This window comes from Bifidobacterium sp. ESL0769, from assembly GCF_029395495.1.
Taxonomy (GTDB): domain Bacteria; phylum Actinomycetota; class Actinomycetes; order Actinomycetales; family Bifidobacteriaceae; genus Bifidobacterium.
In genome coordinates this window covers 1,038,086-1,095,756 of record NZ_CP113918.1, presented here as the reverse complement: position 1 = coordinate 1,095,756, position 57,671 = coordinate 1,038,086, and the positions used below count along the sequence as shown (strand labels likewise).

The window sequence follows — 57,671 nt, the reverse complement described above, 5'->3', positions numbered from 1 at the left end:
ATATCGAAACCGACCGTACGCAGCGCGATGTGGTGGATGCCGTAGTCGATCAGTCTTTTATAGATTTCCTCTTCGACGACATCGGGAACCTGCTGCATGCTGACGGCGTCATAACCGTGGCCTTTGGCCATATCAACCGTTTCAAGCGTCAGATCATCCGGCGTCGTCACCAGCTCGTCTTCGGGATGATTCTTCATCCATTCGTCGACGTAATCCTGTCCTTCGGGGCGGATGTTGTACAGGAGGACCTTCATTGTTGTCCCTTTCTTCTTTATTGCAGCAATAAAATGTTATCGGAATCAGTCGTCATCGATGGCGTAGGCCGACCAGCGGCCCTGATCGTGAGTCACCTTGAGCGGCAGACCGAAGATATGGCTCAGACGCTCGGCGGTGAAGCCGTGCTCAAGGTCACCGGTATAAATGATGGTGCCTGGCTGTGGGTCGGCACCAGCGACGTTGTCAGCGTGGGCGTCGGTCTCGTTGCCTGCCATGCGGCCCATGATGGCGACGTGGTCGAAGCCCTGCGGAATCTCTTCAAGGCGATGCGTCACCAAAAGCACGGTTCTCTCAGTGTCGTGTCGGCCAATGTCGCTCAACGCTCGCAGCGCAAGTTCGCGACCACCTAAATCCAGGCCTGTGGTCGGTTCGTCAAGAATCAGCAGATCGGGGTCGCCCATCAACGCCCGGCAAATCAAGACTCGGGTGCGTTCGCCTTCCGAAAGCTTGAACATCTGCTTGCCTTCGAGATATTCGATGCCAAACATGGCCATGAACCCATGGGCCTTGTCGTAATCGGTCTGGGTGAACTGTTCACGCCACCGGCCGGTGGTGGCGGTTAGCGCCGTCAAAATGACGTCAAGCGGATCTTCCTCGTTGGGGAACGAACGCGACAATTCCGCCGAACTCAGCCCGATGCGGTTGCGATAGGAAAAGACGTTGACCTTGCCAAGCCGGTTGCCGAGGATATCGACAGTGCCGACGGAAGGGAACCCGCGGGTCGCCATCATGGCCACAAGACTGGATTTGCCGATGCCGTTCGGGCCGAAAAGCACCCATTTTTCGCCACGTTTCAAGTCGAGGTTGACGTCGGTCAAAATGACGCGGCGATTCCTACGAAATTCCACATTGCTCAGTTTCAACGCCGAAACAGCTTCGCCCATCTTCATCCCTTCATCGTGGCCGTGCGCCCTGTTGCGCGATTTTCCTTGTTCTCACAGACTAATCCGGAATAACCGACGAAAATGGCACCATTCCATATTGTGGCGAAGACGCGGAAAGGCAGGAAGACGAATTCAGGTGAGGAAACTTGCGACCAGGAGAATGAGGGCCAGGAAATAGAGACAGCAGCCGACGACGATCTTGAGGGTATGCAACGTCCTGTCTTTGCCAAACTTCGCGGAAAGGCACAAGGCCGTCGCCACGATGAAAACGACAGCGATTATTGCGTACAGCACATATTGAAACATGTCGTACCTTTCCTGGTTATCCTAGCGTGTTCATCGATTGGCGACAAAACACGGTAGACCAATGCCTTCTGCACTATCAAACTTAACATTTCCAAGCCATAAGGCCAAATACGTCTTACGACTCTCAACGCAGGACCTGACGATACACTGCCATGGTCTCGTCGGCAATGCGTTCCCAGCTGAATTGGTCGCGCGCACGCCTGAAGCCGGCCTTGCCCATCTCCTTGGCCCGCTGCGGGTTTTCCATAAGGCGGTTGATTGCGGCTGCCATATCGTGCACAAAATCATCAGGATGTAATGGCGTGCCGCTGCCATCACGCTTCTGCTCTATCGGAACGAGATAACCGGTCACCCCGTCGACCACGACTTCCGGAATCCCGCCGGTAGCGCTGGCGATCACCGGCAGACCGCAGGCCATCGCCTCAAGGTTGACGATGCCGAGCGGCTCGTAGATGCTTGGGCAAACGAAGGCGCTGCAACCATGTTCCAACGCGTTGAGCTCAGAACGCGGCAGCATCGCCTCGATCCAGATGACATTGCCGCGTTCAGCTTTGAGTTCGGCGAACGAGGAACGCACTTCATTGCCAAGTTCCTCGGTATCCGGAGCGCCGGCGCATAGCACAACCTGAATATCTTTGTCGATTAAATGGAGGGCCCGCAACAGATACGGCAGGCCTTTCTGTCGGGTGACCCGGCCGACGAAGAGCAGCGTAGGCTTGCTACGGTCGATATAATAGCGTTCGAAGACCTTCCAGCCCGGGTCGTCAGGGCTTGGGGTCTCGAAATCGGCGACGGTGATGCCGTTATGGACCACAGCGATTCTCGTCGGGTCGATGGACGGATAGGCGGTCTGGATGTCCTGCTTCATTCCTTCGGAGACCGCAATGACTCGGTCGGCGTGGGTGAAGGCGTCTCGTTCCGCCCAGGAGCTCAGGTTATAGCCTCCGCCGAGTTGGTCGCGTTTCCAAGGACGGAACGGTTCGAGGCTGTGGGCGGTGACGACGAGCGGGATATCGTGCATTTGCTGGGCCAAGCGACCGGCCAGGCACGCATACCACGTGTGAGCATGCGCGATGTCCCCATCTACATCGTTGGCCATTTGCAGATCCACTCCGAAAGTCTGCAGAGCCATATTATCCTGTGATAATTCGGTCGGTATATCATAGCCGACCACACGCAAACTGCCGCCCGGCACCTTGGGAATCTCGTCAGGTTTCCGTGGGCCGTCAAAAGCCCGTACCGTAACGTCGGCACGCTCCGCGAGCACTTTCGACAATTCCTCGACGTGCACGCCGGCACCACCGTAGATATGCGGCGGATATTCGCGGGTCAGCAAATCAATCTTCATACGCGTCAATCAACCTTATGCGCCTATCACTTTTCACTAACGGTTTGCTGCTCAACGACATTCATTAAATCGCGGTGCCGTTAGAGTCTAGGTTGGGGTTGTGATGGTAGTTCCCGGCCGTGAAGAAGAGGCTCAGCACACCGACCACAAAGATGATGGAAACGGTCAGAATCAGCCACATCGGATGCTTGGGAACCCACATGAGGATCGCGAAGGCGATACCGGAAAGAATGATCAGCGTCCAACTGGCAATCCGGAACCACTGATGCAGCGAATGCGGCGCCTTCATGACTTTCGGGTCGCTGTAGTTCGGGTCGAGGTTTTCTGCCGGCGCCGAAAGCTTCTCGGCCTTGGGCTTCCACTCCGTGTCGCCGCTTTCTTCCAAGCGACGACTGCGCTCCTGCAACGAGTACTCGTCGATCAGACCGCCACGGCCACGGTTCTGCGGCTGATTCGGTTGTGGCACTCCCTGACGGTTGCGCTTGGCCTGGGCCCTGCGTTCGGCGCGATTCGGCATCTCGATTCCTTTCAGCAGTGAATTTCATTCTGCTCTGATTTTAGCCCGAACCCTGCCAAGCGATTCGCACATGGATTTTTGAGAACTCGAAACCTTAGAAAGCTCAGACCCTCGGAAGTGCCATCGGCTTTTGGGTAGAGACGATCGGGGCCGGAAGTTCGGTGGTACCGTTGAGGAAGCGGTCGACGGCGGAGGCGCAACTGCGTCCTTCGGCTATCGCCCAGACCACGAGACTTTGGCCACGGCCAGCGTCACCACACACGAAAACGCCGTCCTGGCTGGTTTCGAATTGCTTGCTTCGGGCAACGTTTCCGCGTTGATCAAGCTCGACTGGTAGCTGGCTGAGCAGCGTCGAGGTGTCAGGATGCAGGAAACCGGTGGAAATCAGCACCAAATCGGCATCGATGACACGCTCGGTTCCGGGAATATGCTCGCGTTTGCCGTCCTCACTGCGTCTGACGTCGACAACCTTGACCCCGGTGATGTGACCGAATTCGTCGGCTACAAAACCACTAGCCAGACCAGTGTCGTCAAGCGTGACACGCTCGGTTTCCGAAACTTCCTCGATGCCGGTGAAGCTGACGGTATCGGTGTTGTATTCGTAGGTGCCGCCCTCCTCCATCGAAGTGGTGGGCTGGTAAAGACGCGCGTAGGTCGGCCAAGGCTGGCTGTCCGGACGAACGCTTGGTTCCTTGGGGTTGATCTGCAGGACCGTGATGCTCATGGCACCTTGGCGGATGGCGGTGCCGAGGCAGTCGGAGCCGGTGTCCCCGCCGCCGATGATGACGACCTTTTTGCCGTTGGCGTCAATATTGTTGACCGGTTCCTTGCCTTCGCAACGCCGGTTGGCATCGGGTAGGAAGTCCATGGCGAAATGGATGCCGTCAAGTTCGCGGCCGGGCACGTTGACGTCACGTGGGACACCGGAACCAATGGCGACGACCACGGCATCGTAACGCGAACGCAACTCGTCCCAGCTGATGTCCTTGCCGATTTCCATATTCGTGCGGAACACGGTGCCTTCGGCTTCCATCTGCTCGATGCGGCGGTCGATCAGGTGCTTGTCGAGTTTGAAGGACGGGATGCCGTAACGCATGAGGCCGCCGATTTCGTCGTCGCGTTCGTAGACGACGACGGTGTGGCCGGCACGGGTCAGCTGCTGGGCGCAGGCGAGACCGGCGGGGCCGGATCCGACGATGGCGATGGTCATATCGGTCAGGCGTTGCGGAGGCATCGGCTTGACATAGCCGAGTTTCCAAGCCTGGTCGATGATGGTCTGCTCGTCGGCCTTGATCATGGTCGGCGGCTGGTGAATGCCCAAAACGCAGGCCTGCTCGCAAGGCGCCGGGCAGATCAGGCCGGTGACTTCCGGGAAATTGTTGGTCATCGAAAGCCGCTGATACGCCTCATCCCACTGTCCTTGACGGACCAGATCGTTGAAGTCCGGGATGATGTTGCCAAGTGGGCATCCTGTCATACAGAAGGGTGTGCCGCAGTCCATGCAGCGTGCGGCCTGTTCCTTGGTCCAAGGCTGGAAACCGGACTGGGCGTGCACATCCTTCCAATCGTGGATTCGCTCGGCGACCGGACGGTCCTGCCCCTCGTGGCGCGTGCGTACTTTCAGAAATCCTTTGGGGTCGCTCATCAGTCCACTCCCTCCATCACATGCTCGTAGATACTATCCCAGGCTCCAGGCGCGTTGAAATCGACGTTGTTGGCGCGGGCCTCGTCCATGGCCGCGCTCATTGCGACGAACTGCTTGGGCACCACGTGCGTGAAGCGCGAACGTGTCTGCTCCCAATCGTCAAGCAGACTTTGCGCAAAGGCGGAACCAGTCTCTTCGGCATGTTTCTTGACCATCTGATAGACGTGCTGGGCTTCGTCGTCGTCCAAGGCTTCGAAGAGCAACGAACCGGATTTGACGGCTCCCGGATTGACCTTGTTCATATCAAGATCGAGCACGTAGGCGTGACCTCCGGAGAAGCCAGCGCCGAAGTTGCGTCCGGTGGGGCCGAGTACCACCACGGTGCCGCCGGTCATGTATTCGCAGCCGTGGTCGCCCACGCCTTCCACGACGAACGTCGCGCCGCCGTTACGGACCGCGAAGCGTTCGCCCGCTCGTCCGGCGACATACATTTCGCCGCTGGTTGCACCGAAACCGGTGACGTTGCCGGCGATGACGTTGGTGTGCGGATCGAAGCTCAGCGCCCCGTCTTCGGGACGAACAATGATGCGCCCGCCGGAAAGACCCTTGGCCGCATAATCATTGACCTCGCCGTAGATGCGCAGCGTTTCGCCGCGAGGAATGAACGCGCCGATGGACTGGCCGCCGGAACCGCGCAGGGTCATGTCGATGGTGTCGTCGGGCAGGCCCTTGGCTCCGTAGCGCTTGGTGATCTCGTAACCGACCATCGTGCCGACGGTGCGGTTGACGTTGCGAATCGGCAGATCGAGACGCACCGGCTCGCGATTATCCAGTGCGGGCTTGACAAGGTCAATAAGTTCATTATCCATCGCCTTATCGAGTTCATGGTTCTGTTTGATGATCTGATGCAGAATCGTCCCAGGTGTTGGACCGGACTGGGCAAGGACGTTGGAAAGGTCGACGCCGTTGGACTTCCAGCGTTCCACGGCTTCATCCTGATCAAGGCATTCGACGTGCCCGACGGCCTCTTCGAGGCTATGGAAACCGAGTTGTGCCAAGAGTTCGCGCACCTCGCGAGCGATGAACATGAAGAAGTTGATAACATATTCGGGTTTGCCGGTGTAGCGTGCGCGCAGCTCCGGGTCCTGGGTGGCGATGCCTTGCGGACAGGTGTTCAGGTTGCAGGCGCGCATCATGACGCAGCCTTCGGCCATCAACGCGGTGGTGGCAAAACCGAATTCCTCGGCGCCGAGCAGCGCAGCGATGACCACGTCGCGGCCAGTCTTGAGCTCGCCGTCACACTGCACGACGATGCGGGAGCGCAAGCCGTTTAAGATTAGCGTTTGCTGGGTCTCGGAAAGACCGATCTCCCAAGGAGTGCCGGCATGCTTGATGGCGTTCAACGGAGCCGCGCCCGTGCCGCCGTCGGAACCGGAGATGAGCACCACGTCGGCATGGCATTTGGCCACGCCTGCCGCCACGGTGCCGACGCCGAATTCGGAAACGAGTTTGACATGGATGCGGGCTTTGGGATTAGCCATCTTCGCGTCGTAAATGAGCTGCTTCAAATCCTCGATGGAGTAGATGTCATGGTGAGGCGGCGGCGAAATCAGTTCAACGCCGGGCGTGGCATGGCGTACAGTGGCGATCCACGGCGGTACTTTGGCACCTGGCAGATGGCCGCCCTCGCCGGGCTTGGCACCCTGGGCGAGCTTGATCTGCAGGTCGGTGGCATGGACGAGATAGTCGCTAGTCACCCCGAAACGAGCTGAAGCAATCTGCTTGATACGGCTGGAACGCAGCGGGTCTTCGATACGGTCGTCGGATTCTCCGCCCTCGCCGGAATTAGAACGGGCCCCTATCGAGTTCATCGCGATGGCAAGCGTTTCGTGCGCTTCCTGCGAGATGGAACCGTAGCTCATCGCGCCGGTGGAGAACCGTTTGACGATCTCGCTTTCCGGTTCGACTTCCTCGATCGGAATCGGCTTGCGGTTGCCGGTAAACTTCATCAATCCGCGCAAGGTCATCAACCTGTTGGACGTGTCGTTGACATGCTCGGAATACTTCTTGAACAAGCCATAGTCGCCGCGTTGGGTGGCCTGTTGCAAGAGGAATACGGATTCCGGGTCGTTCAGGTGATCTTCGCCGGTTCTTCTCCACTTGTATTGGCCGCCGATGCGCAGCCTGCGGTGCGGGGTCGCCGTCCATTGGTTCGGATAGGCGACACGATGACGAACGGCGACTTCCTCGGCGATTTCATCAAGACCGATGCCGCCGACGCGCGAGGTGGTGCCAGTGAAGTATTTGTCGATAACGTCCTGATTCAAGCCAACTGCCTCGAAGAGCTGGGCACCACGGTAGCTCATGATGGTGGAGACGCCCATCTTGCTCATGATTTTGAGGACTCCGACGGAAAGCGCCTTACGCAGGTTTTCGACGCCGGTTTTGGCGTCAACGTCGAGGAATCCGCCACGTGCCAAATCCTCGATGGATTCGAAGGCGAGGTAGGGGTTCACGCAGGCTGCGCCGTAGGCGATGAGCAGCGCGACATGATGGATTTCGCGGACGTCGCCGGCCTCAACGGCCATGGAGACCTGCGTGCGGGTGTGCATACGCAGCAAATGGTGTTGCACCGCGCTAGTAAGCAGCAAGGAGGGAATCGGACCCCATGTGTGGTTGGAATCGCGATCGGAAAGCACAATGAAGTTCTTGCCGTCAGCGATGGCCTGGTCGACCTCGTCGAAAATCTCATCAAGGCGAGCTTCAAGCGCCTTACCGCCTCCGGCTACCTGATAAAGACCATGAACGACAAACGGCTTGTAATACCCTCCGAGAATTTTGGCACGGTCGAGGCGCTTGAGCTGCGCCATCTCGTCAGAGTCGATAACAGGATTCGGAATGACAATCTTCTTGGCGGAAAGTTCCAGATCCTCAAGCAGGTTCGGTTCCGGGCCGATGGCCGAGGCCAGCGACGTGACGATCTCCTCGCGTTCCCAGTCCAGCGGCGGGTTGGTGACCTGCGCGAATTTCTGCGTGAAATAGTCGAACAGCATACGGCTGTGGCTGGAAAGCACAGGCTGCGGGGTGTCGTTGCCCATCGCTCCGATCGGCTCCTTGCCGGTATTGGCCATCGGCCGCAACAGGATTTTCAGGTCCTCCTGCGTATAGCCGAACGCGCGCTGGCGACGGACGACGGAAACGTTGGAATGACGGACGTGCTCACGTGCCGGAAGGTCGCTGAGACTAACGGCGTTACCTTCAATCCATTGGCGATAGGGATGCTGCGTAGCAAGTTGGTGCTTGATTTCCTTGTCGGGCACAAGGCGACCTTCAGCGGTATCGATAAGGAACATCTTGCCCGGTTCAAGCCGACCCTTGGCGACAATATGCTCCTGTTCGGTCTCTGGCAGCACACCGGCCTCGCTGGCCAATACAACGTAACCGTCGTCGGTGATCTGCCAGCGTCCTGGACGGAAGCCGTTGCGGTCGAGCTGCGCGCCAACCAATGTGCCGTCGGTAAAGATGATGTCGGCCGGGCCGTCCCAAGGCTCGATCAGGGAATTGTTGTATTCGTAGAACGCTCGGACGTCGGGATCAAGGGTTTTGTCCTTCTCCCAAGCCGGCGGCAGCATCATCAACACTGCGTGCGGCAGACTACGGCCAGCGAGATGCAGCAATTCTAGACATTCGTCGAATGTACCGGAATCGGAATAACCCGGCGTCGCCACCGGTAGAAGCGGTTCGAATTCCCCCAACAATTTGCTACTGAGCTTGCCTTCACGAGCGGAAAGCCAGTTACGGTTGCCCTGGATGGTATTGATCTCGCCGTTGTGCGCGATGAGGCGGAACGGCTGGGCCAGCGGCCAGCTCGGGAAGGTGTTGGTGGAGAAGCGCGAGTGAACGATGGCGATGGTCGTCTTCATCTTGGAATCGTTGAGATCCAGGAAGAAGTTCGTGAGCTGCATCGTGGTGAGCATGCCCTTGTAGGTGATCGTCCGCGCGGAAAGCGAAGCGAAATAGACACCGGCCTCGTGCTCGACGCGCTTACGGACGCGGAACGCCTTGCGGTCAAGTTCGAGACCGCCCAGCGAACTTTCTCCTTCGGATTTCGGCGAAGCCATGACCAGCATCTCGAACGCCGGCATGGAGGCCAATGCCTGCAGTCCCAGCCCGTCCGGGTTGGTCGGAACCGTGCGCCATGCGAGGACCTTCAGCCCTTCCTGCGCCACGATATCGGCAATCTGACGCTTCTGCTCGCCGGCCGTAGCCAGATCACGGTCAAGGAAGGCGATGCCTGCTGCATAATGACCGGCTTCCGGCAAATCCGCTTCGATAACGGAACGCATGAACTCGTCAGGCATGGCCATAAGGATTCCGGCACCATCACCGGTGTTCTCCTCGGCTCCCACCGCTCCACGGTGGTTCAGATTGACGAGCACCTCGATGGCGTCGTCGACGATCTTGCGTTCCGGCCGACGATTCAAAGTGGTGACCATGCCGACACCGCACGCATCATGCTCTGCCGCCGGGTCGTACATACCTTGCGGGCGATGAATCGTCAAATCGAGTGGGGTCTTAAGCGTCACCACAATCACCTCTAGCTTCTGATAACCGATACTCTGTTACGAGTGCTCTCATAGATTATCGGTACGTGATGTCAGAAATGTGTCAACGTCCATTTTCAGACAAAATCTTCCACATCGTGGACATCGCTTGTCGGGTTGACGAATAGCTGACGAAACTTTCGTCTAATTATTCGGTTACCAACCGCAGATATCAAGTACCTGTTCGATGACGGTGTCGTTGAGCAGACGACCTTTTAATGTCGGGACAATGCGGTTATCTTCGTGGATTTCTATCAAGCCTGATTGCTTGATCTCGTTGAGTTTTCCACGGTCCACGACACGTCCGGAAGCCTGTTCGATTCTCGAGATATCGAGTCCTTCGCGCAGACGCAACCCGAGCATCACCGTTTCCTCGAGGTTTTCCTCGTGCGTGATGGCCTCGCTTCCCTGCCACGGCACGTTGCCGGCATGCATCGCTTCGGCCCACTTGCGCGGGTGAGCGATATCCCAAGCCCGCACGCCGAACTGAGCGGCATCGAACTGCACGTCATCTGAAACATTGAGCTGGCCATCCCCACGCCTTTGCTTGGTTCCAGACCGGCCGTCAACATTCACCTCACCATTGGTCTTGTTGCCGCCCGAAGAAGCGGAATCCGTCTTTCTAAATCCGTCTTCATCAATATCGCGAGCGCCGGAAACCGCATGTTTCTGCCACGCGCCGACGTTCGACGTGCGGTAGTGCGAATGCGCTCCGGGGCCGATGCCGGCCCAATCGACGTTGCGCCAGTAGCCCAGATTGTGACGACTCTCATAACCGGGACGTGCCCAGTTCGAGATTTCGTACCACTGCAACCCAGACTGTTTAAACAGGTCATCGGCAATCTCATACTTGGCTGCTTCATCATCGTCATCGGGTTTGGCGATGGTTCCGGCCTTGATTTGTCGGCCCATTTTCGTAGTGGGTTCGACCGTCAACGCGTAGGCCGAAATGTGGTTCACGCCGAGCTCGATGGCAGTTTCGACGGACTTGCGCCAGTCATCCATGCTTTCTCCCGGAGCCCCGTAGATAAGGTCGACACTGGAGCGCAAGCCCACATTGTTCGCGGCTTTAATCCCTGCTGTCACATTGGCCGGGGTATGCGTGCGGTCGAGGGTTTTCAACACGTGAGGTACGGCTGACTGCATACCGAAAGAAATACGCGTGAATCCAGCTTGCGCCAACGTTTCCAGATATCGTTCGTCAACCGTGTCGGGATTGGCCTCGGACGTGATTTCCGCACCGGTTTCAATGCCCCATGTTTCCTTGACCGCATGAAGCATCCGACCGAGATCTTCTGCAGGCAGCAGCGTCGGTGTCCCTCCCCCAAAGAACACCGTCGAAGCCTCCGGCTCATCAATCCCGTGCCGCTCCTGCCATGCCTTAACCAAACGCATCTCGTCTATGGCAAGGTTCGCATAGTTGCTGCGCGACGCACCCCCGCCCATATCGACGGCCGTGTAGGTGTTGAAATCGCAGTATCCGCACCTGCGGTAACAAAACGGCACATGAATATAAACCTCGAACATAGCCCACTACCCTAGTGGCAACCCCTTCCAGACGTTCGCCGGAAGGGATTTCATCGAGTCGTTGCCGAGCCTATCGGCATATCGTCAACCGCTTTCAGGAACGGTTTCTCTCCTTATGCCGCTTTGGAGAGCCCACAGCAAGGCCTACGCATACGAGGGCGACCGCAAAGAGCGCGACCATGCCAGTTGACGAAGCCCAGCCAGCCAGGCTTGATGTGCCGCCCGCATAAATTCCCAGTCCCATCGCTCGGTCGATGGCGTCGAGGTACCAACGACCGCACAACAACTTGCCGATCAATGCCACCGGACCGGTCATCACCGAAGAACCGAACGACCACGCACCGGAGGTGAAACCAATGGCGAGGCCAAGAACATTGGCCAGACCGTTGGCGGCAGTGGTTGAGACAGCGAGGCGACCAAGCACGAAACCTATCGAAATGCCGAAGAACACATAAATGGCCATCGAACACGTCGCCAATAAAACCGGCCGGAGCGTCAGACCCGCAAGCGAACCGGCCATGATGGCGGTCACGCCCAGTGAGAGCAGGAGATAGTAAATGGTCACTAGTACCCCGATGCCCGCGCATGCCGCCAGCAGACCGGGGCCAACGGCACGCGAAGAAGCCGGAGACACCTCCATGCGCCGACGGGTCGATTCGACGGTGAAGGCACCGATCACCATGGCGATGACCACGATCATGGACGTGACGATCGGATAGGAACCCAGCGAAAGCGAACGACCGAATACCAGAGTTGCCGAGGCATTGCCAGAGGCGTAGTGTGTGGAAACGACGGAGACGTGGGCGTCTGATTTGGCAGAATTGCCGGCACGCACAACCTCACGGACGGCGCTATGCATGATTGCGGATTCATCTCTCTGAGAGGCCCCAGTGGAAGCCTTTGTCGCCGTAAGAGCCGTTGGATAGGTCTCGATCGAGGAAAAATTGGCCGGCCTCGAGGCGGGCAAAAACTTTGCACCGGTAACACCCATCCCATTCGTTTCAGTCGCAGCCACATGCGAATTCCCGGCTTTTGCCGCGGTTCCAGCCAGATATGCCGTTCGCAGATTGGAAAGGAACGTCGATACCTTCGTCTCGGAAAGATCTTGCGGCTCGCCTTGCGTGATGACCACACTGAGCTGTTTGGGAGTTTGGCCGGCGGATACTGCATCTGCGAAATCGCGCATATAACCTTTTGGCACCACATAAATGGCGTCTGCGGCATCAGTGGCCATGGCGTCCTGCATCGCGCGGCGGTTGTCGTCGACGTGCACGACGGTGTTGGTCTGCCCCAAGTAATCCTTCAGCCCGGTCGCGATGCCGCCGTCGCCACCGTCCCTGTCGACAACCGCCACGCGCGACTGGTCCGGCGAATATGTGGACGCCGAGCCGTGGGTGTCGGAGACGCTTTGGAACAGAATGGCCGTCATGACCAGGCTGAGCGCCACTAGGTAGAAGAGGATATAGGTTCGGTGCCGTTTTGCTACGGTGAGAGCGGCTTTACAGATGTTCATAACGTTGTCTCCTCAGCATCGCCACGACGATCAGAACGAAGACGACCGTGGTGGCGGCCATGATGGCCAGTCCGATATAGAACGGACGGTAATTGTCGTAATACAATAGGTCGTAGAACAGGTCGCTCACCTGTCGGGCGGGGTTGAGCTGCGCGATGACGGGCGCTTTCTGCCGCAACCTATCCCCTAGCGCCATCGCGCCGGTGCCATACAGGCCGGTAAACAGCGACAGGAAGCAGGTGAGCACCGTGCTCAGACTCAATTTGGCGCGCTTCGAGAGTTTCGAAATGGCACCGATGACCAGTCCCAACGCGCTTGCCATCAAGGTCGATGCCGCGACCGCAAGCACCGCTGCCGGTTCCCGTCCGGCGATGCCGATACCGATGACGTAGCGCATCGCCAGGAATGCAATCAGCATACAAGCAAAGGAAAGCACCCACGAAGCCATAAGCGTGGCGATCGCCTGCTTGATCTTCGGTAGCGGCGAGACACTGGCCCGCACACCAAGCGCCGAAAGGTTCGCCTGGGTGAGCGTGATGAGGTTGATGGATACGGTCATGCCCAACAGACAGGCCATCCCGAGCAGCGAGAAATAGTAGCGCGCGAAACGATGCGGCTTGACACTCGTCACGCTTACGTGTTGCAGGAACCCATCCGACGAACCGATACTCGATCTGACCTGCGGGTTCGCCATGACGGCATGATTCTTGGCTGCTATCGCAGTAACCACGCGGCCGGTCTCGTTGTATTGCTGCAACGCGTAATCCAATGCCGTCACGCTCATCGAAACGGCCTGATTGCCGGAATTCACCGTCGTATCCGCGAGCGCCATATGCAGTGCTCCCGAATCGTCTACATAAAGATAGCCTTTGGCTTTGCCGTCGGCCACCATGCGTTTGGCGTCGGCAACCCCGGATGCCTGTTTGATGGTTATCAGCTTTTCATTGTCGTTTTTCGACGTCTTGCCTTTGGCTTGGCTCTTGCCATCCGCATCCTGCTCACCCGCGAGTGCCTTGACTACCTGTTCGGCTCCGGCCGTTTTGCTCCAGTTTGAGTCCTCGGCCACGGCCATGGATTGCGGGTCGACGTGGATCAGATCGTTGATATCACTGAACATGAGATGGAACATCACCAGCATGATGAGAGGAAAGGCCAGCACCCAGAAGACGATGCTCGGGTTTCTCACCCCGGCTTTGAGATATGCCTTAAACGTTGTGAACATACCGCGCCCCTAGTCCCTCAGCGCCTTGCCGGTCATCTCGAGGAACACGTCGTTCAGCGTCGGCGGGTTCGAGGAGACATGGCCGATGTTGGCGCCGGAACGTTGCAGAAGGTCGAGGACATCGACCAGATTGCGCTCGCCGGCTTTGCAGCGTACGGTCAGCGTCTTGCCGTCGTAATCCACGTCAACGATGGTCGGGAGTTCCCGCAAATCTGCGAGCGCCGTGTCCGCGAGATCTAGTGTTTCGATAAGTATGCGGTCGCCGGTGGAGACCATTGCCTTGAGCTCGCCTACCGTACCTTCCGCAACGTGGCGACCATGATCCATAATGAGTATCTGGTCGCAGATCTGCTCGACCTCTTCCATGTAGTGGCTCGTGTAGACCACGGTGGCACCGACACGGTTGAGCCGCTGGATTCCCTCCAAAATGGCGTTGCGGCTCTGTGGGTCAACAGCTACGGTCGGTTCATCGAAGAAGATGAGGTCGGGCTTGTGGGCGATGCCGCAGGCGATATTCAAGCGGCGCTTCAATCCGCCGGAAAGATTCTTCGGCCGGTATTTGCGGAAATCGCCGAGTCCGACCAGCGCGATGGCTTCGTCGACCAGGGGTTTGCGCTGTTCCTTCTTCGACACGTAGAGCGAGCAGAAATAGTCGATGTTCTCCTCGACCGTCAGCTCTTCAAGCACCGCGACATCCTGCGGTACCAAACCGATGCGGGCTTTGAGCGCGTAGGCACTCGGCGTCATCGACTCGCCGAAAATCCTGATATCGCCCGAATCGTACGTCAGAAGCGAAAGAATGCAATTGATCAGCGTGGTCTTGCCGCTGCCGTTGGGGCCGAGCAGACCGAATATCTTGCCCTGCGGCACGTCGAGGTCGAAGTCGTCGAGCACCAAATGGTCGCCGTAGCGTTTGACCAGATGACTGATCCTGACCGCCGGAACGTTGCCGGTTCCGCTCGGGTCTTGTTTCGCGTCCATAGATGAACCTTCCTATCTATTGCGAACGTTGTGTATGTTGGTGATTCCATTGTGACGCGAGGAATCGGGCAGGTCATGGTGAGTGTCGTCATTTTCTTGTCGTATCACTAATTACATTTGTCACTACTTTTGTCTTTGGCGTTTTCGCGGGACACCATACGTCACATCACAAATCATTGAAAAGAAATGGATTACAGCGGCGAGACGCGAGTAGCTTCGGCACACGGCGCAACCTTCGTCACAGAGACCGGGTGATACTCTCGAATCGTGAGCAAAAGGTATCTTCAAGACGCGGCCGGAGCGGCATTGCTGCTTTGCTGCGCCCTGCTTGAAGCGGCAAGGCAACATGGCTCGTTCAATGTCACCGCCATCGCTGCCCTGCTTACCGCCATTTGCTGTTCGGCACTGGCCCAATGGCTTGACAACGATGACCTGCGCTTTGGCGGCAATACTCCCGATTTCGCGCCACTCCCCTTGCTGTTGTTCTGCGTACCATCGTTGTTGCTCCCTGAATTTCTTGCGTTCCTGCCATTAGTCGCCTTTGAAAAGATGGTTATTCCGACTGGCCAATCTGAAAAGCGCTGGCACAAGTTGATGCGATGGTGCTGGATTTTCCCTTCGATATGTTCATATTGGACCTATCGGTTTGGTGGGTTCTTGCCAGCCGGACACAACCTTCATTCCGCGACCCATCCGGTATTGGATGCTGCCATAGTGATGCTCCTTTCGTGCCTCGCCGCTTTATTGGGATATATGTTCTCCGTTTCGGATTCCGAACATCGTAGACTGCTCACTCTCAAAGACACCATCAGAACGACCCGTCGCCGCAACGCGACACAAATCGATTCGCTGCGCGAGCAGCAGGAGGAATCGACCCGAGTGGCGACCCTGCGCGAACGCACGCGCATCGCCCGCGAGATTCACGACAATGTCGGCCATCTGCTCACCCGCGCCCTGATGCAGACACAGGCGGCCAGCACTGTGGCGAACGCTACCGATGACGACACCGCAGCCAAACAACTTATCGGTATCAACGAAAGCCTCAACGATGCGATGACGATGGTGCGGCGCTCCGTGCATGATCTTGAAGACGACGGCACTGATTTCGAGGCACAAATCACCGACGCCGTACATGTCATGGACAGCGCCAGACCCGATTTTTCCGTTACGTTGGATTGCGATATCGAAAACACCCCGGCCCCCGTGGCACGCTGCTTCACTGCCGTCATCCGCGAGGCGCTGACCAACGTCATCCGCCATTCGGATTCGAGCAGCGCCAGCGTTTCGCTGCACGATTATCCCGCGTTCTGGCAGCTTGCCGTATTCAACAAGACAGCAACTGAAGGCATTATTCCCCAATCTCCAAATAAAATCATCCCTGACCTTCGTGGCATGGGCTTAGCGGATATCGAGCAACGCGTCCACGCCCTCGGCGGCACCTCGCTTTGCGGCCCGCACCGCGACGGCTGGCGAGTATTCGTTTCTCTGCCGAAAGCTCCTTGGACGAAAGCGGCCACAGGTCCGAAAACGAATATCAACACAGAGGAAGAGGAAACGGTATGAAAACGGCAATCGTTGACGACGATCCCATTGTCTGTTCGTCACTCAGAACGATTCTCGAGGCTACAAATGCCGCAGACGTGCTGTGGACTGCGAACGACGGCAAAGCGGCAATAACCAAATATTTCGATGACCCTGCCAATCGGCCGGATGTACTGCTCATCGATATCCAAATGCCCGGCGTTGACGGCCTAGAGGCCGCACGTCAGATCCTCGCCCGCGACAAGGCCGCTCGCATCCTTTTTCTCACCACCTTCGACGACAAGGAATACATCGATCAGGCAATCGCTTTGGGCGCCAAAGGCTACCTCATCAAGCAGGACGTGGCTTCCGTCGGCCCGGCACTTCAGGCGGTGATGGCCGGCCAGGTCGTCCTAGGTGCGCAGGTACTCGGCAAACTTTCCTCAGCCTCTTCCTCAACCAGTAGAGGCGAGATCGGGGGCAGCGTCCGCATGAACACATCATCCACAACCAGCGAACGTGACATCCGTACGGCCGTCTCATCCAACACGCCTCTGGAAGGCGTCATCAATGTACCAGCTTCGGCTTTCTCGATGTTAAGCGACCGCGAGCGCGACATCGCCGCTCTGGTCGCCCAAGGTCTCGATAACCACGACATCGCCGCCCAGCTCTACCTGAGCGAAGGCACCGTCCGCAACCGCATCACCAACATCCTCGACAAGCTGTCCCTAGCCAACCGCACTCAGCTGGCCATCGCCTGGCTCAACGCCGGTCAGCACTGATCTTCAACTCTTAGAAGCAAGTTAATTCCGATAATCTGGTTGGATTAGTGTATAAATATCGGACAAATCAGGTTGGATAAGTGTACTTTAACCAGAAAACCTGGTTGTATTTATCCCGGCTTCAACGCGCAATCCGGTTGCATTTATCCTGTATCTCGCTCAAAAATGGGTTGTATTTATCCTTAGTTGAAACCCCAAACTGGGACATTGACCCTGCCACGTCTTGTACAAAAACAATTTTTGACGGATGACAACAACACCATCTACTGCCCGTTTACATGGTTATGTCTTATAGGGAACTCTTCGCCTACGTTATTTACCCAACAACTGGCGATGAGTACCGGTCTCCACCAATATGAGTGTCAGGGTTTCGTGCTTGATTCCATAGATCAACAACCAATCAGCATCGATATGGAGTTCGCGGAATCGCCGTAGATTCCCTTTCAAAGCATGGTCACGATATTGGCGGTACAGCACTTCCTTGTCCTGCTCCATCAAAAGACGAATCACATGTTCCAATTCGTCAAAATCATAATGCTTACGTTGAAGCTGCTTTGCCTGCCGTAAAAACTTCGACGTACGCTCAACTCGTTGCAGTGCCACGAAGCTCCTTCATCAAATCATCAACGTTGTCGAATGAACGAGTCGGACCATCAGCTGCTTTCAGTACGCTTTTTTCGAACTTGGAAAGCGTCGGCTTGAAAGGCAACCCTTGATCGTTGATAGTCTGTTGCAAAAACATGTTTAGCGCAGTCGACATATCTAAACCAAGCTTGGCAAAAATTGAATTTGCTTCCTCTTTTGTCTCCTCATCGGTACGAAAATTAATTCGCGTAGCCTTGGGCGCGTTAGCAGTGAAACTCATGATGACTCCTTATAACAACATTTGAGTCCAATGTTAACACAGTGGACTCAAATGTTCCATCAGATTACTTCACAGCCTTTTCGGCAGCACGGATCTTGTTCTTGGTGTCGATGTCCATGGACTTGCCGGAACCGCCCTCGCCGGTAGACAGGGCGGCGACGAACGCCTCCTGCGGAACCTCGACATGGCCGAGCATCTTCATGCGCTTCTTGCCGGCCTTCTGCTTCTCCAAAAGCTTGCGCTTACGGGTGATGTCACCGCCGTAGCATTTGGCGAGCACGTCCTTGCGCAGTGCACGAATGGTTTCGCGGGCGATGACGCGGGAGCCGATAGCCGCCTGAATCGGAATCTCGAACTGCTGGCGTGGGATGAGCTTCTGCAGTTTCTTGGTCATCATCACGCCATAGCTATACGACTTGTCGCGGTGAACGATGGCGCTGAACGCATCGACCTTCTCCCCCTGAATCAGGATGTCGACCTTGACCAGATCAGCACTCTGCTCGCCGTCCTCATGATAGTCGAGCGAGGCGTAGCCTTTGGTACGGCTCTTGAGCTGGTCGAAGAAGTCGAAGACGATTTCGGCCAACGGGATGCGATAGTGCATTTCGACGCGCTCGGGGCTCAGATATTCCATCGTCCCCATCTCGCCGCGATGGTCCTGGCACAGGTCCATCACCGCACCGATGAATTCCTTGGGCGTGATGATGTCGGCCGCGACCATCGGCTCGATGATCTGCTTGATCTTGCCGTCAGGGAATTCGCTCGGATTCTTGACCTCGTGCATCGTGCCGTCTTCGGTGGTGACCTTGTAGGTCACGTTCGGCGCGGTGGAAATGAGATCGAGCCCGAATTCACGACTTAGACGTTCGACGACGATTTCCATGTGCAAAAGGCCGAGGAATCCACAACGGAAACCGAAGCCCAGCGCCACGGAAGTCTCCGGCTCATAGGTCAATGCAGCGTCGTTGAGTTTGAGTTTGTCGAGCGCGTCGCGCAGTTCCGGGAACTGGGCGTTGTCAATCGGGAAAATGCCAGCGTAGACCATCGGATGCGGGTCTCGATAGCCGGGCAATGGTTCAGTCGCGGGACGCACAGCCGAGGTGACAGTGTCGCCGACCTTGGACTGGCTGACATCCTTTGCGCCGGTGATGATGTAGCCGACCTCGCCGGCGCCAAGCGCCTTGGTCGGGGTCATATCTGGGCTAATCACGCCGATTTCAATGGGTTCATGCGTCATGCCGATGCCCATCATGTGTACTTTTTCACGACTTTTGAGCTCGCCATCGACCATACGGATGTAAGTGACGATGCCGCGGTAGGTGTCGTAAACGGAATCGAAAATCAGTGCGCGTGCAGGAGCCTTCGGATCGCCATGAGGCGCTGGAATCTCCAGAACGATCTGGTCGAGCAAATCCTTGATACCCTCGCCCGTCTTGCCGGAAACGCGCAGTACGTCGGAAGGCTTGCAGCCCAACAGGTTCGCAATCTCTTCGGCGTGTTTGTCCGGTTCGGCGCTGGGCAGGTCAATCTTGTTCAAAACCGGAATAATAGTCAGGTCATCCTCAATAGCCATGTACAGGTTGGAGAGCGTCTGCGCCTCGATGCCCTGCGTGGCGTCTACCAGCAGCACCGCACCTTCGCACGCGGCCAAGGCTCGCGAAACTTCATACGTGAAATCGACGTGGCCGGGGGTATCGATCATCCCGAGCGTGTATTCCTGTCCGTCGAAGGTCCACGGCACGCGCACGGCCTGCGATTTGATGGTGATGCCGCGTTCCTGCTCGATGTCCATGCGATCGAGGAACCGGTCGTGCATCTCGCGCTGCGGCACGATACCGGAAAGCTGGAGGATGCGGTCGGCCACCGTGGACTTGCCATGGTCGATATGCGCAATGATGCAGAAATTACGAATCAGCGATTGATCGGTGAATCCCGGTTTGTTCTTCGCCTCAGTCACTGATGCCACTCCTTTTATACATATTTTGCAGCGGAGTCTCTCCGATTCCGCTTTTCCTATACTAGGCCTTATTCTATCGGCCGCGGTAGGCAAAGGCTTTCCGATGAAATCATTGGCGGGAAACAAAGTAGCGGTATAAAACGATTGAGCAATAATGCGACATGTAACGTCATTTCCTGAAATCATCGCGAAATATCGGCATAAGGTGCTATTCTAAAGTTTTGTATGTCCTTATAGAAAACGTTGTTTGGAGAAATTGTGGCAAACATTAAGTCGCAGAAGAAGCGCGTGCTGACCAATGAAAAGGCGCACAAGCGCAACGTGTCCGTGAAGTCCAGCCTGAAGACTGCGATTCGCAAGACCCGTGAAGCCATCGAGTCCGGAGACAAGGCCGCCGCCGAGGCAGCTTACCAAATCGCCGGCCAGAAGCTCGACAAGGCCGCCAGCGCGGGCGTGGTTCACAAGAACCAGGCCGCCAACCGCAAGTCGAATCTCGCAGTCGCCATCAACAAGATGTGAGCTTTTCGCTTTAGGCATCGACCTTAGGGCCAGTAAAGACTCCTTCGGTTTCCGGGATTTCAATATCCTTTGGGAACCGGAGGAGTTTTGTTATTTACACCGCCGACTCCGCCGCGTCGGACCAGTGGCTCAGAACGAAATCCTAGTCAACGCGAAGAAGAGGAACACCGCCAAGGTGAAGATGAACAGCGGTGAGCGCCAAGCACGGTAGGTGTGCTTGGGACTACGGTTGCGGTGGTACCAAGCCATGACCTTGTCCTTGTTCACCACCACCAACACGATGGCGACGACGAAGAAGACACCATCGAACGTCCACTGCGCCACGGTCTGCATGGGCTCGGCAAGCAAGCCGAACAGTCTGCCGACTCCTTCACAAATCACGAGATTGTAGAAGATGTGCATGCTCATCGACCACGCGACGGAATACTCGCTGGCCATCCAACCGAGCACCAAGCCCCCCAGCACGGCATTGAATCCTTGGCTGATGTCGCCATGGATGAAGCCGAACAACAACGCTGACGTTACGATGGCGAAAATTCTGCCATAGCGTTCCAAATTCGGCATCACGATGCCACGCATCAGCAGCTCCTCAGTCACAGGCCCGACGAAACCCAACGAAAGCAGACCGAAGATCGAGCTGCTCACCATCTGGTCGATCTCGTCGCCATTGCTATGTTGCGACCAACCCAACAGATCTAGCGCACCTTGGAAACCTTGGGCGAACAGGTCACCGACCGCCGAGAAAGCCAGCATCGCGATAAGCAAGCAAAGCCACATCCGCCAGTTCATCGGCTTTCGGGATGAGAGACGTATCGTGAAACGGATTGACCTTGAGCCTTGCGATTTGTCGATATAGAGCTTCCGACACGCCAGCAGCACGACAAGGATGGCGATCGGCTCGCTGACGGTGCCGACCACGGCGTCTGTCTTCTTCTCCGGCATATGGCCAATCATGGCGAAAACAACACCAATCACCTGCAATACAAGCCACAGCACTATGAAGCCCCAGATGATTGCGGCCTGGTGCCCCACAGCCTTTCTTCGTATCTGTTCAGACGTGTGTTGCTCATCTTGAGCAGATGAATTTGCTTTTGTTGAATCACCAGACGAACCTGAGTTAATCAAGCGTTCAGGGTCATCGGGCACGTTCGTAATCGTGACAGTATTTTCAGGGGCTACTTCCGAATCCTGCGGTTGCTTGCTTTCCAATAACATGGAATGTTTGTTAGCCGCATATTCATTTTCACCGGCAGCATTATTGCCGTCCTCCGACAACGTGGTCGAAGTGGCGACATCACGAGTAATTCTCTTTTCATCTTCTTGCATGATTACCTCCTCCATCTTTGAATGCGATTTTCGAATGCTAGCACAAAATCAACGCCCGCCCACACGACGAAAAGCACGTTTTCAGACCGTTTTTCGCGACTTTTGTCGTTCGCATGGAATTCGAATATCTGGAATTCCAGCCAATGTGATGACAGAATCTGCGAACAATCAAGGGCTACAACGAGAAGTACCTTCGAAATTCTCCGGACGGAGCATCGATGCGGGATCCTCGTGCCGCTGGCTGACCACTTGTGCCTCATATAAACCGCGGTAATACGGACAATCGGACAATAATGCCTCGTGATCGCCCTCCCCGACTATATCACCGTCACGCAGGACGACTATATGACTGGCGTGGGTGATGGTGGTGAAACGATGGGCGATGAGGATGGTGGTGCGCTGCGAGCCTTCCTCCGTACTATCCGCCCGATCCAGTGAGTCGAAGAAGTGCTTCTCGGAAAGGGCGTCCACGGATGCGGTCGGCTCATCCATAATAAGCAATGACGGCCGCCTGAACAAAGCGCGGGCCAGGGCGACGCGCTGCCATTGCCCGATGGAAAGTTGGTAACCACCCTCGAAGTGCCTTCCCAATACAGTATCCAGACCCTCGGGCAGTGACTGCCCCAGGCCCTTCATCCCTACCAGATCAAGCGCATGTTCAATGGCATCATCATCGTTGATTCCATCCGGATCGCCAAATCCCACATTCTCACGTAAGGGTCGCTCGTATCGTATATAATCCTGGAAAATCGCAGAACACCTCTCGTACAATGACGCACGGGAATACTCACTGATATCCCTACCGTTAATGAGAATCGACCCGGAAGTGGGCTCATAGACACGTAAAATCAGTTTTGCGATGGTTGATTTACCTGCACCATTGAGTCCAACAAGAGCCGAACATTGACCGGCGGGAAGATCAAAAGAGACATCATGAAGAATTTCTTTGCCATCGGTGGAACCAGGATAGGCAAACCTTACGTTTCGGAAAGAAACGGTCACGGGCGTTCCATCATTGAGCTTCTCGTCGCCGGAGCGGATCACAGCCGGCTGCGTGTCCATGAGTTGAACCCAATTACCGGCGTAAAGCAGACTCTGATAAATGGTGGAAACCGAAACCAAAATAAGTAATACCGATTGCCCGAATGACCCTGTCGCACTGATATAACCGGCCAGCTGCCCGACATTGCCTGTATGCATAGCCTGAATCGCGCCCACGGCGACCGCTCCGATATTGGCCAGAGTCGTAAGAATCCCCAAGCCAAGCGCAATCCACAGATAGATACGTGACATAGCGAGATCCTGTTTGAGAAAACCACCGATAAGCGTCTTATAACGCCCTGACAACAAACCACCCAGACCAAACAGATGGACTTCCTTGGCTGCATTATCCGATGTCAGAATCGAACGATAATAGTCCGACAAGCGTTGTTCCCCTGCCCGCTGGTAATCGATATTGTACTGTTTGGAACTGGCCATCAATGTGCCGATGGTACCTGGAATAGGTGCCAGCAGAAGGAAAAAGGCCACCCATTTGTTCCATGAAACAAGTAAAGAGAATACGGATACAATAGTGAGGAACGACTGTAGAAAATCACGTGCACTATCAAATATAGCGAAGATATGTCCGCCGGTATCTCCTCCGGCCCGCTGTATGCGATCGAAGGTCTCCGCATCCTCGAACTGCTGCGTTTCGAGCGTAGTGAGCTTATCGACGATACTGCAATTAGCGCTATAGGATAGTTTTTCTCGAATCGAGTCGGATAAATATTTAATGACGTTCTCGGTAACGAACATTCCCAACAAAGCGACAGCGAAAAGTACCGCCGAATCGACAACCTTCGGGAGCAAACCTGTACCCACGGCATTCACGATCTGTGTTGTGGCCAAAATCTGTAGCGGCGACAGCAGGGCCCGCACCACAGTAAGAATGAGGAGGACAATGACGGATATCGGTGCCACTGCCACCAATAGCCGTAATGACCTCCGCAATGTCGTCAGAGACGAGATGCGAGAACGCTCCTTTGCCGAAGTCTTACCATCCCTCGTACGATCGCCAATCGACATGCTGCCTCCTTCGAGTCGATTCATTACTTAAAAACGAACAAATCCAATGCGTTAACTCCCTCAGACGTCGAATGAGCCAACTCGGCTGAATCAGATAAAACAGCTATCCAACCTTTATTAGTCACCATAGAAATGTGACTAATAACACTATAGATGATAATTTTCTTTTTTCGAACACAGGTAATAATTAGGCATGTCTTGTTGTCTGATGACTCGGGGCATCGTTTGCGTTGGCCGTCAGACAACTAACTGTAGACAAGCCAAGGCCATGATGCACGCCGCAGGACTTTTACGTTTCGTTACAGGTTCTTCAAGAGACAATTATTTGTATAGTATTCACCTATTATCGGTTTTCTCGTCTTCGTCGTCTTTGACAGGCAATGGCAGGTAGGTGTGGTGCCGTCTGATGGCACCTGGCACCTTCCAGTCGAAGCGCACCGAAAGCACACGCAAGATGACGACGAAAGCAACGATGGCGATATCAAACGTCACTTCAAGGCTAAACGGGATATGCCCGCCTTGGTAGGCTCGGGTCACGAATACCGTCAAAACGCTTCCAATCAACGCCGGAACCGCATACCAATGGCTGTCGCGGATGACCGACGGAACGTCGTTGATCAGGATGTCCCGAATAAGACCTCCCCCGATTGCCGTAATCAGGCCCATGAACACCGCCGTCATGCCCGACGTGTGGTAGATCAACGCCTTTTGAGTACCGTTGACCGCGTAGAGGCCAAGCGCCAAGGCATCGAGCGCGACCATAATCCATTTAAGCCGGTCGACTTCGGGATAAATGATAGCCACCGTAACGCTGGCAAGCAGCGAGGTGATGACGAGCCCCTTGTCCGAAACGCCGACGGGCGGGAATATACCGAGCAGCACATCACGGATGATGCCGCCGCCGAGGCCGGTGAGCCAGACGGTCATCAGGATGGCGATGAAATCGTACTTTTTCTTGACCGCGCATAACCCGCCAAGCAGGCCGCAACAGAAGGTCGCAATGTATTCGATGGCCCAGAAAAAGACGTTACTTTCCAGTGCCAACTGCATACCGCACATCCTTCGTCAGGTTGTATAAAGACCAATAGCAAAGTATACCAAACGACGGCCAAAACTTGACCGCGAACCGCCTGATGTTTTGCGCAACGTAAGATGCCGTATCACATTGATATAGCGCAGCGTTTATCACTGTACTTGCGCAGTTTTCAAGCAAACGAGTACTTCAGAAACACATAGCAAAACGGCCTGTGGCAACTCCCGGAACTTCAGGGAATACTACAGGCCGTTTAAAAGCTAAAAGCCAGTTAAGCGAAAACCTTTAAATCGCTCAGCAGACCTTCCACATCCAGTCGTGCGGATCTTCGATCTCGCCCATCTGGATGCCGAGCAGCTCGTCGCGGAGCTTCAGCGTCAAATCGCCGGACTTGCCGCCGTTGACCTGAACATCGAACTTCTCGGACTTGAAGCGACCGATAGGCGTGATGATCGCTGCAGTGCCGCAGGCGAAGACCTCGGTGACCTCGCCGGACTTGATGTCCTCGAGCAGGTCGTCGAGCTTGATCATGGTCTCGACGACGTCGTGGCCCTTGTCCTGAGCCAGCTGGATAAGCGAGCGACGGGTGACGCCCGGCAGAATGTTGCCTGTCAGCGACGGGGTCTCCAGGTGGCCGTCCTTGTGCACGGTGAACATGTTCATGCCGCCGAGTTCCTCAAGGTAGGTCTTGGTGGCCGCGTCGACGAAGCAGACCTGCTCGCAGCCGTGGTCGGCGCCGCGGTACTCGCCCAGAAGCGATGCCGCATAGTTGCCGCCACACTTGGCGAAGCCGGTGCCGCCGGGGCCGGTGCGGAACCACTTGTCTTCCACCCAGATGCTCACCGGCTTGACGCCGCCCGGGAAGTACGGGCCGGAAGGTGAGGCAATGACGCAATAATCGACGGTCTGCGGGGCGCGCACGCCGAGGAACGCCTCGGAAGCGAACATGAACGGACGCATATAAAGCGTGTATTCGCGGCGGGTCGGCACCCAGTCAACATCACGCTTGACCAGCGCGGCCACGGAACCCAGGAAATCATCCTTGGAAAGTTCAGGCAGGTAAAGACGCTTGGCGGAATTGGCGAAACGCTCGGCGTTCGCGTCCGGACGGAACAGCCACGTGCTGCCGTCGGCGTGACGATAGGCCTTGAGACCTTCGAAACATTCCTGTGCATAATGCAGGACGGAGGCACCAGGGCTCATGGCAAGAGGACCGTAGGGCTCGACTCGGCGATCGCCCCAGCCGCTGTCCTTATGCCAGACCATGTGGGTCATGTTATCGCTGAAAAGCTGGCCGAAAGCCGGCTTGTCAATCAGCTTCGCGCGCTCGGCGTCGGAGGCAGGATTCGGGTTGTCGAGAACCTTGAACGGTTCGGTGAGTTTTGACAACACTGCGGGATCATGATGGGATTGCTCAGTCATATGCACTTCTTCTTTACTTCAGTCGCATTGCGGCCAGAATTGTGGTTTACCTTGCGCTTGTGGCGCCGGGTTATGCTGCTACTTTCGCACATAGACGGACAGATATGGTGAAATCGTTCACATTATGAAAATTTATTGGCGTGAGGGCTCACATCCGAAGAGCGAAAATCGGGTTATTAACCAAAAATCCGTACCAACCACAAACTCGTGGCCAGTACGGATTTGAAAATATCACATCACCTTAACGGCGACACCAATATTTAAGATGCCCCAGTTAAAGTGAAATCACTTCTTGTCTGCATCGGCAGCGGCGTCATCCGAAGCGGCGGCATCCGCATCGCCTTCGGCAGCAGCGGCGCCTTCCTCACCTTCGGTACCGGCAGCAGCGGCATCCTCAGCGGAGACCGCGGTGGTGGCGGTGGCATCCTCAGGAATCTCGACGGTGACGACGGACTCTTCAGGATCGGTGTTGACAAACTCAACGCCTTCAGGCAGATTGAGCTCCTTGGCAAAGACCTTCTCGCCGTCCTGCATGCCATCAACGTTGACATCGATGCGCTCGGGCAACGCGTCGACGCTCGCGCGCACGCGAAGCTGCTGAATGTCGACGAACGCGACAGCCGCGCCCTTCGGGGTGCCCACGGCGAAGACCGGGACCTCGACCTCGATCTTCTCGCCGGCCTTGACCTCGTAGAAGTCGATGTGCTCGACGATACGCTTGACAGGGTTGCGCTGGACGTCCTTGACGACGGCCATCTTGGACTTGTCGCCACACTTGATGGTGAACAGCGCGTTCGTACGACGCAGGGCCAGCGTGGTCTCACGCATAGGAAGCTTCACGAAAACGGGGTCGTTGCCACCAGCATAGATGGTGGCCGGAATCTGCTTGGCCACGCGCATACGGCGGGCAGCGCCCTTGCCGAACTCGTCGCGGACTTCGCCCTCGATGGTAATGGTGTCTGCCATAGTTAATCTCCTTGAGATTGTTTACATTATCTACTGCATTGTTTCGGTGCACCGACGCGCCGAAATCGCAGCCTCGAAGAGACTCAAAACATTCAGCCCAGTCGATAACGGGAATCGCTTCCCCTCGCCAAAGCGCGACAGATATAAAACCTGCCGAAACAACATTCTTATTATACTGTTCAAGCCGACATCCACTCAATGCGATAACGAAGAGCATTTGTGAGCCTGGTCTTTTATAATTTCTTTATCACAGCATCGCAAGGATTGGAGCCCGACATGGTTCAGCATTGCAAGACTAAAACCTTGGCCACCGGTCTTATTTGCGGCGGTTTCGCCATGGCCGGCACGCTTTACGCCGCTGCCGATTACTTGTTCCGTTTCGTGCTGGAACCCGGTTCAAAACATTCGCTGTTCAAAAGCAATCGTCCGGACACGACCTTGGCCGCACGCCAGCCCCACCATGATGCCAGGGAAGAGGCGGAAGCCGCGCGCTGGTTCAACGACGCGAAGCGCGGGGTGACGATCAAGGCAACTGACGGGACTCCCTTGCACGGCTGGATGCTCGACCCGGATTGCTCCAATCCCCCGCATCATCTTTATGCCATCTGCTGTCACGGATTTTCCGGAGCGCCAGCTGAAATGGCGAAATATGCGCATCGCTTTGCCGGACTTGGCTTCACCGTTCTCACTCCGGCCAACCGTTGCCACGAATTGAGCGGCGGGAAATACATCGGTATGGGCGCGTTGGAACACCGAGACCTCCTGCAATGGACAGAAACCATCGTGGCCAACGACCCGAAAGCGCAAATCCTGTTGGACGGCAATTCCATGGGCGCTGCGACGGTCATGCTGGCTGCGGGCGACCCGAAACTGCCGAAAAACGTCAAGGCCGCCATCGCCGACTGCGGCTACACCAGCCTTGAAGACCAATTCCTCTACAGCGCCAGACACTTGTACCATGCCCCGGCATTCCTGGCCCGTCCGGTCATCGACATGATGAGTTTCATAGCACGCCGTCGCGCCGGTTACGATTTCAAGGAAGCCTCGTGCATCGATGCACTGCGCCACACGTCGATTCCGATGCTGTTCATCCACGGCTCGGCCGACGACTTCGTCAATCCTGCAAGCCTCGACCGCAATTTCCGAGCCTGCGCCAGTCCAGTCAAACAAAAACTCATGATTCCCGGCGCCGCACACGCGATGTCCGCTTCGATAGATCCCGAACGTTACTGGAAGAACGTAACGGCGTTCGTGCGCAGCATATTCAAGCTCGACAAGCCCAAAGGCGTGTCAGGATATATCGTTTTCAACTGATAGCACAATAGCAAATATATTTATCCGTTCGAATGGCAAAAGCTGGGAAACCCACACGCAGGCACATTTTCCAATAATCGCAATATTTCCGGCCTTTTCTCTCAGTGACACGACGATGGCCGGATTGCCTTGCAATGTATGGGCCGCGTTACGCTACCGTAAGGTGACGAAACATCGTAAATCCTATAGAATTGGCTATATTGCTTGAATATACCGCCACTACAGAAGGTCGAGGAGTCCGCACGTGTCAGTCATCAACTCACTGAAAAAGGAAACGCTGAAGCTGAGTCAGAAGGCCTTCCATTTGGGAAACGGTTTCGAGCACCCGGTCAATAACGAAGAGCCGGAAACCCCGGATTTCAACGATGACCGTCACCTCGCCACCGTCAAACCCGTCGATTATTCGACATTGCCGCACACCCACGAATGGGGTCCCGGCTACCCCACCAAGCTTTTCGTTGATGACAAGACCGGTCTTTTGACCGTCATCACGCCCGGCAACCCGCCCATCGACGACGATATGTCAATTTACGACCTTTACGTCGAACGCGCGGAACGCATGGGTGACGACCCGCTATACACCTTCAAAGTCGGCAACAAATGGGTCACCAAAACCGCCAACGAATTCCTTCAAGACGTGCGCAGCGTCGCCAAAGGCCTGATGCATTACGGCATCGACAAAGGTGACGGCGTCTCCTTCATGTCCCACACTTCCTACGAATGGGATGTCGTGGACGCGGCTGTGATGGCCGTAGGCGGCGTGCTCGCCACCATTTACGACACGGATTCGGCTGAGCAGATTCGCAACATCGTCAACAATTCCGATTCCCGCTTGCTGATCGTCGAGACCAACGACATGCGCGAGAAGGCCGACGGGGCCGTCGAAGACTGCCCGACGCTCGAGAAGATCTATACGCTCGAGGCCGGCGCGCTCGAGGAACTGCGCGACTACGGCAAGTCGGTGACCGATGAAACGCTTGACGCACGCATCGATTCCATCAAGAAAACCGACCTTTGCTCCATCGTCTACACCTCCGGCTCCACCGCAGCGCCGAAGGGCGTCGAGATGACGCACGAACACTACTGCACCACCGCGCTGAACCTGCGCGACTACATGCCGAAACTGCTCAAGCAGAAAGGCAAGTCCGTTCTGCTCTTCCTGCCACAGGCGCACACCTTCGCCCGCGCGGTCAACTACATCGTGGTCGCCAGCGACCTGCGCATCTACATCGCCGGCGGTATCAAGACGCTAATCAGCGACCTGCAGGTCGCCAAGCCCATCGTCACCATCCTCGTGCCCCGCGTCTGGGAGAAGGTCTACAACGCCGCCTCGCAGAAGGCCGGCAACGGTGCCAAGGGCGTGGCATTCGCCGCAGCCGTGGTGGCCGCCCAGGAATACGAAAAGGAAATAAGCGAAAAAGGCAAGGCCAGCTTCGCCACCCGCGCACGCCGTGCCGCTTTCGACCCGATTGTCTACAAGTCGCTGCGCGATGTGCTCGGCGGACAGGCCGAATGGTTCGTCGCTGGCGGCGCACCGCTCGACCCGGAACTGCCCGCGTTCTTCCGCGGTGCCGGCATCCCCGCCTACGAAGGTTACGGCCTGACCGAAACCACCGCGCCCTGTGCGTTCAACCCCAAGGGAACGCCGTTCCACGAAGGTTCGGTCGGAGTACCCTACCCCGGCTTCTCCATCCGCTTGGCCGAGGACGGTGAAATTCAGGTCAAGGGAACCTGCGTCTTCCACCGCTATCACAAGAACGATGAAGCCACCGAACTCGCCTTCACCCCCGACGGCTGGTACGCCACCGGCGACCTTGGCCGCTTGAGCGATGACGGATTCCTTTACATCACCGGCCGCAAGAAGGATCTCATCATCACCGCCGGCGGCAAGAACGTCGCCCCCGGCCCGATCGAAGAGATCATCCAGCGTTGTCCGTTCGCTTCGCAGGCCTTGGTGCTCGGCGACAAGCGTCCGTTCATTTCGGCACTCATCACTCTCGACGAGCCCTCGTTGCGCCAGTGGCTCGACGCTGCCGGCCTCGACCAGGACATGTCTATGGAGGACGCGTGTAAGAACGCCGTGGTCCGCGCCGAAGTGCAAAAGTGGGTTGACAAGGCCAACGAGGGCGTCTCGCGCGCCGAATCCGTGCGCAAGTTCATCCTTCTGCCCGAGGAATTCAGCCAGGAGAACGGCATGCTGACCGCCTCCATGAAGGTGAAGCGCCCGGCGGTCATCAAGCACTATGCCAATCTGCTCAACACGCAGATGTACACGAAGAAGAAGTAAACGAGCGAACGAACGCTTTTTGTTTTCTGCTTTTTACGATTGGCTGCCGATGGGATTGCTCATTAGCAGCCAATCTGGTTTTTGTACTCAGAATGCGAACTTCACCAGTTGATAGCGACTTATCGGTTATTCATATGGCGCAAAGCGTGCATTCTCGGGGATTCGCGTCTACTATGGCAACAAGTGCCACGATATGAATCCCAATGAAGCTTTCGACATTGCATTGGGATGCTACGTTGGTAGTCACCGGTAATGCTGGCAGCCGTTGGTAGCGAGTAAGTTTTTCATCACGAAGTAGGGAGGACATCCATGGACTGGAGCTTCATAGCCCATAACGCCCACTACTTCGTCAACGCCGGTTATATGACCGTCTTCATCTCGTTCTTCGGCATCGTCTTCAGCATCGTTCTGGGCGTGCTGTGCGCGGCAGTCGAAGCGGCCAATATCCCAATAGTAAAGCAGCTTGTCCGCGTTTATATCGAGCTTTCACGCAATACGCCATTGCTGGTTCAGCTGTACTTCCTTTATTTCGGACTACCGAAACTCGGCGTCTCCTGGTCGGCGGAAACCTGCGCAATCGTGGGCCTCACCTTCCTCGGCGGCTCGTATATGGCCGAAGCGCTGCGCGGCGGGTTCGAAGCGGTGCCGCAAGTCCAGCGCGAATCGGCGCAAGTTTTGGGCTTCAGTCCTTCGCAGATGCTGATTCATGTCACGGTGCCGCAGGCGCTTTCCACCGCCATTCCGGGCGTGGTGGCCAATATCATCTTCCTGGTCAAGGAATCCTCGGTGGTTTCGGCCATCGCGCTGGCCGACGTCATGTACGTCACCAAGGATCTGATGGGCCAGACTTACAACACTTACGAATCGCTGACGCTGCTCATCGTCACCTACCTCATCATCCTCCTGCCGATCTCCATCATCGGCACGGTTTTGGAGAGGAGGTTCGACTATGCACGGCGCTGAGATACTGCTGCAACCGGGCGTCTTCCCGCGCCTGCTGCAAGGTTTGTGGGTAACCATCTGGATAGCCGGGGCATCCGTACTGCTTTCCCTGCCGGTCGGGCTTATTGTTGGCTGGCTAATGACGTTGCACAATCCGATTGTGCGCTTCATCATGCGTGTTTATCTTGATTTCATCCGTATCATGCCGCAGCTCGCGTTGCTGTTCATCGCTTTCTACGGTTTCGCGCGAGCCTTTAATTGGAACCTTGACGCCACCGGCGCATGCGTGCTGGTCTTCGTGCTTTGGGGCGGTGCCGAGCTCGGCGATCTGGTTCGTGGAGCTCTGGAATCAATACCACGAACGCAATATGAATCCGCTCAAGTACTTGGCCTCAATTCATGGCAGACTTTCAGCAGGGTTATCCTCCCGCAGGCGTTGCGTCGTTTGCTTCCCGCCAGCGTCAACCTCATTACCCGCATCGTCAAGACCACCTCGCTGGCCGCGCTGCTCGGTGTGATTGAAGTCATCAAGGTTGGCCAGCAGATTATCGATGCGAACCGCTTCCAATACCCTGATGCGACGCTGTGGATTTACGGCGTGATTTTCTTCATGTATTTCTTCGTTTGCTGGCCGCTGTCGATTGTGGCCAGAAGGCTTGAAAAGAGGTGGGCTCATGACTGATACGGCGGTCACAACGTCCAAGGTGAACGCGAACACGAACGACCTGCACGAAACTCTGCATATCCGACATATTGTGAAGCAGTACGAAAATGCTGACAAGCCAGTATTGAACGACATCTCCTTCGATGTGCCGGCCGGCCAGGTATTCGTCATCCTAGGCCCTTCCGGTTCCGGCAAGTCGACGCTGCTACGCACAATCGCAGGTCTCGAACCCATCCAAGGTGGTGACATCACCATCGGCGACGAGGTGCTACGGACGTCCGGCAGGAAGAAGGATGTTGCCAAAGCAAACTCGGGCAATGAATCAAGTTCCAAGGCAACTGCTTCAAGCTCCAAGGCCAGCAACGACAACGCAAACCCCGTCAAGGTCGGTATGGTTTTCCAAAGCTATGACCTCTTCCCCAACAAGACGGTGCTCGGCAATATCATGCTTGCGCCGGTCCTAGTGCAGAAGCGTAAGAAAGACGAGGTCAAGGCCGAAGCCATCAAACTGTTGGAACGAGTAGGATTGGCCGACCGTCAGGACGCCTGGCCGCACGAGCTTTCCGGCGGACAACGCCAACGCGTCGCCATTTGCCGCGCGCTAATCGAGCACCCGCAAATCATGCTTTTCGACGAGGTCACCGCCGCACTCGACCCCGAAATGGTGCGTGAAGTGCTCGATGTCATCGTAGAACTGGCCGACAGCGGCCAGACCATGCTCATCGTCACCCACGAGATGGCGTTCGCCCGTGCGGTGGCCGATCATATCATCCTGCTTGAGGACGGCGGCATCGTCGAGGAATCCGACGACGCCGAGCAGTTCTTCACCCATCCACAATCCGAACGCGCCCAGCAATTCCTGAACACGTTCACGTATGCTCGTGAGAGACAATAGCTGATAGTTTTACCGGCATCAACCAATGAATAACAAGGGGAGGTCGAAATGATGAACCGGAACATACCGAATATGCGCGTGATGGCACAGATGTGCAGCGCCACGGAGTCGAACCGATGTCAACTCATGGCCTCCATGTCTCGCTGATCTGCATCAATCAGATTTGATTTTCTGGGTTTGCCAATAGGTTACGTACGCCATACAGGCTTCACCCTGTAATCGGTAAACCAAAACACTGGAATTCAAAGATTCCATTATTTTTATATAGAACTATTACTTCTTATATTCTCATCCGATATTACTTAGTAAAAGAAAAGAAAGAATCATCATGACAACGAACGTATTGAAACGTGCAGCACAAGTAGCAATCTCCGCGGCGGCAGCCGTAGCCATGCTAGCAGGATTCGCCGCATGCGGCCCTTCCGGTGCGACACCGAGCAGCGATAACAATTCCGGCTCCAGCTCGGCCGGCGCAGGCAAGCAACAGACCGCACGAACCCTTGCGCAGATCAAGAAGTCCGGAAAACTCAAGGTCGCGGTCTTCTCCGACAAGGCACCGTTCGGCTACGTCGACAAGGACGGCAAGAACCAGGGCTACGATATCGTTTTCGCCGAACGCCTGGCCAAAGACCTCGGTGTGAAGCCCGAATACACAACTGTAGATCCGGCTGCACGCGTGGATGTGCTCGCCAGCAACAAGGTCGACGTCACCCTCGCCAACTTCACCGTCACTCCCGAACGCGAAGAGAAGGTCGACTTCGCCAAGCCGTACATGAAGGTCGCGTTGGGCGTAGTCTCCCCCGATTCCAAGCCGATCAAAAGCGTCGACCAGCTCAAGGGCAAGACGCTGATCATCGCCAAGGGCACCACCGCCGAACCGTACTTCGCCAAGTACCCCGACATCAAGCTGCAGAAGTACGACCAGTACGCAGACGCCTACAACGCCTTGCTCGACGGTCGCGGCGACGCGATGAGCACCGACAATACCGAAGTGCTCGCCTGGGCGAAGGCCAACAAGGGCTTCACCGTCGGCATCACCAAGCTCGGCGACGAGCAGCCCATCGCCCCCGCCGTGCAGAAGGGCAACAAGGAACTCTTGAACTACATCAACGAGGAGATCGTCAAGCTCGGCAAGGAACAGTTCTTCCACAAGGACTACGAGCAAACCCTAAAGCCGGTCTACGGCGACTCCTCCAACCCCGACGACATCGTGGTTGAGGGCGGCAAACTCTGAGAGACTTGGTTTGATGGATACGACCAAGAAATAATCGCTCGCTTACAAGTTTGTGCCTGTTAATTCGCATAGATTACGAATTAGCGGGCACAACTATTTATAAAACAAAACTCATTTTGTCCAGCTAATAATTGATGGCACGCTTAGCCCAAACCTTACCCTCGCTGAGAGTCTGGAGACAGAAACTTGATGTCTCTCAAGTTTCGTGAGGCCCAACTTCCGCGGTTTTTGGCCTGCCCACAAATCTTGGATATTTATAAAATCTTGAAATCTTGAAATCTCGATATCAAGGTTTCGGTTTTGCTTGCGGTCAATGCTATATTAGACGTTACACGTTGAAATACATATTTTGCAGGAGCATGGAAGGAGGCAGCGATATGAGTTACTTATCCGAGGGAGGGCATCTGGTCATTGACGACAGCAACATCGACGCCTTCATCGCCATGGACCAGTCCGACGAGAAATTCCCCATCGGTGACGATTTTCATTCACATCTGGTGACCAATTTTGATGACTGGGTAGAGAAAATGCGCAGGATGGGTTGGAAACCGGATGACGAAGTCGAGAAGTGAGGCGTGATAATGATTCAATATGAATTACTTCCATTTTCAGACTTGATTGATGCGGATGGCCGAGTAAAACAAGGCAGAAAATATCAACTTGTATACGAAGCATTGCAACGATTCGAATGCAAGAAATCCTTGTCGGTGCAGACCTTCATCTCGCAAAAGGTACGGGCAATCGAAGAATCGAATGAGGGTCGCACCTATCTGTTGACATGCACTGGAGAAAACGGAAACCTCGAGGTTGCGGGCTTCTTCGAACTGTGTCTGACCAGCATCGATTTCGGCAAGATGTCAGGTAAGAAGCAAAAGCAGTTCAAGGGACCGTACACGCACCTGCGTGACAATCACGCCGGCGGCTACTGCATCGGCGAGCTCGGCAGATCCGATAAATACAGCAAAAATGAGCTGCCTGGCAAGGTCATTCTCAAAGAGGCTCGCTCGCTGATTGGCCGTTCACAGAACGTGGTCGGCGGACGCTATGCGCTCATCGATGCCAGACGTGAGATCTTCGAGAATCTCTATCGTCCAGCCGGTTTTAAAGAAGTCGCCACCACCAACGTTCCTGCGGAAGGCGACATGGATATCGTTGTTGGTGTTGCCAAAGTGTCGGCATGGGAATAGGCAACAAGTTTCCAACTTCCATCACGAATCATGTGAATATTGCATAAATTGCGATACAAGTTGCATCAAAGTAATTCGACATTGTATGATGTTTAAGTTCGCTTGTTATTAGCAACAGACAGATTACCGAGAAGAAATATTGCAGTGCGGCAGAAAAGAGAAGAATCATGAGCGTGGATTCCACAGACAGAAACAACCATTCGAACAGCACAGTCAGTGGAAAACCAAGCCGCCTCAAAAAGACACTCATTTCAGTCACCGTCGCTGTATTGGCAACCACCACGTTACTGAGTGCATGTGGCGGAACGCAAGGTTCCAGCAGCAGTTCCACATCCGACAGTCAATCGTCTTCAGAATCAGCACCCAAAAAAGATTCTCAAAACGAATCTGACAACAATCAAAACAAAGAAAGCAGCAACGATAAAGGCTTATCTGCTAGCCAAGTTGCCAAAGATTTAGGCTATAAGACTGTTGGCGAGGCAGGAACTCAAAACCGTCAAGGCCTGGACGAGTACATTGACCAACATCTTACAAAGATGGGGTATCAATCTTGCTACGTAGATAGTAAATACGAGGTTAAAAACGACGGAATAAAAACTAATTGTGCTTATATGGGGAAAAATCATAGTGGCCACCTTGCTATATCCACCTCAGCTAAGTCAGATAAATTTGACATAAATTACCTATCACAAGAAAACCTGAATAGTAACTATGAAACAGAATCTAGCTATATTCCGTCAGCCGAAGAAGCAGACAAAGTGGCCGAAGAAAAACTATTTAAACAATAGTCTTGGCCACTCAATTTTTATTTCAATTATATTCTGTGGATGCAATTATTCTTGCCCAATAATTTATTACCTTTATCCTCTATTCGTGAGATAATCTGAAAATATCAATGAAAGGTGCAACGACTATAAAATTTGAGATTGTAATTGCGGCCAATCATCCATAGCCATGCCTATTAACTTATTTATTGGTTTAACCAATCTCACATCTAGCAAGCAATAATTGTTTTAGCAATCCATCTATGATCATAAGACATAATCAGGCAGACTTAAAAATGGTGTTAAGTTTATTCTTGTTTTAGAGGTCATCTACAGTTGACGGACTACCACGATAAACATGGCATAAGAGATTCAATCAAACACAATCACTGACTAGATTTTTAACTTAGCACCATCAGAAGTAATACGTGTCTTTTCAATCGAATTTATAAACCAAAACCATATTCCATATTGCGAGTTACAGCTACTGCTGCTATTCACCAATGGAGCGAATTGCCGAATTTGCATAAAATTTTCGGACAATTCCTCATAAGAAAATCTACAAGAAAATGGCTGAGTGTTTCACAGGGCTATCTTCTGCGCTTTTTGCACTAATTTCTTTCAGAACCCCAAACGCTCCAGCTGCTTGGGGTCGGACTGCCAGCCCTTGGCGACTTTTACGTGGAGGTCGAGCTTGGACTTTTGGCCTACAATGCGGTTGACGGCGGTGCGCAGACGCTTCTTGACCTGCACCAGATGCTCGGCGTGGTGGCCGATGATGATGGGCTTCTGGGAGTCGCGCTCGACGTAGATGGAAACCATGACGTGCGCCTTACCGTCCTCGGTCTCGGGATTGTCGGATTCGCCGGGACGATCGATGGAGTCCACGACCACGGCCAAGGAATGCGGAAGCTCGTCGTCCAGCTCCTCGAGGAACGCGCCTCGCACAAGTTCGGCGATGGTGTCCTCTGGCTTTTCCTCGGTGATCTGGTCGTCAGGGTACATCTGCGGGCCTTCGGGCATATTCTCAATAAGCACACGCTTGACCTCGGCCACGTTGTCGCGCTCCAGAGCGCTGACCGGCACCACATCCGTGAAGTCGGCGAATTGGCTGATCTCAATAAGCTTGGCCATCAACTCCTGACGGTTGAGCTCGTCAATCTTAGTGACGATGGCAATCAGCGGCACCTTCCAGACAAATTTGCCTTGCTCGTGGTCACCTTCCTGCTTGCTGTTTTGTGAATCGTTGACACTTTTGTTGTTATCGGCTTTCTTACCGTTTTCACCGCCATCAACTTTGCGCGCGAATTCGCTGCGCAGACGACTCAAAATACGCTTGTCGCCCGGCCCAATCTCCTGATCGGCCGGCAGCAGGAACGCAATCTCGTCTACGTCGCTCAGCGATTCGTCCACCACATCGTTCAGACGCTGGCCGAGCAGCGTACGTGGGCGATGGATGCCGGGAGTGTCAACCAGCACCAGTTGAGCATTGTCGGTGGTCAGAATGCCACGAATGGCCTTACGTGTGGTCTCGGGGCGCGAGGAAGCGATGGCGACTTGCGTACCGATCAACGAATTGATCAGCGTGGATTTGCCGACGTTCGGACGTCCAACCACGGCTACGAAACCGGAACGATACGGTTCTTCACTGCCAGATTGCTCTTCGTTGTTCTTGCCATCAGTCATGTTATTCGTTTTCCTTTACGTCCTGTTTCATATCTCGATTAATTTCTTCGTCATCGTCCTGATCCTGCTTTTCAGCCATATCAAGCGTTGCCGGCTCAACCACGATGGTGGAGACCTTCTTGCGACGGCCGGCGGAATCGACGGCGGTCAGGCGCAAGCCTCTGGTCACCGCGCTCATGCCGACGATTGGAACTCGGCCAAGCAACTTGGTCAGGAGACCGTAGACGGTGTCCACGTCATCCTCGTCGATATCGACTTCGAACAGCTCTTCAAGATCGGCTATCGGTGTGCGGGCGGGCATCTGCCACTTATGGTCGCCGATTTTCTTGGGCTCGGTGTGCTGGATGCGGTCGTGCTCGTCCTCCAACTCGCCGACAATCTGCTCGATGGCGTCCTCGATGGTCACCAGTCCGGCGATGCCGCCGTATTCATCAACCACCACGGCCACATGCTGGCGCGTGCGCTGCATCTCATGGAAGAGGTCATCGACCGGCTTCGATTCCGGTACCAGCATCGGCTGGCGGCAAATCGACTTGACCTCGCGGGTTCGGGCTTCGGGATTGAAGGCCGTGGCACGCACAGCATCCTTCAGATAAGCCATACCAACCAAATCATCAACGTCCTCGCCAATAATCGGAATGCGCGAAAAGCCGGAACGCGAGCAGAGCTGCAGGAAATGCTCAAGTGTCGAATCAGATTCGACGCAGATCATATCGGTGCGGGGCACCATGATCTCGCGAGTCAACGTGTCGGAAAGCATGAGCACATTGCGCAGCATTTCCGCCACTTCGGGGTCGAAATCATCGGTTTCTACCAACCGGTCGATAGTCGCACGTCCCTGCTCGCGCTGAATTTTCTCAAGCTCCTCGTCATCGGAAAGCTCGTCTTCCTTATCACGGCGACGCTGCTCCTTGCCTTCCCCGGCCTTGGCGAATGGCGTCAAGACAACGGCCAGCGAAATGATGCCGGAGAACCGCATCATCACGTCAAGCGGCTTGGAGGCACCCGCAGAACGCGGGCGAAGCAAAACAGACACTACAGCGACAATCAGCGCGAAAATCACGCCGGTGACCAACGCAACCCAAACCGGCTCGGAAAGCAACATGACGATAATCGCGACCAAAACCCCGTCAAAGACATTGCAGAAGATGCGGAAGAATGCACAGGAGCCGGCCGTCGCGTAGCGATCGACGATGAAACGTTGGACCTTGTGGACCTTGCGAATCTGCTTGGCCTGCACGAATTTGCCAAGATCTTCGTCATCGGTCTGAATCTCGATGATCCGGTTGTTGAGGCTGGCCTTGGTGACGCGCGATACGGCGGATTCGCTCGACGCCATCATCAGCGACAGCCATACCAGCAACGCCGCCACGATGACGAGCACAACCACAGTGGCGATGGTCAAGGTATCCATATTCTGCGTGCTTTCCTATTCCTCAATACGTTTTGCCGACTGGTAGAGATAATGATTTGTTTTTATCAAAGTATCGGTATCTTCGAGCTTATTCGCAAGACCAGATAGCTGGCGAATGTCGCCAACAAACGAGAACCATAATGCCGATTCGCCATTCCTATAAAACAAACTCGGACGCCTCGTCACGATTCTTTGTTATTTCCAGAAGAATGATTTTCATCCCATTGGGCCAGCAAATCGGTGGAACCTGCGGGTAGCACGGCTTGCGGAACGGGTTCGTCGCGAACGGCAAAAAACGTGAGCAAAAGCTGCCGTTGCAAGCCGAACATCTGCCGTTCCTGCTCCGAATCGACGTGATCATAGCCCAGCAAGTGCAAGGTCCCGTGAATGGCCAGAAGCATCATTTCATCCATGGTCGAATGTCCTGCGGCCGCGGCCTGCTGCTGCGCGACCCACGGGCAGATAACGATATCACCCAAGACGCCTTCCATGATTTTGCCGTCCTCGCCCGGGCGCAGCTCGTCCATCGGGAAACTCATCACGTCGGTCGGCCCTTCGAGCTGCATCCAGCGCATGTGCAGTTGGGCGATTGGATCGGGGTCGACGAAAAGGATGGTCAGGTCGGACTGGGTGCTTACCTGCATGCGTTCCATCACCCACAAACCCAAGTCGGAGAAGAGTTTCGGGTCGATCTGCCAGACCGTCTCATTGGTGACTTCGACGCTCAACGGCGTTCCTTTCCGCTTTGGTCGGTTTCATCCTTCAAAGGTTCGGATACCGGATTGCTGGTCTCATTCGGCTTGGTTTGAGACTCAGAAACATCACCAGCTTTCGCTTGTGGTTTCGAGACATCGTCTGACTTCGTGATTGTATGTTCCACCTTATGTCCGGCTCCACCTGCTGTATGAGTTGTATGAGCGGCATGAGCATCGTAAGCCTGCACGATTTTGCCGACCAACTCATGGCGTACAACATCCTTTGCCCCGAGATGGGCGAAACTGATGCCGTCGATATTGCCGAGGATTGATTCGATGGATTTGAGCCCCGAATGTGGCACGGCCAGATCAATCTGCGTAACGTCGCCGGTGATGACCATCTTGGTATTGAAACCGAGGCGGGTCAGAAACATCTTCATCTGCTGCTCGGTGGTATTCTGCGCCTCATCGAGGATGACGAAAGCGTCGTTGAGCGTTCGGCCGCGCATGTAGGCGAGCGGAGCGACCTCGATGGTGCCGTCGGTCATGTAGCGGTGCATCTGGCCAGCACCCAACATATCGGAAAGCGCATCGTAGAGCGGCCGCAGATACGGATCGACCTTGTCGTTCAACGTTCCGGGCAAGTAACCGAGGCTCTCGCCGGCTTCAACGGCTGGGCGCGTCAAAATAATACGACTTACCCGTCCATCTTCGAATGCACGGACCGCTTTGGCGACGGCGAGATAGGTCTTGCCGGTTCCGGCAGGACCGATGGCAAACGTAATGGTATTGGCATCGATGGCACGGACGTAGAAGACCTGGCCAGCGGTTTTCGCGCGAACCGGCTCGCCATTGGCAAAGGCTATGACACCCGGAACATGGCGATTGGCGGCGGCGCGTTTGTGTTCATCACCATAATCATCGTTATCTTGGAATCGATGAAACTGCGAGTGCTGACCCATGCCAGCACCGGCAAATCCGCGTGTATACGAATGCCCAGCATAACCATGCCCGCGACCGCCGTCACCCATCAGTCCGGCCTTCTTACCGACCTGCCGGGCCTCGAGCATCCGCCGCACGTTCATCGCATCGGCCGGAGCCTTGTAGGCCGCATCGATGATGTTATTCAGCACGTCGGAAACCTTGTCGGCCTCGATGTCGTCGCGCTTGTTGTAAGCGGAAATCTCGATGCGATTGCCCCGCACGAACACGTTGACCTCGGGGAAGGCGTGCTGTACCTCGGCAAGAACCTTGTCGCCCGAACCCAGAACTGCTACCGGGTCGAGTTCAGTGGGAATGGTGATGACTCGTTTTGCGCTGGCCACCGCTCTCCTACTCTTCCATCGTCTCGCCGGTCAGCACATGCGCGTGCACGTGGAAAACCGACTGGCCGGCATCCTCGCCGGTGTTGAAGATGAGACGGTAGGCGCCGTGGAATTCCTTATCGGCGATGGACTGGGCGATCTCGACGATGTGGGCGAGCTCGGCAGGATCGGACTTGGCCAGTTCGGCCACGTTGGCGCAGTGCTTCTTCGGCACGATCAGCACGTGCACCTTCGCCTTGGGGTTGATGTCCTTGAATGCGTAGGTGGTGTCGTCTTCGTACACCTTGGTGCTCGGGATCTCGCCCGCAATGATCTTGCAGAACAGGCAATCGTCGGCCATATATGCTCCTTATTGAAAGCTATCGGGACGCGGTTGCGCCCTACTCCCCCATGCTATTAGCCCGCACGGATAATTACGCTGGCCGACACAGGTAAACTACGCGAACCGTCCCAACGCACGCGCCAATAACGTCAACGCCACCGGACCGGCGGTCGAAGCTCGCATGATATTGCTGCCGAGCACGCACACTTCCGCCCCGGCATCGGTGAATTGCTCCACCTCTTCGTCGCTGATGCCGCCTTCGGGGCCGACCACAACGTAAATCCTGCGCGGCTTGCCGTCGTCAAGACAACGCTGTTCCAGCGCGGCGACCTTCTGTTCGATGCCGTTCCAAGTTGAAGTGGCGTCCTGGTGCAAAACGATAACCAGTTCGTGATGAACACATGCACGCCTGCATATCGCCACCACCTGCTTGCTGGAAACGCAGTCGTCAAGCGTCGGTTTCCAAGCCCGTCGCGATTGCTCAGTAGCCGCTACCAGCGTCTGCTCCCATTTGCGGTCGGTGCGTCCGGCTTTCCACTTGGAAATCGAACGGTTGGCTTGCCACGGCACAATTTCGTCCACGCCAATCTGCGTGGCCATATCGATAGCCTGCTCGTCGTGACCTGTTTTCGCGAGCGCCTGCACCAGCGCAAGCCTCGTAGTCGGTTGCTCTTCGGTAGTGAATTCAGATACTTTGACCAGCCCGTTCTGGGTATCGGCAACTTCCGCGTCGATACGCAACCCACGCCCGTCGGAAAGCTGCAGTTTGTCACCGTTCTGCAGACGCATGGCACCCATCGCGTGCCGCTTGATGGCGGGCGGCAGAGTTATCGTCCAGCCCGCACGCAGCTCGTCTCGGTTGACCGGCACATCGTCGTGCTCGGCATCAAATACAAAAAGTGGACTTGTCATAGTTCAAGGCTACCGGAACTGCGGACGAAAACGATAAACCTACCCAAACAACAGTTCCGACACACCGGCCCTGCCGAACGACGCAGGAATGGTGTATAGTTCTATCTGTTGCTTGAACGACACCTGCCCAGGTGGCGGAATGGTAGACGCGCTAGCTTGAGGTGCTAGTTCCTATAATTTTACAGGAGTACGGGTTCAACTCCCGTCCTGGGCACGAAAACTGAAAACTCGAGACCCCTTGGAAACAAGGGGTCTTAGTGTATCTGGCCACCCCCAGCGCAGGATTTGAGCATAAAAACCCAGAATTTAAGTGGCCTTCCGCGATTTCTGCGCGACGCCCCAGCTTGTCTCTTGATTTCGTCGGCACTGCTCTCGTAAGCATTCCGCATTATCATGGATACGAATCAACACTGCAGGAGAAGGGACGACGATGGCCTCGATTACGCCACGCGCATCCTCCACTTCGCCACACGCATCGCTGTTATCCAATATCCGACGCCTGATGCCACTTATCACTTTCTTGGCCGCGCTGCTGATAGGCGGAGTGTTCCTCGTTCATACCCCGCAGGGTCAAACACCCGACGTGTGGTCGCATACCTACCGCATTTCAGCCATTGTCAACGGCAGCCCAACCCACCATGTCGACGCGCAGAGCGACTTCCATCGCAGCGCCGAGAACGTCGGCGGCCATGTTGGCAACGCATGGATTCAGTATTCCATCGACCATTTCAACGGTTATGACACTGCAGTGGTCAATCCGCAATCCATCACCGTACAAGACAAAAACGGGGCCGACGTACCGTTCAACAACACAGCCATCAACGCACCGCCCGTCTACCTGCCCCAAATCATCGGCTTCTGGCTCGGCAAAGTCCTCGCCCTGAGCACCAACACGACCTATTATCTCGCGGAAACGCTCACGCTGTTGCTATACGCGTTTGCCATGGGAGCATCCGTCGCCGTGCTTCCGCAATGGCGTATCGTTGTCGGATGTGTCCTCACCCTCACCGCCTACAGCGGTTTCGCCATTTCCGCCGACCCCATGACCCAAGCCGTTGCCACTCTCTTCATCTGTCTGCTCTATCGGACCACCCAGCAGCGCGTCTCCACCCGTTATTGCATCGTTCTGAGCGTCACTGGGCTATTCCTGTCGATGTGTAAGCTCACCTACATGCCGTTGACCGTATTAACGTTGCTCGTTCCGTGGCTGCAGCACGGTTTCATGGTTTCTGCGAACAATGACCAGACCGCAATGACACGGGAAAAGGCCCGTCAACGCACCCAGCGTTATGCCGGTATCTCCGTCATCGGCGTCATCTGCTCGGCGACTTGGATTATCTCTTGGATGCACCATATCAACTGGTTTACCGTCACTCCGGTGTTCGTCACGCTTGCCGAAACAAAGATGAGAACGCACGACTTACTCACTGATCCTCACGTCATGGCACAAGCGCTTGGCAGTATCGGATACGCCATCATTCATGCCCAAGTCCCCTTCGATGGCAGAAAACTCGTCATGGCGGCATGGTTCCTGCTGCTGTGTCTGTTCGTCGTATTGTTGGCTACTACGTTCCAGCGTCGTTCACGAAACCGTCAGTTGGTCTTTTGGTGGGCCGCCTTCGGGTGCTCCATTGGCATCATGCTGTTGATCTATTTGGCGCTCTGGCTGCAATGTACGAAGAACGGTTTTGTAGGCATTAATGGTTTCCAGTTCCGATACTTCCTGCCGATGCTGGCACTTTGGAGCCTATGTGGGCTGAGCTGCGTTAAATCGGTGATGTCACGGTGAATTGCCTCCATCAACGGCTGAGGGAATCCAACTTCATAAGCATAATGAATACGATTCAGTTCTCAATTTCATACTTGAGAGTTACGGTTCCTGTACTTATAGACGAACTGGAACAATAAGGGATAGAGAAATAGAGCGAGATAAGAAACACAGGCCCAACCTATGATTCTCTGCCAGCATCGAACTTTCCGTATTGAACCATGAAAAACCGCCAGCGACAATACAACAATTTGCCACCCCGACCTTTTCTTGTCAACTTGCCCAACGATACTGGTTTTGTCGATATCATCCAGTGCGCGCCGTCCGTTGCGGTAGAAAGTAAGGAAACTTCAGATGCGAATTATCACGATTGATTCCGTGGACGACGAGCGCGTAGCCGCGTATACCAACCTGACCGAGGCGCAGCTGCGCAACCGGCTTGAACCTGAGAAGGGCATCTTTATCGCGGAGTCGCCCAAGGTCATCGACCGGGCGCTGGCAGCCGGGCGTGAACCGGTTTCGCTGCTGGTCGAGGAGCCTTGGCTTTCAGGAATGGCAGATATGTTCGAGCGTATCGACAAACGCTGGGGCAAGGACGTTCCGGTTTATGTGGCTTCACCTGAGCAACTGAAAAAACTGACCGGTTATCGGCTCCATCGCGGGGCCCTGGCCGCCATGCGCCGTTGGAAGCTGCCCACCGTAAAAGAACTGTGCAAGAACGCACGACGAATTGCGGTCATGGAAAATATCGTCGATCACACCAACGTCGGCGCGCTGATGCGTTCAGCGGCGGCGCTCGACGTCGATGCCGTACTAGTTACGCCTTCCTGCGGCGACCCGCTTTATCGTCGCGCGGCCCGAGTTTCCATGGGCACGGTATTCCAAGTACCGTGGACACGCATCGACGCGGAAACGCTGGAAAACGACACCGAAGAAATCAGTGGGCAGGACGAAACAACATCTCAACATTCCTCAATGGGTCAACATGCGGAAACGACTAATATTAACGACAATCCCACCAGCCGCCACACCAAAGAGGAAGATCGGAAATACTGGCCGGTGCGGGGGCTCAAGGAACTCAACGATCTGGGCTTTACCACCGTCGCGATGGCACTGACCGATGATTCCATCAGCCTTGACGAATTGACCCGACGTCTCAACAACGAACCGCACGAAGCCGACCATATCGACAAGCTTGCCCTCGTTTTCGGCACGGAGGGTGACGGACTTTCGCACCGCACCATCGCCAACACCGACCTCACCGTCAAAATCCCGATGAGCAACGGCGTCGACAGCCTCAATGTGGCCGCCTCCAGCGCCGTCGCCTTCTATGCGACCAGCCCGAAGCGAAATTAGACGTTCGGCGACCTCTCGGGCGTTTCGCGTCGGCTCAATCCGATACAGTAATGAGCAGAAAAGGTCGTGTGCAAAGATGAACGCCTCGCGACTTTGCAGGTAGCGTGAGAACGATTCATATAGCATCGCTGCTGCGGCCAGAAATTGTAGAATGGTCGACAGGACGCGGTAATCAGGGGGTAAGGAATGGCAAAGAATCCTAAAGTACTGGCTATCGTATTGGCAGGCGGCGAAGGCACGCGTCTGATGCCGCTGACGCGCGACCGGGCCAAACCCGCGGTGCCGTTCGGCGGCGTGTACCGTCTCATCGATTTCCCGCTGAGCAACCTGGTCAATTCCGGATACTCACAAATCGTCGTACTGACGCAATACAAATCGCATTCCTTGGACCGCCATATCTCGAAGGTCTGGCGCTTCTCCCCACTGCTTGACGCCTATGTTTCCCCGGTTCCGGCCCAACAGCGTCTTGGCAAGCATTGGTATTTGGGTTCTGCGGACGCGGTCTACCAAACGATTAATATCATCGAAGACGAGCAGCCTGACTATGTGGTCATCGTCGGCGCCGACCACGTCTACCGCATGGATTTCGGGCAGATGCTCAAACAACATATCGAATCCGGAGCGGCTTTCACGGTAGCCGGTATCCGTCAACCGATCGAAGCATCAAACCAGTTCGGCGTCATCGATGTCGACCCGAATCATCCACACATGATCCGCGGATTCAAGGAGAAGCCCGAGACCACCGACGGCATGCCCGGTCATCCCGACCAGATTCTGGCTTCGATGGGCAATTACATCGCCACCACCGACGCACTTTTCGACGCGCTGGCACGTGACGAGAAGGCCGAGGATACCAAGCACGACATGGGCGGCGACATCGCACCTTTCTTCTCGCAGCGGCACGAAGCCGGCGTCTACGACTTCAGCGAAAACGAGATTCCTGGGGCCACCGACTACGACCGCGCCTATTGGCGTGACGTCGGCACCATCAAGCAGTTCTACGAGGCCCATATGGACCTGATCGAGTACAATCCCCCGTTCAATCTTTACAACCAGGATTGGCCGATTTACACGCTTTCAGGCAACCTGCCTCCAGCCAAGTTCGTCCGTTCCGAAACCAACCGCATCGGACGAGCCACCGAGTCCATCATCGCCCCCGGCGTCATCGTCTCGGGTGGCGACGTGCAGCATTCGGTGCTGTCGCCGAACGTGCGCATCAATTCGTGGTCGCAGGTGGTTGATTCCATACTCTTCGACGGGGTCATCGTCGGGCGTCGTGCACGCGTCTGCAAGGCTATCATCGACAAGAACGTCATCCTTGAAGAGAACGCAACCGTGGGCATTGACCACGAGCACGACCGCGCCCGCGGCTTCACCGTCAAAGACGGCATCACGATCGTCCCCAAGCGCACGGTTATCAGAGACTGATATAAATCCGGTAATGATTATCGAATAAAAAGGAACGCTGCACCAGAAGAATTCCGAAGCAGCGTTCCTTTTTGGTAATTGTAAGTTTCAGTACTTCGGCATGTTGTCGAAGTTGAAGCCGATGGCCTCAAGCTGTTCGCGGCCTTCCGGGCGAATCATGTCGAGCGTCCAACGCGGCTGCCACGTCCAGTCGATGCGGAATTCCTCCACCAAGCCGGCCAACGTCGAGGCACACTCATCTTCAAGCAAATCGGTCAACGGGCAAGCCGGAGTGGTCAGCGTCATCGTGATGATGGCACGGCCTTTTTCGTCGATTTCGATGCCGTAGACCAAGCCGAGGTCGATGACGTCGATGCCGAGCTCTGGATCGATGACCTGGTGCAACGCCTCACGCACGTCGGCGGCCGTGGCCCTGCCAATGTCGTTGAACGAGGTCAGCGGAATCCCAGTTTCTTCATCCTTGACGGTGTTGCCAGCCGATTCGTCGGAAGTCTCAGCTGTTGCAGAGCCCGCTTCATCCTGCTTATCGAATTTATCGAGCGAACCCACCGCATGCGGATTGGCGACGGCTGCCTCGGCCTTCTCCTCGCTGCCAAGCGCTTTGGCTGCCGAATCGAGAATCGAAGATTCCGGCGTCGGTACGAGATTGTCTTGGCTTTCCATGTTGCCTCCTGCTGTGGTGAATCCACCAATCATTATGTCATGTATTAAAAGCGATTGATACAAGCGGATAGCATAATCAAGTCACTCGCCAATGAATGACGCAACGATATGTTCGCCATACGTCGTTTATTCATCAAGCATCTATTGATTATCGCTATGTTTTTCAAAGTATCGATCGGTTATTTTTACTTATCTGCCGCCAACGCCTTGGCCAGCGAATCCTTGAGTCCGGCCCAACCCAGCAACGCGCATTTGATGCGCATCGGATATTTCGAGACGCCTTGGAACACGACGGCATCACCCAACGCCTCTTCATCGGCGTCGTTATCGAGACCGGCACCGCGCGACTTCATCAGCTTCTGGAAGACGCCCTCAAGCTGCATGGCTTCGTCAACCGTCTTACCGTCGACCAGATCGACCATCATCGAAAGGCTGGCCGTGGAGATGGAACAACCACTGCCGTCCCATACCAGACGCTCGATCTTGTGCGGTTCGGATTCCGAGACTTCGACGTGGACGGTCACCTGATCGCCGCAGGTCGGGTTGAATTGGTGTGACTCCCCCGGCGTGCAGTATTCATGGCTGGCACGCACCGTCGTCTCGCCGGTTTCGCTCGCACTTTTCGACTCCTTCGTCACGTCCGCGGCAAAATGCTCCTTGCCGTGCGGATGCTTCGACGCGTCAAGAATGACCTCCTGATACATCTGCTCGAGATCGTCACCGCTCATACCAAAATCACTCATGCTCACACCTCAAAGAACGAACGGACCTTGCCGGCCGTTTCGACTACTTGCTTGGCTTCCTCGACGGTATTGTACACGCCTGTCGAAGCTCGGGACGAAGCAAACAGGCCGAAGTGACGGTGAACCGGTTGGGCGCAATGATGGCCGACGCGCACCGCGATGCCCTGGGCATCGAAGAACTGGCCGACATCATGCGGATGCACGCCTTTGACGTCGAACGACACCGTGCCGATGCGATCCTTGTTCTCCACCGGCCCGAGCACACGGAAACCGGGAACGTCGTTAAGCTTCAGAAGTTCGTCGGTAATTGTCTTTTCGTGGGCTTCGACATTTTCCATGCCGATTTCGCGCATCCAGTCGGCGGCCACACCTGCGGCCACAACCTGTGCGACCGGCTGGGTTCCGGACTCGAATCGGGCGGGTGGTTCCATATATTCCGCGGGCTTGTCCATCCATGCCAGTTCGACCATCGATCCGCCGAAACTGGCCGGCGGCAAGGCTTCCAACAGTTCACGTTTCCCATAGAGGAAACCAACGCCGGTTGGCCCATACATCTTATGGGCGCTCCAAGCTGCGAAATCGACATCCATCTTGTGGAAATCGAGTTTCAGATGCGGCACCGACTGGCAAGCGTCCAGAATAAAGATGGCCCCGACTTCGTGCGCACGCTTGACAATAGGCTCGATATCAGTGATAGCCCCAGTGACGTTGCTGATATGGGTGATGGCGACGATCTTGGTCCGATCGGTAATAACTTCATCGGCAGTATCGGAACGGATACGCCCGTCATCAGTCAAATCAAACCATTTCAGCGTGGCCCCAGTGCGGTAAGCCAGCTCCTGGAACGGCAGCAACACCGAATGATGCTCGGCCTTGGAAACGACGATCTCATCCCCCGGCTTAAGCGCAAACCGTTTAGCAGCATCCCCGCCACGCCCGAGCGAGGCATTACCAAAGGCTGTAGCCAGCAGATTTAGCCCAGCTGTGGCCCCAGCCGTGACAACAATCTCTTCCTGCCCCTCTTCAGAATTGGCTCCAACGAGCTTGGCAACCTTGGCGCGCGCTTCTTCAAACGCAACAGTGCTACGCGCAGCGAGCTCATGCGCCCCACGGTGCACCCCAGCATTGATGGTCTCATAAAACTTGCTCTCGGCATCAATCACGCACTGTGGCTTCTGCGCCGTAGCCGCCGAGTCAAAGTACACGAGTGGATGCCCATGGATCTCCTGCCCCAAAATAGGAAACTCGTCCCTAATCTTCAAAAAATCCACCATCATTGCCTTCAATCTTTATAAGCCATAGCTCTTAATGACTTTTATTCAATTTTAATATTATTTTCAGGCGAAGCCTGCTGATTTTGACACTCGATGTGTCAAAATCATCCAAAGCCCTAAAAAATAACCTGCCAAACTAACGCAACATAAGCGGATTGGAAAAGGACACCATGTTGAGGAGTAAAGCTTGGCCTACCGGCCTTGAGGGTTCCGAAACATGGTGTCCTTTTCCAATCCGCGACCAACCGCTAAAAGTAAGCTAAAACTGAAAACTACTAAAAGCGATTAATCAAAACAAAATCAAGCTAAAGCCGATTCCGTCGAACCTTCAGGCAGATACTGATCATACCCAGTCTCTTCCAGTTCATCCGCAAGCTCGGGCCCGCCAGTCTTGACAAACTTTCCACCTGCAAACACATGCACAATATCCGGCTTAATATACTTGAGGATTCGAGTGTAATGCGTGATGAGCATAATGCCCAGCCCCGTGTTCTCCTTGGCGCGGTTCACGCCTTCGGAGACGATGCGCAGCGCGTCAACATCGAGACCGGAGTCGGTCTCGTCCATGATGGCGAACTTAGGTTTCAGAAGCTCAAGCTGCAGCACTTCGGCGCGCTTCTTTTCGCCGCCGGAGAAGCCTTCGTTGACGGAACGGGAAGCGAACTTCTTGTCCATGCGAAGGTTCTTCATTGCGTCCTGCAGCTCCTTGGTCCAGGTGCGGATGGCGGGAGCCTTGCCGTCGACCTCGGTCTTGGCGGTGCGCAGGAAGTTGGTCATCGAGACGCCCGGCACCTCCACCGGGTACTGCATCGCGAGGAACAGGCCAGCCTTCGCACGCTCGTCCGCAGTCATCTTGAGCAGGTCCTCACCGTCGAGCAGCGCCTCGCCGGAGTCAACGAAGTACTTCGGGTGGCCGGCCAGCGTGTAGGCCAGTGTGGACTTGCCGGAGCCGTTGGGGCCCATGATGGCGTGCGTCTCGCCGGAGTTGACGGTCAGGGTCGCGCCCTTGAGAATCTGCTTGCGGCCTTCTTTGGTCTCCACCGATGCGTAGAGATCCTTGATTTCCAATGTAGACATTTACTTATCCTCCAATACCGCTTGCATGTCGGCGCTTTCGCCGCGCGCGAGCCTGCGGTCAATGACATTCATAAGGTGTTCGGCGATGCTGGGCACACCGATTTGTTCGATGAGGTCGGCGAAGAAACCACGGACCACGAGCTTGCGGGCTTCGGATTCCGTGATGCCGCGCGACTGCAGGTAGAAGAGCTCCTCGTCATCAAAGTGGCCGACGGAGCTGGCATGGCCGGCACCGATGATGTTGCCGTTCTCGATCTCGAGGTTCGGCTCGGAATCGGCCACGGGACCGGGCGTGAGCACCAGGTTGCGGTTGAGCTCGTAGGAGTCGGTGTTCGGCGCCTGCGGCTGGATCAGCGCGTTGCCGACCCAAGTCGAATGTGCATTCTTGCCGTCCAAAGCTCCCTTGTAAACCACACGGGACTTACACTCCGGATAGTTGTGAACCACCATCGTGCGATGCTCGAGGTGCTGTCCGGCCTCGGCAAAGTAGATGCCGAGCATGTTGAGATCTCCCTGCGGTCCGCCGAATTCCTGATCCATACGCAGACGCACGACGTCGCCGCCGAGGGTGACCACGGCGTGGCGCAGCGAGGCGTTGTCGCCGACGTGAATGCGCTGGTTGCCCACGTGCTTGGAGCCCTTGTCCCATTCCTGCACGAACGTGGTGGAAACGTGGGAGTCCTTGCCAGTAATAATTTCAATGCCTTCGGCAAGACGAGCCAGACCTTGGTGACGCACAACGATATCGCCATGCGTACGGTCAGCGACTTTGAGCACGAGATGCAGAGAATCGAGATCGGCACCGTGTCCTTCGACGTCAACCAGTACCGGCTGGTCAAGTTCCCCGGAAATAGAGACGACGACAGTCTTACTGCCGCTGTTCCATTCTACTGCCGAAACACGGTCATTCGGCTTCATGATACTGCCGGAAGGCGCCTCGCTACGGTCGATGACCGACTTGGTCACCTTGTTACCATCAATCGGTGTTCCGTCGATATTGCTGACGGTTACCTTGGTCTCGCCGCTGGGGATGAAGACGTTGAAGAACTCCTCGATGCGCTCGAGCGGGGTATAGCGCCAGTCCTCCTGCTTGCGCGTCGGCATCTTGAAATCGTCCACTGCAAACGAGCGCGGCTCGTTGTCGGCACTGGACGGCATCGCCGCCGGCACTGCGTAGGGATCATTGGGATCCGCCACTGGAATATTCACTTCTTGTTCGGCCATCGATCAGCCCACCGATCCTTCCATTTGCAACTCGACCAGCCTGTTGAGCTCCAACGCGTATTCCATAGGCAGCTCACGGCTGATCGGCTCGACGAAGCCGCGCACAATCATGCCCATGGCTTCCTTCTCCTCGAGCCCGCGGCTCATCAGGTAGAAGAGCTGGTCCTCGGAGACCTTGGAAACAGTCGCTTCGTGCGCCATCGTCACGTCGTCCTCGCGGATGTCGACGTGCGGATACGTGTCGGAACGCGAATAATCGTCGACCAGCAAGGTGTCGCAGACCACCGAAGAGCTCGAGCCCTTGGCCCCGTCAATCACCTTGACCAAACCGCGGTAGGCGCAACGTCCACCACCGCGCGAAATCGATTTGGCGACGATGGTGGAGCTGGTGTGCGGTGCCAGATGAATCATCTTGGCGCCGGTGTCCTGATACTGCCCCTTGCCGGCGAAGCTCAGCGACATGGTGGAGGCCTTGGCGTACGGCTCAGCCAAAATGCAGGACGGGTACTTCATGCTCGCCTTGGAGCCGATGTTGCCGTCGACCCATTCCATGGTGCCGCCCTCTTTGACATAGGCGCGCTGGGTGACGAGGTTGTAGACATTGTTCGACCAATTCTGTACGGTCGTATAACGCACACGGGCGTTCTTGCCGACGATGATCTCGACGTTGGCCGCGTGCAGCGAGTCCGTCGCGTAGATCGGGGCCGTGCAGCCCTCGACGTAATGGACGTAAGAGCCTTCCTCTGCGATGATCAGCGTGCGCTCGAACTGGCCCATGTTCGGTGTGTTGATGCGGAAGTAGGCCTGCAGCGGGATATCGACGTGGACGCCTTTGGGGACGTAGACGAACGAGCCGCCGGACCAAGCCGCCGTGTTGAGAGCGGCGAACTTGTTGTCATCGTAAGGGATGACGGTCGCGAAATATTTCTTGACCAGATCCGGGTACTCGCGCAACGCGGTGTCCGTATCGGTGAAGATCACGCCTTCTTTTTTGAGGTCCTCCTGGATGGAGTTGTAGATGACCTCGGACTCGTACTGCGCCGCGACACCGGAGACCAGACGCTTCTTCTCAGCGTCGGGAATGCCCAGCTTGTCGTAGGTGGTACGGATATCCGTGGGCAAGTCATCCCAGCTCTTGGCCGGTTTGTCAATCGGCTTTACATAATACTTGAAATCATCGGCATCGAAATCGGAGAAGTCCACGCCCCACTTAGGCATGGGCTTTTCGATGAAGGCGCGATAACCCCTCAACCTCATGTCGAGCATCCACTGCGGCTCGCCTTTGTCGGCGGAAATGGCGCGAACGACGTTCTCGTCGATGCCCTTCTTCGCGGCCTCACCGGCCGCATCGGAATCGTGCCAGCCATAGTTATACTCGCCGAATTCCTGGATGATCTCGTCATCCTTTTTGATTTTATCCTCGTTGACACGTTCGCGATCAGCCACATACTGGCTCATCTCCGTATCAGACGCGGCGTTTGGTGTTGGTTTTTCTGCCACCGTACGCTGCCTCCCATCATTGACTACACTCAATATAAACCTAACAGAATTGGACTTTTATTACTAGGGTTGCATATAAAACAACGCTGACAATGAAAGTGATTTAATTCACAACTTTGTCCATATCACATCGCTTTGTACAATTACCCGATTTTGTCCGTGTTTTCTAAGGCTTCACCCATCCACATATAGCAGAAGACCCCACCGAAGCGGGGTCTTGTTACGTTCGATTATCGGCAACATCAATAACCGGTTTCATCGGCTTTCGAAGAAACGGATTCAATCACGCTACCGGTAATTTCCTATAGCTCAGTCCTCTTCGGGCTGGCTCTTGCGGGCTTCCTGATGGTCGAGCGCGGCCTTTACCAGCCCCTGGAAGAGCGGATGCGGCTTGGTCGGGCGAGACTTGAACTCGGGGTGGGCCTGCGTGCCGACGTAGAACGGATGCACGTCCTGCGGCAGTTCGACGAACTCGGTAAGCTCACCGTCGGGGCTTTCGCCGGAAATATCGAGGCCGCCTTCGCGCAGACGATCCTTGTAGGCCACATTGACCTCATAGCGATGGCGATGGCGTTCACTGACATTGGTGGTGCCATAGAGCTTTTCGACCAGCGAACCTTCCTTCAGCACAGCCGGATAGGCCCCGAGGCGCATGGTGTGGCCCATGTCGGAATTGGCGAGGATGTCTTTCTGCTCTTCCATCGTGGCGATGACCGGGTTCTTGCAGCCGGGCTCGAACTCGGAGGAATCCGCATCCTCGAGCTCCAGAACGTCGCGCGCATATTCGATGACCATGCACTGCAGACCAAGGCACAGGCCCAAGGCGGGCAACTTGTGCTCGCGGGCGTAGCGCAGCGCGCCAATCTTGCCTTCGATGCCACGAATGCCGAAACCGCCGGGAACAATGATGCCGTCCATATCTCGCAGCTCGGCGTCGGCACCGGCTTCGGACTCGCAAAGGTCGGCAGCGACGAGCTTGACGTTCGCCTTGGCGTAGTTGCCGAAGCCGCCGGCCTTGACAGCCTCGATAACGGAAAGGTAGGCATCGGGCAGGTCGATGTACTTGCCGACGATGGCGATGTTGACTTCTTCCTTCGGATGGTGCACACGCTCGAGAAGCTCGTCCCATTCGGCCCAATCGACGTCGTGGGCGGAGAGCTCAAGGTAGTGGACCACGTAGGAGTCGAGGCCTTCGTTGTGCAGGATCTTCGGCACGTCGTAGATGCTCGGGGCGTCCACGCAGTTGACCACGCCTTCCTCGTCGACATCGCACATCAGGGAAATCTTGTCCTTGATGCCTTGGTTCAGCGGACGATCGCTGCGCAGCACGAGTGCGTCGGGGGTGATGCCAAGCTGGCGTAAAGTCATCACGGAGTGCTGGGTCGGCTTGGTCTTCAGCTCGTGGGCGGCCGGCAGATACGGAACCAGCGAGACGTGGACGAACATGCAGTTGTGCGGGCCGAGTTCACGCTTGACCTCGCGTGCGGCTTCAAGGAACGGCTGGGATTCGATGTCGCCGACGGTGCCGCCGATCTCGGTGATGATCACGTCGACGTCGTCCGCGGCCTGGGCGCGCATGCGGCTCTTAATCTCGTTGGTGATGTGCGGGATGACCTGGACGCACTGGCCCAAGTATTTGCCGGCGCGCTCCTTCTCAAGCACGGACTGGTAAATCTGACCGGTGGTGACATTAGCCTTCTGCGAGAGGAAGACGTCAAGGAAGCGCTCGTAGTGGCCGATGTCCAGATCGGTTTCGGCGCCGTCTTCGGTGACGTAGACCTCACCGTGCTGGAACGGGTTCATGGTGCCAGGGTCGACATTGATATAAGGATCGAGTTTTTGCTGCAATACGCGGAGACCACGGCTGCGAAGAAGACGACCGAGAGAGGATGCTGTCAGGCCCTTACCAAGGGAAGAAACAACGCCACCGGTGACGAAAATATGCTTGGTGACATGTCCATGGGAATTATCATTATTTTCTCTTGCCATGGAACTTCAGTCTATCAGCCTCTATTGACTCGGCGTGTTCGTAGGCGGGAGCGGAAAATGGCATACATTCCCCGTTCCCCACATTACTTTTTGTAATATATCGAGAATTACTTCGCCAACAGATGAGCCACGGCATCGAGGGCTAGTTTGTAGCCGTAGAAGCCCATGCCGGTGATGGTGCCGGTGGCCACAGGGCTGATGACGCTGTATTTGCGGAACGAATCGCGAGCCGATGGATTGGAGATGTGCACTTCCATCAGCGGCAGACCTGCGTCGGTGACCATTTTGGCGGCGTCGGAAAGCCCATAGCTGTAATGGGTGAACGCGGCGGGGTTCATCACCACGGGCGTCTGCTCGTCGACGGCCTGGTGCATCCAGCCGATGACCTCGGCCTCGTCGTCGGACTGGCGGACCTCAACCTCAAGGCCAAGTGCCTTGCCCCATTCCGCGCAATCCTTGCGCAACGTTTTCAAGTCCTGATGGCCATACACGTCGGGTTCACGAACTCCCAGACGTCCGAGATTCGGCCCATTGACGACGATTACTTTGGTCATTTGTTTTGTCCTTTTTATTTGGTGAAGTACATTTCCTAACACAAGTCGACAGATGGCTTTTCAAGAATCCTGATATTATGCCAATTTTCAAAACCTATCTATCGACTTGTGCAACCGCTCAATGGCGAATCCGCTGGAACGCCTCAACAAGCGCATCCATCGGCGGATCCTCGAGATGCATCGGATGGCCGATACTGTCAAGGATGACGAAACGCAGCGTGTTGCCGCGCGCCTTCTTGTCCTTGTGCATCAACGCGAGCACCGAATCCCAATCGCCGCCATCCCAGGAAATCGGCAGGCCAAGCGAGGAAAGAATCGAACGATGCAGGTCGACGGATTCCTGATCGAGATGGCCAAGGATATGCGAAAGTTCGGCGGCATAGACGCAGCCGACAGCAACAGCGTTGCCATGGCGCCAGCGGAAGTTCTCGAGCTTTTCGATGGCATGGGCCAGCGTGTGCCCGTAGTTGAGAAATTCGCGCAGACCGGCTTCCTTGAGATCGTTCGAGACGTGATAGGCCTTGACGCGAACGGTACGCTCGATGAGCTCCGCAACCACGTCTTCCAACGGCGAGCCTAGGAAATCGTCACCGTTGAAGTTCCGCAGTTCATCCGCATGCTCCTGAAGGATATCAAGAATATTCGTGTCACGGATAAAACCGGACTTGGTCACTTCCCCGAGTCCCTCGGTGAAAATATCCTGCGGCAAGGTCTTCAACGTGCGCAGATCGGCGAGCACACCCGCGGGCGTGTAGAACGAACCGACCAGATTCTTGCCCTCGTCGGTGTTGATACCGGTCTTCCCGCCGGTCGAGGCGTCGACCATCGCCAACAGCGAGGTCGGGCAATTGACGTAACGGATACCGCGCATCCATGTGGCGGCGATAAAGCCCGCAAGATCGGTTGCCGCTCCCCCGCCCAGACCGACGATGGCATCGGAACGGGTGAAGCCGATTTCCCCAAGCCGTTTCCAAATGGTTTTGGCCACGTCGACGGTCTTGCCCTTTTCCGCATCGGGAATGACCAAGTCGTAGACCTCGTAACCGGCCTGACGCAACAAGGCGCGTGCCTGATCGGAGTGACGCTGCACCGGTTGGGTATGAATCAGTGCGACGCGCAACACATCCGGTCCCACCATTTCCGGCAATCGGTTCAATGTGCCTTCGCCGATGC

Annotated in this window: 48 protein-coding genes, 1 tRNA gene and 2 pseudogenes (2 of these 51 running past the window's edge); 17 read left to right on the top strand and 34 right to left on the bottom strand. The window is 55.6% G+C overall.

Features of this window, described 5'->3' with window-relative positions; translation table 11 throughout:
- The 11 genes from OZX72_RS04435 to OZX72_RS04385 form a co-directional block, all read right to left on the bottom strand.
- Positions 1-254 carry the 5' portion of an NAD(P)-dependent oxidoreductase gene (locus OZX72_RS04435; protein ID WP_277159198.1) on the bottom strand. The gene continues 751 nt to the left of window position 1, outside the view, so the window shows 254 of its 1,005 coding nt (coding positions 1-254); the start codon lies at positions 252-254; its stop codon lies beyond the left edge, outside the window.
- Positions 255-299: 45 nt separating this feature from the next.
- Positions 300-1,160, bottom strand: a complete 861-nt coding sequence (locus OZX72_RS04430) for an ATP-binding cassette domain-containing protein (RefSeq protein WP_277159197.1) — start codon at positions 1,158-1,160, stop codon at positions 300-302.
- A gap of 132 nt (positions 1,161-1,292) precedes the next feature.
- Positions 1,293-1,466: a hypothetical protein gene (locus tag OZX72_RS04425; protein WP_277159196.1), complete on the bottom strand. Its 174-nt coding sequence runs from the start codon at positions 1,464-1,466 to the stop codon at positions 1,293-1,295.
- 124 nt (positions 1,467-1,590) lie between these two features.
- Positions 1,591-2,814 carry a glycogen synthase gene (glgA, locus tag OZX72_RS04420; RefSeq protein ID WP_277159195.1) on the bottom strand — a complete coding sequence of 408 codons (1,224 nt, stop codon included), beginning with the start codon at positions 2,812-2,814 and terminating at the stop codon, positions 1,591-1,593.
- 64 nt (positions 2,815-2,878) lie between these two features.
- Entirely contained in the window at positions 2,879-3,331 is a 453-nt protein-coding gene (locus OZX72_RS04415; protein WP_277159194.1) for a Yip1 family protein, read from the bottom strand.
- A 103-nt stretch (positions 3,332-3,434) separates the two neighbouring features.
- A complete protein-coding gene (locus OZX72_RS04410; RefSeq protein WP_277159193.1) occupies positions 3,435-4,976 on the bottom strand; it encodes a glutamate synthase subunit beta in 1,542 nt (513 codons plus the stop codon).
- Positions 4,976-9,562, bottom strand: coding sequence for a glutamate synthase large subunit (gltB, locus tag OZX72_RS04405; protein WP_277159192.1), 4,587 nt, complete (start codon positions 9,560-9,562; stop codon positions 4,976-4,978). The genes OZX72_RS04410 and gltB overlap by 1 nt, the downstream gene beginning before the upstream one ends.
- A gap of 174 nt (positions 9,563-9,736) precedes the next feature.
- The gene (gene hemW / locus OZX72_RS04400; protein ID WP_277159191.1) at positions 9,737-11,107 is read right to left on the bottom strand and encodes a radical SAM family heme chaperone HemW; all 1,371 of its coding nucleotides are present in this window, start codon (positions 11,105-11,107) and stop codon (positions 9,737-9,739) included.
- Between the two features lie 94 nt (positions 11,108-11,201).
- Positions 11,202-12,620 (bottom strand): ABC transporter permease, encoded by a 1,419-nt coding sequence (locus tag OZX72_RS04395; protein ID WP_277159190.1) that lies wholly within the window; start codon positions 12,618-12,620, stop codon positions 11,202-11,204.
- Positions 12,607-13,842, bottom strand: coding sequence for an ABC transporter permease (locus OZX72_RS04390; protein WP_277159189.1), 1,236 nt, complete (start codon positions 13,840-13,842; stop codon positions 12,607-12,609). The genes OZX72_RS04395 and OZX72_RS04390 overlap by 14 nt, the downstream gene beginning before the upstream one ends.
- Positions 13,843-13,851: 9 nt before the next feature.
- Positions 13,852-14,823, bottom strand: a complete 972-nt coding sequence (locus OZX72_RS04385; protein ID WP_277159188.1) for an ABC transporter ATP-binding protein — start codon at positions 14,821-14,823, stop codon at positions 13,852-13,854.
- Between the two features lie 267 nt (positions 14,824-15,090).
- Here OZX72_RS04385 and OZX72_RS04380 point away from each other — a divergent pair, with 267 nt between their 5' ends.
- Together OZX72_RS04380 and OZX72_RS04375 are read left to right on the top strand one after the other, a co-directional pair.
- Entirely contained in the window at positions 15,091-16,386 is a 1,296-nt protein-coding gene (locus OZX72_RS04380) for a histidine kinase (RefSeq protein ID WP_277159187.1), read from the top strand.
- Positions 16,383-17,126: a response regulator transcription factor gene (locus OZX72_RS04375; protein WP_277159186.1), complete on the top strand. Its 744-nt coding sequence runs from the start codon at positions 16,383-16,385 to the stop codon at positions 17,124-17,126. The genes OZX72_RS04380 and OZX72_RS04375 overlap by 4 nt, the downstream gene beginning before the upstream one ends.
- Positions 17,127-17,438: 312 nt before the next feature.
- Here the strand turns inward: OZX72_RS04375 and OZX72_RS04370 are convergent, their stop codons facing one another.
- The 3 genes from OZX72_RS04370 to lepA all read right to left on the bottom strand — a co-directional run bounded on the left by OZX72_RS04370 (position 17,439) and on the right by lepA (position 19,948).
- On the bottom strand, positions 17,439-17,729 hold the full coding sequence (locus tag OZX72_RS04370; RefSeq protein ID WP_277159184.1) for a type II toxin-antitoxin system YafQ family toxin: 291 nt from the start codon (positions 17,727-17,729) through the stop codon (positions 17,439-17,441).
- On the bottom strand, positions 17,710-17,991 hold the full coding sequence (locus tag OZX72_RS04365; RefSeq protein WP_277159183.1) for a type II toxin-antitoxin system RelB/DinJ family antitoxin: 282 nt from the start codon (positions 17,989-17,991) through the stop codon (positions 17,710-17,712). The genes OZX72_RS04370 and OZX72_RS04365 overlap by 20 nt, the downstream gene beginning before the upstream one ends.
- Positions 17,992-18,055: 64 nt before the next feature.
- Positions 18,056-19,948, bottom strand: a complete 1,893-nt coding sequence (gene lepA, locus OZX72_RS04360) for a translation elongation factor 4 (protein ID WP_277159182.1) — start codon at positions 19,946-19,948, stop codon at positions 18,056-18,058.
- 258 nt (positions 19,949-20,206) lie between these two features.
- Here lepA and rpsT point away from each other — a divergent pair, with 258 nt between their 5' ends.
- Positions 20,207-20,467: a 30S ribosomal protein S20 gene (gene rpsT, locus OZX72_RS04355; protein ID WP_277157284.1), complete on the top strand. Its 261-nt coding sequence runs from the start codon at positions 20,207-20,209 to the stop codon at positions 20,465-20,467.
- A 129-nt stretch (positions 20,468-20,596) separates the two neighbouring features.
- Here the strand turns inward: rpsT and OZX72_RS04350 are convergent, their stop codons facing one another.
- The 5 genes from OZX72_RS04350 to OZX72_RS04330 form a co-directional block, all read right to left on the bottom strand.
- The gene (locus OZX72_RS04350; protein WP_277159181.1) at positions 20,597-21,793 is read right to left on the bottom strand and encodes a type II CAAX endopeptidase family protein; all 1,197 of its coding nucleotides are present in this window, start codon (positions 21,791-21,793) and stop codon (positions 20,597-20,599) included.
- A 168-nt stretch (positions 21,794-21,961) separates the two neighbouring features.
- The gene (locus OZX72_RS04345) at positions 21,962-23,860 is read right to left on the bottom strand and encodes an ABC transporter ATP-binding protein (RefSeq protein WP_277159180.1); all 1,899 of its coding nucleotides are present in this window, start codon (positions 23,858-23,860) and stop codon (positions 21,962-21,964) included.
- A 336-nt stretch (positions 23,861-24,196) separates the two neighbouring features.
- The gene (locus OZX72_RS04340; protein WP_277159179.1) at positions 24,197-24,910 is read right to left on the bottom strand and encodes a TRIC cation channel family protein; all 714 of its coding nucleotides are present in this window, start codon (positions 24,908-24,910) and stop codon (positions 24,197-24,199) included.
- Positions 24,911-25,187: 277 nt separating this feature from the next.
- Positions 25,188-26,315, bottom strand: a complete 1,128-nt coding sequence (locus OZX72_RS04335) for a branched-chain amino acid aminotransferase (protein ID WP_277159178.1) — start codon at positions 26,313-26,315, stop codon at positions 25,188-25,190.
- A 285-nt stretch (positions 26,316-26,600) separates the two neighbouring features.
- A complete protein-coding gene (locus OZX72_RS04330) occupies positions 26,601-27,281 on the bottom strand; it encodes a 50S ribosomal protein L25/general stress protein Ctc (protein WP_277159177.1) in 681 nt (226 codons plus the stop codon).
- A 276-nt stretch (positions 27,282-27,557) separates the two neighbouring features.
- On the opposite strand from OZX72_RS04330, the gene OZX72_RS04325 reads away from it, so the two are divergent.
- The 9 genes from OZX72_RS04325 to OZX72_RS04285 all read left to right on the top strand — a co-directional run bounded on the left by OZX72_RS04325 (position 27,558) and on the right by OZX72_RS04285 (position 36,592).
- Positions 27,558-28,595, top strand: a complete 1,038-nt coding sequence (locus OZX72_RS04325) for an alpha/beta hydrolase (RefSeq protein ID WP_277159176.1) — start codon at positions 27,558-27,560, stop codon at positions 28,593-28,595.
- A 244-nt stretch (positions 28,596-28,839) separates the two neighbouring features.
- A complete protein-coding gene (locus OZX72_RS04320) occupies positions 28,840-30,882 on the top strand; it encodes a long-chain fatty acid--CoA ligase (RefSeq protein WP_277159175.1) in 2,043 nt (680 codons plus the stop codon).
- 309 nt (positions 30,883-31,191) lie between these two features.
- Entirely contained in the window at positions 31,192-31,845 is a 654-nt protein-coding gene (locus OZX72_RS04315) for an amino acid ABC transporter permease (protein WP_277159174.1), read from the top strand.
- Entirely contained in the window at positions 31,832-32,506 is a 675-nt protein-coding gene (locus tag OZX72_RS04310) for an amino acid ABC transporter permease (RefSeq protein ID WP_277159173.1), read from the top strand. The genes OZX72_RS04315 and OZX72_RS04310 overlap by 14 nt, the downstream gene beginning before the upstream one ends.
- Positions 32,499-33,383, top strand: coding sequence for an amino acid ABC transporter ATP-binding protein (locus OZX72_RS04305; RefSeq protein ID WP_277159172.1), 885 nt, complete (start codon positions 32,499-32,501; stop codon positions 33,381-33,383). The genes OZX72_RS04310 and OZX72_RS04305 overlap by 8 nt, the downstream gene beginning before the upstream one ends.
- Before the next feature lie 328 nt (positions 33,384-33,711).
- The gene (locus tag OZX72_RS04300) at positions 33,712-34,617 is read left to right on the top strand and encodes a cysteine ABC transporter substrate-binding protein (RefSeq protein ID WP_277159171.1); all 906 of its coding nucleotides are present in this window, start codon (positions 33,712-33,714) and stop codon (positions 34,615-34,617) included.
- Between the two features lie 377 nt (positions 34,618-34,994).
- On the top strand, positions 34,995-35,189 hold the full coding sequence (locus tag OZX72_RS04295) for a hypothetical protein (RefSeq protein WP_277159170.1): 195 nt from the start codon (positions 34,995-34,997) through the stop codon (positions 35,187-35,189).
- 129 nt (positions 35,190-35,318) lie between these two features.
- Positions 35,319-35,804, top strand: a complete 486-nt coding sequence (locus OZX72_RS04290) for a hypothetical protein (protein ID WP_277159169.1) — start codon at positions 35,319-35,321, stop codon at positions 35,802-35,804.
- Between the two features lie 167 nt (positions 35,805-35,971).
- On the top strand, positions 35,972-36,592 hold the full coding sequence (locus OZX72_RS04285) for a hypothetical protein (RefSeq protein WP_277159168.1): 621 nt from the start codon (positions 35,972-35,974) through the stop codon (positions 36,590-36,592).
- Between the two features lie 597 nt (positions 36,593-37,189).
- Here OZX72_RS04285 and era read toward each other — a convergent pair.
- From era to OZX72_RS04255, 6 genes are all read right to left on the bottom strand, one after another.
- The gene (gene era / locus OZX72_RS04280; protein ID WP_277159167.1) at positions 37,190-38,254 is read right to left on the bottom strand and encodes a GTPase Era; all 1,065 of its coding nucleotides are present in this window, start codon (positions 38,252-38,254) and stop codon (positions 37,190-37,192) included.
- A 1-nt stretch (position 38,255) separates the two neighbouring features.
- A complete protein-coding gene (locus tag OZX72_RS04275; protein ID WP_277159166.1) occupies positions 38,256-39,668 on the bottom strand; it encodes a CBS domain-containing protein in 1,413 nt (470 codons plus the stop codon).
- A 182-nt stretch (positions 39,669-39,850) separates the two neighbouring features.
- On the bottom strand, positions 39,851-40,396 hold the full coding sequence (gene ybeY, locus OZX72_RS04270) for an rRNA maturation RNase YbeY (RefSeq protein ID WP_277159165.1): 546 nt from the start codon (positions 40,394-40,396) through the stop codon (positions 39,851-39,853).
- Positions 40,393-41,688 (bottom strand): PhoH family protein, encoded by a 1,296-nt coding sequence (locus OZX72_RS04265; protein WP_277159164.1) that lies wholly within the window; start codon positions 41,686-41,688, stop codon positions 40,393-40,395. The genes ybeY and OZX72_RS04265 overlap by 4 nt, the downstream gene beginning before the upstream one ends.
- A gap of 7 nt (positions 41,689-41,695) precedes the next feature.
- Complete coding sequence (locus OZX72_RS04260) at positions 41,696-42,028, bottom strand: histidine triad nucleotide-binding protein (protein WP_277159163.1); 333 nt, start codon at positions 42,026-42,028, stop codon at positions 41,696-41,698.
- A gap of 96 nt (positions 42,029-42,124) precedes the next feature.
- Positions 42,125-42,922: a 16S rRNA (uracil(1498)-N(3))-methyltransferase gene (locus OZX72_RS04255; protein WP_277159162.1), complete on the bottom strand. Its 798-nt coding sequence runs from the start codon at positions 42,920-42,922 to the stop codon at positions 42,125-42,127.
- A gap of 125 nt (positions 42,923-43,047) precedes the next feature.
- Between OZX72_RS04255 and OZX72_RS04250 the strand changes: the two genes are divergently transcribed.
- The 5 genes and pseudogenes from OZX72_RS04250 (at position 43,048) to glgC (ending at position 47,474) form a co-directional block, all read left to right on the top strand.
- A tRNA-Leu gene (locus tag OZX72_RS04250) sits at positions 43,048-43,136 on the top strand.
- Between the two features lie 288 nt (positions 43,137-43,424).
- The gene (locus OZX72_RS04245) at positions 43,425-44,711 is read left to right on the top strand and encodes a DUF2142 domain-containing protein (protein WP_277159161.1); all 1,287 of its coding nucleotides are present in this window, start codon (positions 43,425-43,427) and stop codon (positions 44,709-44,711) included.
- A 333-nt stretch (positions 44,712-45,044) separates the two neighbouring features.
- Positions 45,045-45,593 (top strand): annotated as a pseudogene (locus OZX72_RS09485) (TrmH family RNA methyltransferase); the annotation flags it as partial.
- A gap of 135 nt (positions 45,594-45,728) precedes the next feature.
- Positions 45,729-46,046 (top strand): annotated as a pseudogene (locus OZX72_RS09480) (TrmH family RNA methyltransferase); the annotation flags it as partial.
- A gap of 186 nt (positions 46,047-46,232) precedes the next feature.
- Positions 46,233-47,474 (top strand): glucose-1-phosphate adenylyltransferase, encoded by a 1,242-nt coding sequence (gene glgC, locus OZX72_RS04235; RefSeq protein WP_277159159.1) that lies wholly within the window; start codon positions 46,233-46,235, stop codon positions 47,472-47,474.
- An 87-nt stretch (positions 47,475-47,561) separates the two neighbouring features.
- Here the strand turns inward: glgC and OZX72_RS04230 are convergent, their stop codons facing one another.
- The 9 genes from OZX72_RS04230 to OZX72_RS04190 form a co-directional block, all read right to left on the bottom strand.
- On the bottom strand, positions 47,562-48,137 hold the full coding sequence (locus tag OZX72_RS04230) for a metal-sulfur cluster assembly factor (protein ID WP_277159158.1): 576 nt from the start codon (positions 48,135-48,137) through the stop codon (positions 47,562-47,564).
- Positions 48,138-48,322: 185 nt separating this feature from the next.
- The gene (gene sufU / locus OZX72_RS04225) at positions 48,323-48,880 is read right to left on the bottom strand and encodes a Fe-S cluster assembly sulfur transfer protein SufU (protein ID WP_277159157.1); all 558 of its coding nucleotides are present in this window, start codon (positions 48,878-48,880) and stop codon (positions 48,323-48,325) included.
- Between the two features lie 2 nt (positions 48,881-48,882).
- A complete protein-coding gene (locus OZX72_RS04220; RefSeq protein WP_277159358.1) occupies positions 48,883-50,154 on the bottom strand; it encodes a SufS family cysteine desulfurase in 1,272 nt (423 codons plus the stop codon).
- Positions 50,155-50,454: 300 nt separating this feature from the next.
- Positions 50,455-51,231: a Fe-S cluster assembly ATPase SufC gene (gene sufC, locus OZX72_RS04215; RefSeq protein WP_277159156.1), complete on the bottom strand. Its 777-nt coding sequence runs from the start codon at positions 51,229-51,231 to the stop codon at positions 50,455-50,457.
- Entirely contained in the window at positions 51,232-52,455 is a 1,224-nt protein-coding gene (gene sufD, locus OZX72_RS04210; RefSeq protein ID WP_277159155.1) for a Fe-S cluster assembly protein SufD, read from the bottom strand.
- Between the two features lie 3 nt (positions 52,456-52,458).
- Positions 52,459-53,913, bottom strand: coding sequence for a Fe-S cluster assembly protein SufB (gene sufB, locus OZX72_RS04205; protein ID WP_277159357.1), 1,455 nt, complete (start codon positions 53,911-53,913; stop codon positions 52,459-52,461).
- Between the two features lie 351 nt (positions 53,914-54,264).
- A complete protein-coding gene (locus tag OZX72_RS04200) occupies positions 54,265-55,944 on the bottom strand; it encodes a CTP synthase (protein ID WP_277159154.1) in 1,680 nt (559 codons plus the stop codon).
- Between the two features lie 107 nt (positions 55,945-56,051).
- Positions 56,052-56,498 (bottom strand): type II 3-dehydroquinate dehydratase, encoded by a 447-nt coding sequence (locus OZX72_RS04195; protein ID WP_277159153.1) that lies wholly within the window; start codon positions 56,496-56,498, stop codon positions 56,052-56,054.
- A 118-nt stretch (positions 56,499-56,616) separates the two neighbouring features.
- Positions 56,617-57,671, bottom strand: partial view of a bifunctional shikimate kinase/3-dehydroquinate synthase gene (locus tag OZX72_RS04190; protein ID WP_277159152.1) — the 3' portion only. It continues 571 nt past the right edge of the window; 1,055 of the gene's 1,626 nt are visible here — the last part of the coding sequence; its start codon lies beyond the right edge, outside the window; the stop codon is at positions 56,617-56,619.

Bases quoted from the DNA above. Each gene is read 5' to 3' on its own strand.
- OZX72_RS04395 (WP_277159190.1), bottom strand. From the start codon at position 12,620: ATGAACATCTGTAAAGCCGCTCTCACCGTAGCAAAACGGCACCGAACC.
- OZX72_RS04245 (WP_277159161.1), top strand. From the start codon at position 43,425: ATGCCACTTATCACTTTCTTGGCCGCGCTGCTGATAGGCGGAGTGTTC.
- OZX72_RS04195 (WP_277159153.1), bottom strand. From the start codon at position 56,498: ATGACCAAAGTAATCGTCGTCAATGGGCCGAATCTCGGACGTCTGGGA.
- OZX72_RS04350 (WP_277159181.1), bottom strand. From the start codon at position 21,793: ATGCAAGAAGATGAAAAGAGAATTACTCGTGATGTCGCCACTTCGACC.
- glgA (WP_277159195.1), bottom strand. From the start codon at position 2,814: ATGAAGATTGATTTGCTGACCCGCGAATATCCGCCGCATATCTACGGT.
- OZX72_RS04330 (WP_277159177.1), bottom strand. From the start codon at position 27,281: ATGGCAGACACCATTACCATCGAGGGCGAAGTCCGCGACGAGTTCGGC.
- OZX72_RS04390 (WP_277159189.1), bottom strand. From the start codon at position 13,842: ATGTTCACAACGTTTAAGGCATATCTCAAAGCCGGGGTGAGAAACCCG.
- OZX72_RS04295 (WP_277159170.1), top strand. From the start codon at position 34,995: ATGAGTTACTTATCCGAGGGAGGGCATCTGGTCATTGACGACAGCAAC.
- OZX72_RS04425 (WP_277159196.1), bottom strand. From the start codon at position 1,466: ATGTTTCAATATGTGCTGTACGCAATAATCGCTGTCGTTTTCATCGTG.
- glgC (WP_277159159.1), top strand. From the start codon at position 46,233: ATGGCAAAGAATCCTAAAGTACTGGCTATCGTATTGGCAGGCGGCGAA.
- OZX72_RS04300 (WP_277159171.1), top strand. From the start codon at position 33,712: ATGACAACGAACGTATTGAAACGTGCAGCACAAGTAGCAATCTCCGCG.
- OZX72_RS04230 (WP_277159158.1), bottom strand. From the start codon at position 48,137: ATGGAAAGCCAAGACAATCTCGTACCGACGCCGGAATCTTCGATTCTC.
- OZX72_RS04385 (WP_277159188.1), bottom strand. From the start codon at position 14,823: ATGGACGCGAAACAAGACCCGAGCGGAACCGGCAACGTTCCGGCGGTC.
- OZX72_RS04255 (WP_277159162.1), bottom strand. From the start codon at position 42,922: ATGACAAGTCCACTTTTTGTATTTGATGCCGAGCACGACGATGTGCCG.
- OZX72_RS04410 (WP_277159193.1), bottom strand. From the start codon at position 4,976: ATGAGCGACCCCAAAGGATTTCTGAAAGTACGCACGCGCCACGAGGGG.
- OZX72_RS04305 (WP_277159172.1), top strand. From the start codon at position 32,499: ATGACTGATACGGCGGTCACAACGTCCAAGGTGAACGCGAACACGAAC.
- hemW (WP_277159191.1), bottom strand. From the start codon at position 11,107: ATGTTCGAGGTTTATATTCATGTGCCGTTTTGTTACCGCAGGTGCGGA.
- OZX72_RS04335 (WP_277159178.1), bottom strand. From the start codon at position 26,315: ATGACTGAGCAATCCCATCATGATCCCGCAGTGTTGTCAAAACTCACC.
- era (WP_277159167.1), bottom strand. From the start codon at position 38,254: ATGACTGATGGCAAGAACAACGAAGAGCAATCTGGCAGTGAAGAACCG.
- OZX72_RS04375 (WP_277159186.1), top strand. From the start codon at position 16,383: ATGAAAACGGCAATCGTTGACGACGATCCCATTGTCTGTTCGTCACTC.
- OZX72_RS04340 (WP_277159179.1), bottom strand. From the start codon at position 24,910: ATGCAGTTGGCACTGGAAAGTAACGTCTTTTTCTGGGCCATCGAATAC.
- OZX72_RS04430 (WP_277159197.1), bottom strand. From the start codon at position 1,160: ATGGGCGAAGCTGTTTCGGCGTTGAAACTGAGCAATGTGGAATTTCGT.
- OZX72_RS04345 (WP_277159180.1), bottom strand. From the start codon at position 23,860: ATGTCGATTGGCGATCGTACGAGGGATGGTAAGACTTCGGCAAAGGAG.
- sufB (WP_277159357.1), bottom strand. From the start codon at position 53,913: ATGAGCCAGTATGTGGCTGATCGCGAACGTGTCAACGAGGATAAAATC.
- sufD (WP_277159155.1), bottom strand. From the start codon at position 52,455: ATGGCCGAACAAGAAGTGAATATTCCAGTGGCGGATCCCAATGATCCC.
- OZX72_RS04325 (WP_277159176.1), top strand. From the start codon at position 27,558: ATGGTTCAGCATTGCAAGACTAAAACCTTGGCCACCGGTCTTATTTGC.
- sufC (WP_277159156.1), bottom strand. From the start codon at position 51,231: ATGTCTACATTGGAAATCAAGGATCTCTACGCATCGGTGGAGACCAAA.
- OZX72_RS04315 (WP_277159174.1), top strand. From the start codon at position 31,192: ATGGACTGGAGCTTCATAGCCCATAACGCCCACTACTTCGTCAACGCC.
- OZX72_RS04415 (WP_277159194.1), bottom strand. From the start codon at position 3,331: ATGCCGAATCGCGCCGAACGCAGGGCCCAGGCCAAGCGCAACCGTCAG.
- sufU (WP_277159157.1), bottom strand. From the start codon at position 48,880: ATGAGTGATTTTGGTATGAGCGGTGACGATCTCGAGCAGATGTATCAG.
- OZX72_RS04285 (WP_277159168.1), top strand. From the start codon at position 35,972: ATGAGCGTGGATTCCACAGACAGAAACAACCATTCGAACAGCACAGTC.
- OZX72_RS04275 (WP_277159166.1), bottom strand. From the start codon at position 39,668: ATGGATACCTTGACCATCGCCACTGTGGTTGTGCTCGTCATCGTGGCG.
- OZX72_RS04220 (WP_277159358.1), bottom strand. From the start codon at position 50,154: ATGGTGGATTTTTTGAAGATTAGGGACGAGTTTCCTATTTTGGGGCAG.
- OZX72_RS04260 (WP_277159163.1), bottom strand. From the start codon at position 42,028: ATGGCCGACGATTGCCTGTTCTGCAAGATCATTGCGGGCGAGATCCCG.
- OZX72_RS04365 (WP_277159183.1), bottom strand. From the start codon at position 17,991: ATGAGTTTCACTGCTAACGCGCCCAAGGCTACGCGAATTAATTTTCGT.
- OZX72_RS04200 (WP_277159154.1), bottom strand. From the start codon at position 55,944: ATGGCAAGAGAAAATAATGATAATTCCCATGGACATGTCACCAAGCAT.
- OZX72_RS04310 (WP_277159173.1), top strand. From the start codon at position 31,832: ATGCACGGCGCTGAGATACTGCTGCAACCGGGCGTCTTCCCGCGCCTG.